43 protein-coding genes are annotated in these 47,368 nt (G+C 44.0%); 16 read left to right on the top strand and 27 right to left on the bottom strand.

What is annotated here, in order from left to right:
• Positions 1–60: 60 nt before the first annotated feature.
• From csdA to ACED25_RS11715, 3 genes are all read right to left on the bottom strand, one after another.
• On the bottom strand, positions 61–1,272 hold the full coding sequence (gene csdA, locus ACED25_RS11705) for a cysteine desulfurase CsdA (protein ID WP_371695316.1): 1,212 nt from the start codon (positions 1,270–1,272) through the stop codon (positions 61–63).
• Between the two features lie 87 nt (positions 1,273–1,359).
• Positions 1,360–2,253, bottom strand: coding sequence for a 2-dehydropantoate 2-reductase (gene panE / locus ACED25_RS11710; protein ID WP_371695317.1), 894 nt, complete (start codon positions 2,251–2,253; stop codon positions 1,360–1,362).
• Between the two features lie 110 nt (positions 2,254–2,363).
• Entirely contained in the window at positions 2,364–3,251 is an 888-nt protein-coding gene (locus ACED25_RS11715; protein ID WP_371695318.1) for an outer membrane protein OmpK, read from the bottom strand.
• A gap of 512 nt (positions 3,252–3,763) precedes the next feature.
• On the opposite strand from ACED25_RS11715, the gene ACED25_RS11720 reads away from it, so the two are divergent.
• Entirely contained in the window at positions 3,764–5,110 is a 1,347-nt protein-coding gene (locus tag ACED25_RS11720; RefSeq protein WP_371695319.1) for a DUF4397 domain-containing protein, read from the top strand.
• 91 nt (positions 5,111–5,201) lie between these two features.
• Here ACED25_RS11720 and ACED25_RS11725 read toward each other — a convergent pair whose 3' ends face one another.
• From ACED25_RS11725 to ACED25_RS11740, 4 genes are all read right to left on the bottom strand, one after another.
• Positions 5,202–6,560 carry an MFS transporter gene (locus ACED25_RS11725; protein WP_012603364.1) on the bottom strand — a complete coding sequence of 453 codons (1,359 nt, stop codon included), beginning with the start codon at positions 6,558–6,560 and terminating at the stop codon, positions 5,202–5,204.
• A gap of 51 nt (positions 6,561–6,611) precedes the next feature.
• Complete coding sequence (locus ACED25_RS11730) at positions 6,612–7,160, bottom strand: peptidylprolyl isomerase (protein WP_371695320.1); 549 nt, start codon at positions 7,158–7,160, stop codon at positions 6,612–6,614.
• A complete protein-coding gene (locus tag ACED25_RS11735) occupies positions 7,160–7,729 on the bottom strand; it encodes a YajG family lipoprotein (RefSeq protein WP_009848368.1) in 570 nt (189 codons plus the stop codon). The genes ACED25_RS11730 and ACED25_RS11735 overlap by 1 nt, the downstream gene beginning before the upstream one ends.
• A gap of 66 nt (positions 7,730–7,795) precedes the next feature.
• Positions 7,796–8,947 (bottom strand): class I SAM-dependent methyltransferase, encoded by a 1,152-nt coding sequence (locus ACED25_RS11740; protein ID WP_017098022.1) that lies wholly within the window; start codon positions 8,945–8,947, stop codon positions 7,796–7,798.
• A 174-nt stretch (positions 8,948–9,121) separates the two neighbouring features.
• Between ACED25_RS11740 and bolA the strand changes: the two genes are divergently transcribed.
• From bolA to nqrM, 9 genes are all read left to right on the top strand, one after another.
• Positions 9,122–9,430: a transcriptional regulator BolA gene (gene bolA / locus ACED25_RS11745; protein ID WP_009848370.1), complete on the top strand. Its 309-nt coding sequence runs from the start codon at positions 9,122–9,124 to the stop codon at positions 9,428–9,430.
• 519 nt (positions 9,431–9,949) lie between these two features.
• Positions 9,950–11,290 (top strand): Na(+)-translocating NADH-quinone reductase subunit A, encoded by a 1,341-nt coding sequence (locus ACED25_RS11750; RefSeq protein ID WP_009848371.1) that lies wholly within the window; start codon positions 9,950–9,952, stop codon positions 11,288–11,290.
• Positions 11,291–11,295: 5 nt separating this feature from the next.
• The gene (locus tag ACED25_RS11755; RefSeq protein ID WP_122046917.1) at positions 11,296–12,540 is read left to right on the top strand and encodes an NADH:ubiquinone reductase (Na(+)-transporting) subunit B; all 1,245 of its coding nucleotides are present in this window, start codon (positions 11,296–11,298) and stop codon (positions 12,538–12,540) included.
• Positions 12,530–13,297, top strand: coding sequence for a Na(+)-translocating NADH-quinone reductase subunit C (locus ACED25_RS11760; protein ID WP_371695321.1), 768 nt, complete (start codon positions 12,530–12,532; stop codon positions 13,295–13,297). Before ACED25_RS11755 ends, ACED25_RS11760 begins: the two co-directional genes overlap by 11 nt.
• Entirely contained in the window at positions 13,297–13,929 is a 633-nt protein-coding gene (locus ACED25_RS11765; RefSeq protein WP_004735210.1) for an NADH:ubiquinone reductase (Na(+)-transporting) subunit D, read from the top strand. The genes ACED25_RS11760 and ACED25_RS11765 overlap by 1 nt, the downstream gene beginning before the upstream one ends.
• Positions 13,930–13,936: 7 nt before the next feature.
• A complete protein-coding gene (gene nqrE, locus ACED25_RS11770; protein ID WP_009848375.1) occupies positions 13,937–14,533 on the top strand; it encodes an NADH:ubiquinone reductase (Na(+)-transporting) subunit E in 597 nt (198 codons plus the stop codon).
• A 29-nt stretch (positions 14,534–14,562) separates the two neighbouring features.
• The gene (gene nqrF / locus ACED25_RS11775) at positions 14,563–15,789 is read left to right on the top strand and encodes an NADH:ubiquinone reductase (Na(+)-transporting) subunit F (RefSeq protein WP_009848376.1); all 1,227 of its coding nucleotides are present in this window, start codon (positions 14,563–14,565) and stop codon (positions 15,787–15,789) included.
• Between the two features lie 174 nt (positions 15,790–15,963).
• A complete protein-coding gene (locus ACED25_RS11780; RefSeq protein WP_009848377.1) occupies positions 15,964–16,968 on the top strand; it encodes an FAD:protein FMN transferase in 1,005 nt (334 codons plus the stop codon).
• 16 nt (positions 16,969–16,984) lie between these two features.
• Complete coding sequence (nqrM, locus tag ACED25_RS11785; protein WP_009848378.1) at positions 16,985–17,239, top strand: (Na+)-NQR maturation NqrM; 255 nt, start codon at positions 16,985–16,987, stop codon at positions 17,237–17,239.
• A 133-nt stretch (positions 17,240–17,372) separates the two neighbouring features.
• Here nqrM and ACED25_RS11790 read toward each other — a convergent pair whose 3' ends face one another.
• Positions 17,373–18,611, bottom strand: coding sequence for a response regulator (locus tag ACED25_RS11790; protein WP_009848379.1), 1,239 nt, complete (start codon positions 18,609–18,611; stop codon positions 17,373–17,375).
• A 163-nt stretch (positions 18,612–18,774) separates the two neighbouring features.
• Between ACED25_RS11790 and dinB the strand changes: the two genes are divergently transcribed.
• A complete protein-coding gene (gene dinB / locus ACED25_RS11795; RefSeq protein WP_371695322.1) occupies positions 18,775–19,851 on the top strand; it encodes a DNA polymerase IV in 1,077 nt (358 codons plus the stop codon).
• A 113-nt stretch (positions 19,852–19,964) separates the two neighbouring features.
• Here dinB and ACED25_RS11800 read toward each other — a convergent pair whose 3' ends face one another.
• Entirely contained in the window at positions 19,965–21,899 is a 1,935-nt protein-coding gene (locus ACED25_RS11800; RefSeq protein WP_371695323.1) for an ATP-dependent DNA helicase RecQ, read from the bottom strand.
• 145 nt (positions 21,900–22,044) lie between these two features.
• On the opposite strand from ACED25_RS11800, the gene ACED25_RS11805 reads away from it, so the two are divergent.
• From ACED25_RS11805 to ACED25_RS11815, 3 genes are all read left to right on the top strand, one after another.
• Positions 22,045–22,518, top strand: a complete 474-nt coding sequence (locus tag ACED25_RS11805) for a GreA/GreB family elongation factor (protein WP_009848382.1) — start codon at positions 22,045–22,047, stop codon at positions 22,516–22,518.
• An 86-nt stretch (positions 22,519–22,604) separates the two neighbouring features.
• Positions 22,605–23,399 carry a YggN family protein gene (locus tag ACED25_RS11810; protein ID WP_371695324.1) on the top strand — a complete coding sequence of 265 codons (795 nt, stop codon included), beginning with the start codon at positions 22,605–22,607 and terminating at the stop codon, positions 23,397–23,399.
• Positions 23,400–23,687: 288 nt separating this feature from the next.
• The gene (locus ACED25_RS11815; protein WP_012603370.1) at positions 23,688–25,049 is read left to right on the top strand and encodes a sodium-dependent transporter; all 1,362 of its coding nucleotides are present in this window, start codon (positions 23,688–23,690) and stop codon (positions 25,047–25,049) included.
• A 154-nt stretch (positions 25,050–25,203) separates the two neighbouring features.
• Here ACED25_RS11815 and lipA read toward each other — a convergent pair whose 3' ends face one another.
• The 12 genes from lipA to leuS all read right to left on the bottom strand — a co-directional run bounded on the left by lipA (position 25,204) and on the right by leuS (position 37,981).
• Positions 25,204–26,169, bottom strand: coding sequence for a lipoyl synthase (lipA, locus tag ACED25_RS11820; RefSeq protein WP_017096213.1), 966 nt, complete (start codon positions 26,167–26,169; stop codon positions 25,204–25,206).
• Between the two features lie 4 nt (positions 26,170–26,173).
• A complete protein-coding gene (gene lipB, locus ACED25_RS11825; protein WP_012603371.1) occupies positions 26,174–26,833 on the bottom strand; it encodes a lipoyl(octanoyl) transferase LipB in 660 nt (219 codons plus the stop codon).
• A gap of 195 nt (positions 26,834–27,028) precedes the next feature.
• Complete coding sequence (gene ybeD / locus ACED25_RS11830) at positions 27,029–27,307, bottom strand: DUF493 family protein YbeD (RefSeq protein WP_029223108.1); 279 nt, start codon at positions 27,305–27,307, stop codon at positions 27,029–27,031.
• A 232-nt stretch (positions 27,308–27,539) separates the two neighbouring features.
• Positions 27,540–28,721 (bottom strand): serine hydrolase, encoded by a 1,182-nt coding sequence (locus ACED25_RS11835; protein ID WP_012603373.1) that lies wholly within the window; start codon positions 28,719–28,721, stop codon positions 27,540–27,542.
• A gap of 93 nt (positions 28,722–28,814) precedes the next feature.
• A complete protein-coding gene (locus ACED25_RS11840; protein ID WP_371695325.1) occupies positions 28,815–29,654 on the bottom strand; it encodes a septal ring lytic transglycosylase RlpA family protein in 840 nt (279 codons plus the stop codon).
• Positions 29,655–29,657: 3 nt separating this feature from the next.
• A complete protein-coding gene (rodA, locus tag ACED25_RS11845; RefSeq protein ID WP_009848472.1) occupies positions 29,658–30,779 on the bottom strand; it encodes a rod shape-determining protein RodA in 1,122 nt (373 codons plus the stop codon).
• The gene (gene mrdA, locus ACED25_RS11850; RefSeq protein ID WP_371695326.1) at positions 30,779–32,671 is read right to left on the bottom strand and encodes a penicillin-binding protein 2; all 1,893 of its coding nucleotides are present in this window, start codon (positions 32,669–32,671) and stop codon (positions 30,779–30,781) included. Before mrdA ends, rodA begins: the two co-directional genes overlap by 1 nt.
• A gap of 6 nt (positions 32,672–32,677) precedes the next feature.
• Positions 32,678–33,148 (bottom strand): 23S rRNA (pseudouridine(1915)-N(3))-methyltransferase RlmH, encoded by a 471-nt coding sequence (gene rlmH, locus ACED25_RS11855; protein ID WP_009848474.1) that lies wholly within the window; start codon positions 33,146–33,148, stop codon positions 32,678–32,680.
• A 3-nt stretch (positions 33,149–33,151) separates the two neighbouring features.
• Positions 33,152–33,469, bottom strand: a complete 318-nt coding sequence (gene rsfS / locus ACED25_RS11860) for a ribosome silencing factor (RefSeq protein ID WP_009848475.1) — start codon at positions 33,467–33,469, stop codon at positions 33,152–33,154.
• 64 nt (positions 33,470–33,533) lie between these two features.
• The gene (gene holA, locus ACED25_RS11865) at positions 33,534–34,559 is read right to left on the bottom strand and encodes a DNA polymerase III subunit delta (protein ID WP_371695327.1); all 1,026 of its coding nucleotides are present in this window, start codon (positions 34,557–34,559) and stop codon (positions 33,534–33,536) included.
• A 9-nt stretch (positions 34,560–34,568) separates the two neighbouring features.
• Entirely contained in the window at positions 34,569–35,225 is a 657-nt protein-coding gene (lptE, locus tag ACED25_RS11870; protein WP_371695328.1) for an LPS assembly lipoprotein LptE, read from the bottom strand.
• Positions 35,226–35,404: 179 nt separating this feature from the next.
• Positions 35,405–37,981 carry a leucine--tRNA ligase gene (gene leuS, locus ACED25_RS11875; RefSeq protein WP_371695329.1) on the bottom strand — a complete coding sequence of 859 codons (2,577 nt, stop codon included), beginning with the start codon at positions 37,979–37,981 and terminating at the stop codon, positions 35,405–35,407.
• A gap of 263 nt (positions 37,982–38,244) precedes the next feature.
• On the opposite strand from leuS, the gene ACED25_RS11880 reads away from it, so the two are divergent.
• Complete coding sequence (locus ACED25_RS11880; RefSeq protein ID WP_004735251.1) at positions 38,245–38,715, top strand: zinc ribbon-containing protein; 471 nt, start codon at positions 38,245–38,247, stop codon at positions 38,713–38,715.
• A gap of 105 nt (positions 38,716–38,820) precedes the next feature.
• Here ACED25_RS11880 and lnt read toward each other — a convergent pair whose 3' ends face one another.
• The 5 genes from lnt to miaB form a co-directional block, all read right to left on the bottom strand.
• Positions 38,821–40,338 (bottom strand): apolipoprotein N-acyltransferase, encoded by a 1,518-nt coding sequence (lnt, locus tag ACED25_RS11885; protein WP_371695330.1) that lies wholly within the window; start codon positions 40,336–40,338, stop codon positions 38,821–38,823.
• Between the two features lie 32 nt (positions 40,339–40,370).
• The gene (gene corC / locus ACED25_RS11890) at positions 40,371–41,261 is read right to left on the bottom strand and encodes a CNNM family magnesium/cobalt transport protein CorC (protein WP_012603382.1); all 891 of its coding nucleotides are present in this window, start codon (positions 41,259–41,261) and stop codon (positions 40,371–40,373) included.
• A 120-nt stretch (positions 41,262–41,381) separates the two neighbouring features.
• Positions 41,382–41,843: an rRNA maturation RNase YbeY gene (gene ybeY / locus ACED25_RS11895; RefSeq protein ID WP_371695331.1), complete on the bottom strand. Its 462-nt coding sequence runs from the start codon at positions 41,841–41,843 to the stop codon at positions 41,382–41,384.
• A complete protein-coding gene (locus ACED25_RS11900) occupies positions 41,844–42,965 on the bottom strand; it encodes a PhoH family protein (RefSeq protein ID WP_135385314.1) in 1,122 nt (373 codons plus the stop codon).
• A gap of 163 nt (positions 42,966–43,128) precedes the next feature.
• A complete protein-coding gene (miaB, locus tag ACED25_RS11905) occupies positions 43,129–44,553 on the bottom strand; it encodes a tRNA (N6-isopentenyl adenosine(37)-C2)-methylthiotransferase MiaB (RefSeq protein ID WP_009848484.1) in 1,425 nt (474 codons plus the stop codon).
• A gap of 308 nt (positions 44,554–44,861) precedes the next feature.
• On the opposite strand from miaB, the gene ACED25_RS11910 reads away from it, so the two are divergent.
• Positions 44,862–46,037, top strand: coding sequence for a 2-octaprenyl-3-methyl-6-methoxy-1,4-benzoquinol hydroxylase (locus tag ACED25_RS11910; protein WP_371695332.1), 1,176 nt, complete (start codon positions 44,862–44,864; stop codon positions 46,035–46,037).
• A gap of 79 nt (positions 46,038–46,116) precedes the next feature.
• Here the strand turns inward: ACED25_RS11910 and ACED25_RS11915 are convergent, their stop codons facing one another.
• Positions 46,117–47,157, bottom strand: coding sequence for a lactonase family protein (locus ACED25_RS11915; protein ID WP_371695333.1), 1,041 nt, complete (start codon positions 47,155–47,157; stop codon positions 46,117–46,119).
• Between the last annotated feature and the right edge of the window lie 211 nt (positions 47,158–47,368).

The following is a 47,368-nucleotide window of genomic DNA, read 5'->3' on the forward strand; positions in this document are numbered from 1 at the left end:
TTCGCTACTCGCTACTCGCTACTCGCTACTCGCTACTCGCTACTCGCTACTCGCTACTCGCTACAGCATATCAACGGCTTTTTCTATCGCCGCTACGAGCTTTTCAACATCATCTAGATTGTTATAAATACCAAATGAAATACGAACCGTTCCTTTCACATTAAGTGCATCCATTAATGGGTGAGCACAGTGGTGTCCAGCACGTACTGCGATACCTTGTTGATCCAACAGGGTTGCAATATCTTGGTGGTGAACGCCATCCATCACAAAAGTAATCACACTTGCGTTGGGTTGATAACCCAATACCTGAATATCATCCAGTTTACTGAGTGCAAGATAAGTCTCGTGCTGTAGCTGGTGAATATGATTTTCGACATCTCGTTGAGCAAAATCACTTAACCATTCTATTGCGGTATTTAATGCTATCGCTCCTGCTACATTTGGCGTGCCCGCTTCAAACTTCCCCGGCAGTTCAGAAAATGTAGTGCCAGAGAAAGACACGCGCTCAACCATTTTGCCACCGCCATGCCAAGGGGGCATCGCTTGGAGCAATTCAAGCTTGCCATAAAGCACCCCAATACCAGCTGGAGCATAGAGCTTATGCCCAGAGAACACGTAGAAATCAGCCCCTAAAGCAGTCACATCTACAGGCTCATGAACAATACCTTGCGCTCCATCGACCACAACAATCGCATTCTTCTTGTGGGCTTTCTCGATAACTTGTTTAATGGGCTGACGAGAACCAGTAACATTGGTTATCTGAGCCAGAGCAACAATCTTAGTTCGTTCATTCAAAAGGGCGTCAAACGCAACAACGTCAAAGTCACAATCTGATGTCATTGGTACTTTCACGACTTTAGCACCAGTTTGTTCAGCCACAATTTGCCAAGGCACGATGTTGGCGTGATGTTCCATTTCACTGACTAAGATCTCATCGCCAGGTTGAAGCGTGCTTCTTGCGTAAGTTTGTGCGATCAGGTTAAGTGCTTCGGTTGCGCCGCGAGTCCAAATAATCTCTTTTGAAGAGCTTGCGCCGATAAACTGAGCGACCTTATCTCTGGCGGCTTCAAATTGACTGGTCGCGTTGGCTGTTAAGCTATGACTACCACGGTGAACATTGGCATTTTGTTTGGAGTAGTATTGGCTAATGGCATCAATAACCACCTGAGGTTTTTGTGTCGTTGCCGCGCTGTCTAAATAAATCAACGGTTGTTGATTGATGGTTTGTGATAGCGCAGGAAACTGCTCTCGGATGTGATTGATATCAAGCATCTATTCTTACCTAAAATCTTGGAAATTGTTGCTAGCGTTATGCTGAGCGGTATCGTTATTTTATCGCGACTTGTTAATCGTTGCTGACTAATCTTGATGATTCCAGCTATTTTCTCGTTCTTTAACCTGCGTAAACAGCTTTTGGTTAACAGGAACTTCTATCTGATGTTTGAGTGCTGTCTTTATTAGGTGTCCGGTAATGAAGTCGATCTCTGTCTTACGTTGGTAAAACATATCTTGCTTCATGGATGAATTGTTTTTTGCTGTCGCTTGAATAACGTGTTTTACGCTTGTTTCTAATTTGTCGAATGAACAATTAATGCCTTCCGCCTGCATCACTTGCGTGAGTTCTTTAACTATAGAACTCAGAACTTCGTTAAACCTTTGGTCAGCAAGCTCTCCATTTTTGATTTGTTCCAGCCCAGTCAGTGGGTTGATCGCACAATTGATGGCGAGTTTAGCCCACAGCGCCGTTGTTATTTCTGGATTCCAATTTACGCTCGGTAGGGCGTGTTCCAACACATCAACCAAAAAAGTGCACTGTTGACCCTTGAGGTTAAACGCACCCAATTGAGTTTGGCCGATTCCGGTGTGGGATACATTGTTGCTATTGGGTTTGAATGCTGCTTGAGTCGTGGTCGCCAATACTACAGGGTGAGCGTCAATTTGATTAGCAATGTTATCGACCGCTCCCATACCGTTGTGCATGAACATGAGAATAGTGTCAGGGTCGAGATATTGAAGCAGTGGGGTGGTTGCTTCTTCTACTTGCCAAGCTTTGACCGTGAAGATCACTAGATCACTTTCTGGTAGCTTCTCAATATTGTTGTTACTGAAGGAAAGTGAAGTTTGTTCATCAAGCGATAAGTCAATTGAGTTATCTGCGGAACGACTCCACAAAGCCACATTATGACCCGCTTGAAGTAGTTTTATCGCCCACAAAGAGCCGATAGCCCCAGGCCCAACAATAGTGATGTTCACAGCAATACCGAGATAAGAAAGTGGTGCTGCAAGGATAGCGAGGCATTAAATGAAAGCAATAAAAAATGGCACCCGAGGGTGCCATTTTGGAAACTTTCTTAGAAGTTCGATTAGAACTTGTAAGTTACAGCGAAGTAGTGACCTACGCCTGAAGTAGAGAATTCACCAATTTGTGGTTTATTCGGATCCATTAGAGCACCATCTCTTAGACCGTATACATCTTGGTATAATTTAAGACCGTAACCTACAGCAAATTGGTCATTGTGCCAGTAAATACCATTGAACATAGATCCGCCGTTGCTCGACTGGTTGTATGAACTATCACGACCAAACTCGTAATCGATGTAACCTTGGTAAGCAATGAATGAACCGTTATCGAAGTTTACGAATGGCTTAAACCAGTTTGTAGAAAATTGGTAACCGTTCCAGTCTTTCGCATTTAGATCGTACGTAGCGTAAAGGTTGAATTGCATTTTACCAAACCAAGGTACCATTACGTCTGAACCGATACCTGTTTTAGTTGCGTAACCACCGTCAGCTTTGCCATCGATAGTTGTGTAGTTTGCAACGTATAGTTCTTGTACTGGACCAAAAGAAAGGTCTTTACCAGTCAGACCATCGATAGACATACGAGGCGCAAATTTAACAAACAGTTGATCGTCATTTGCTTTATCACTGCCACTATCGTTAGTTAGGTTGAATACATCAATGTAACCGTAAAGATCGAAGATACCAGAGCGTCCACCAAACTCCATTTCAAGATAAGTATGATCTTTGTCTTGAGGCTTCTCATCGATAGTGTGCATGATATTAAACTGCATCCAGTTGTAATCATTCTTGTGAGTATCGCCGTCAGAATAATCAGCCGCCATTACTGGAGCAGAAGCTGCTGCAAGTAGGCCAAGAGTTAAAAGTGATTTACGCATAATGGAACTCTCTATGTTTGAAATAAGTAACCCGCTAATCCGTGCGTGTTTATATGTCCGAATGTCGAGCATAATAGCGATTTTGTTCTCAAATAAAAGTGAGACAGAGTGAAAACTATGATTATTATGGTGAGCGCGATCACACTAACGATCTAAATGATGGAACTTTAAAGTTGCTATGCATCTTGATGAATCCCTACTTCTATTGATTTTGTGAAATTCGATGATTTTGTGTATAAATTGGTGAAATACCGCTCTAAGCAAACGATTCTACCAAAAATCGTGACATGCATATCAAAATCAACAGTATTTCTTTCTAAGCGTTTTCTCGTAAAAAAACACCTCATTCAGCGAACGTTTCGATCCTGCCTTTGATCCATTTCCAAGCAACTCCGTACTGAAGTTTGAATCAATTGATGAACAATTCATGTGATGACTAGCCTGACTTTTAAATCTGTTTGTTTTTTCATCGCTGATAATATTGAGACCGTTCATTGCACCAATTTTGAGGCAACATTTAAAGATCTGCTCCTGAGCTTATCTGCTGTGTGACGAACTGGTCGAACTTTTTGGAGAGAAGACCAATGAAATATTCACCTATACTCGCTGTAGCGATGTCAGCCCTATTCATTGTAGGGTGTAATGATGACGATCAACCAACAACCCAGCTGCAAGCTGTTCACGCATCGCCAGATGCTCCACTAGCTAATGTGTTAGTTAATAGTCAGGCTCGTTGGACTGGGGTTGATTATGCTCAGGCATCTGGATATACCTCGGTCAATCAAGGCCAGACAACTCTACAGGTCGATGTTCAACTCCCTGGAGATGGTGTGGCGACAGTGATTCCGCCAAGCCAGTTCGATTTAAGCGGTGATTTAGATTACACGGTGATGGTGGTCGGTGATGCTGACGGTTCCAACAACCCGGTTGAGGCTTTGGTTGTTACACGACCTGCTGCGGGAACGGCGACAAGTTCAAGTCTAGATGTGCAAGTAGTACACGCGGCAACAGGGGGCGGCGATGTAAACCTATATGTGACAGGGCCGAGTGATCCATTGGGCGTTCCGCTTGGTACGCTGGGCTATAAAGATTTTACTGACGTACTCAATATTCCTGCTGGTCAATATCGTGTGAGATTAGAAACCGTGAGTGGAAGTGCTATCGCGTTTGATTCAGGAGAGATCACTCTCCCTGCTGGTAGCGAGCTGACCATTGCAGCCGTGCCAAGAGCGGATTCAACCAGTACGTCTCCGGTGAAGCTGATGGTAATGGATGGCAAAAGTTCATCTATAATTTACGACATGGCAGAATCTGCAGAAGTGAGAGTAGGGCATTTAGTTGATGGTGCACCCTCTGTGGATGTGTTTGTAAACTCGGCTAAGTTTGCTCCTCTTGATGCTCTAATGTTTAAAGAAGTTCGTGGCTTCTTAGATTTGGCAGCAGGCAGTTACGATATCGATATTTATGAAACAGCAACCACCTCTCCAACATTCATTGATGTTGACGGTTTAGCGGTGTTTGCCGGAATGGATTACAGTATCTATGCCGTGGGGACGGTAAGTCCTTTCAATTTGGAAGCGCTAGTTGTTCCAGAAAATCGACGCTCTGTTGCAACCAGTGCAGTATTGAACATTACTCATGCTGCAGCTAATCCAATTGCAGCTTCGGTTGATATTTATTTAACCGAGAACGTGGGAATTTCTGGAAGTACGCCTGCGTTGAGTAATGTGAAATTCAAAGACTTCGCGAATGGTATTTATGTAGCTGCGGGAACTTACTATGTGACGATTACGGTGGCTGGCGATCCATCTACTGTTGCTATTGACTCCGCGCCTGCGACCTTAGTTAACGGTGTTGTGTATCAAGTAGTGGCGATTGATGATTCGATGGGAACGGGATTTAACTTAATAGTAAGTGAAACTACAGATTAATCCGTTAAGCGTCTGCAAATAGAAAATAGAAAATAGAAAAGAGAAGAGGGTAGCTCAATGCTCCCCTCTTCTCTTTTGCTTTCTTTTTCTTTTATTCGTGGTTGTTTTTCGCTTTTTCTAATAAATCAGTGAAAAAGTGGCGTAACGAATAGAGCATGATCAAACTCGGAATCACCATTAATGACGTCAGTATAAAGAAGGTTGACCAATCATTGAGGTAATCGACGAGCTCGCCACTGAATGAAGCCAGTGTTGTTCTACCGAAATTGCCTAAGGATGCTAATAAGGCATATTGCGTCGCTGAGAAAGCTTGACCAGTCAGTAAGGTTAAGAAAGAGACAAATGCTACCGTCGAAAAGGCGGTTGTGAAGTTGTCGACAATGATAGTTGCCAAGAACAGAGTTTCACTAGGGCCAGCCTGAGCGATCCAAGCAAACATTAGGTTGCTGGCTGCCATTGCGATGCCACCAATCATTAGTCCGCGTACAATACCGAATTTCACATTGAAGATACTGCCGAGCAAGGTGAAGAATATCGTCGCGCCCCAACCGATTAACTTAGAGTAGTGGCCAATCTGTTCATTGCTAAAGCCTATCTCTTTATAGAAGGTGATTGACATTCTACCCAAGAAGGCTTCACCTATCTTAAATAGGAACACAAACAGTAGAAGGGTGATGGCAACTTGAACTCCGTTTCGTTTGAAGAAATCATAAAACGGTTCTAGCACTGTAACGCTGAACCAAGCGACGACTTTTGAACCCACAACTCTGTTGTGACGTTGTTGTGCTTGCTCTTGTAATGCTTCACGTTGTGTATTGGGTTCTCCGACAAAAAGAGTAAACAGCATTAACACGACAACCACACCAGCCATACCGTAATACACACCATTCCAACCGATTGAGTCAGCATTGATAAAAGCAAGATAACCTGGAAGAGAATAGCCAGTCCACCATCCCATCACGGCCATTGCGGATGCTTGTGGCAACTTTGATGCTTCCGATTTTGGAAATGAATCAATACGGAAGGCATCTATTGCGACATCTTGAGTTGCTGAGGCGATAGCTATTCCGAGAGCAAGCATAGAGGTGAACATCAAGTCATTGGCTGGGTTTACTCCAGCAATGAACAGGGTACAGATCAATACCAAGCTTTGGCACAAGAATATCCAACTGCGTCGTTGGCCTAATATCGCGTGTAAAACTGGCAGTTTGACTCGGTCTACCAACGGTGCCCATAAAAAGTTAATAGCATAGACAGCAAACACACTGCCGAAATAACCGATCGCAGCACGAGTTAAACCGGCATCTTTTAGCCAACCAGACATGTTGGATCCAATCAGAACCCATGGGAAGCCACTCGAACAACCGAGCATAAACACCCAAAGTAGACGTTTGTCTAAGTAGCTGCGGAAAGTTTGCATCCAAGAAAGAGAGGGGGTGCCTGATGACATGGGGCGTCCTTGTATAGAAAACGCCCTTAAGAATAAGGGCGTTACATTGGATTACTTAAGAAGGGTCACTTTAGTGATGACGATTGGGTCGACAGGAATGTCTGACATGCGGCCCATTCGCTTGGTTGGAATTGTTGCCATCTTCTGAACAACGTCAAAACCATCGGTTACTTTACCAAACACAGCGTAACCAGGATTACCGCCTTTCGCGTTTAAGAAATCGTTGTCTGCAAAGTTAATGAAGAACTGGCGAGTTGCAGAATCTGGTGCATTGGTGCGAGCCATTGCGATCGTTGCAGTATCATTCTTCAGGCCATTGCTGCCTTCATTTTTGATAGGCGCATAAGTTGCTAATTGCTTCATATCTTGATCGAAGCCACCACCCTGAGCCATAAAGCCCGGGATCACACGGTGAAACTGAGTGCCTTCGTAGCTACCGTCAGCAACATATTTCAGAAAGTTATCAACACTAACCGTTGCTTGCTCTTGGTTTAGCTCGATAGTGAAGACGCCTAATGTTGTTTCTACGTTCACTTTAGGACCAGCCCAAACGCTCACGCTCACCAGCATCAATGCGATAGAAGATAGAATGCGTCCCATTAGAAACGTTCCTTCATGTAAGTTTGCAGCTCTTGGTCATTGGCAATCTCTTTAAGAACTAAGTCGATAACATCGTTTAGTACCATTGCGATATCGTCATTTGATGCACTTAATGCACCTGTGCGAGTTGCTGTACCATTGAATGTCTTAACTAGCTTGCCTTCAGGCGTTTCAGCGGTTACTTCAAGTGTTACTTTACCATCCATTTGGTTTTCCATGATGGTGTGCTTGACGGTAACGAGCGCTTCTTGAATCTCTAAAACAATTGAGTTTTCACTGTTTACGCTTGCACGAAAGCCTTGAGACTCTAATTGTTGAGCAATAGCGTTTTCTAGAGAAATACGCATGTTTTGCTTAGCGTGAATTGGCTGAATGTTTGAACGGCCACTATCAACCAATGCAACATATTGAGCGGCACGAACATCTTTACTGGTTAGTGTGTATGTTTTACCTTGTACAAGGTTGCTTGAGCTTAGTGAAGCTTCTGGCATTACGTTGATCTGTTCTTGCTGAGGGGCTGAACATGCTGTCAAAGCCAAAATAGAAGCAGCCAAAATCAGTTTTTTCATTCCTTTATCCTTTCTAAATTCACACCAGGAGCTCGGTATCTTAAATTCTTGTGACGTCGTTTCTGCTTATTTATTAAAATTCGCAGGTTCTCTTGTTGCTTGTAATATCTCAAATTTCTGGTTTAGTTCAAGCGTTTCAACGTTTGCTTCACCAAATAGTCTTGCTAGTTTGACATCGTATCCGAGGTGTCGGTTACCAATAACAATTAATTTGCCTCCGTTGCTAAGAACATGCTTTGCATCACAGAACATTTGCCATGCAATGTGATCTGTAATCGCTTGTTGTTGGTGGAACGGAGGGTTACACATAACTAAGTAAGTGCTGTTTTTCTTAAAACCATCTAAACAGTTATTGGCGATGAACTGGAAATTACCTTCTTCGCCAAGGTTATCCTTAATATTTTGGCGCGCTGATTCCACTGCCATAAAGCTTTCATCAACACAGGTGATACGCGCTTGTGGGTTTAATTGCCCAGCTTTTACACTCAATACACCGTTGCCACAACCTAGATCGATGATATGACGCAGTTCAGGATCTTGAGGGATGTGCTCTAGCATATAGCGAGCACCTTGATCGAGTGCCTCGCCTGAGTAAACGTTCGGTAAATTTTTCAGGCGAATATCTTCACCGTCTACATCCCATTCAACAAAAGGCTCGACCGTTTGAATCGGCTGACAATTTGGTGAAGAGATAACCAAGCGATGTTTCTTCTTCGCTAGAGAAGTTTTGGTTTCGCCTAGGTATTTTTCGAAAATATTAAGTGTAGATGTGTGGATATCTTTTACTTTGTTTACACCGATGACTTGGCAGCCTTCTGGCAACGCTTGGCGTAGTTGGCTCAATTGCCATACTAGATGACGGTTTGTTTTCGGTAGTTGCATGATCACAAGATCGATACCGTGTGGGATATCATCCATCGTATTCAGGAAGTTCACACGGTTACTTTGATTGCGCTGCAAGTTTTTTAGCGCACCGCGATGAGAGATAAACGAGTCGCTCATCATGGTGACATCATGATCTTTAGAGAACCATGCTGACAGGGCACCAAAGCTATCGTTCATGATCAGGATGTGTTTGCCAGGTTCCAGATTCATCTCTTCAACGTGACTAATAATGTATTCGTCGCCCGCATCCCAAGCTTGAAGGGTTTCATTTGAACGGTTGGGGAAACGATGTAAGGTCAAAGTTCTATCGAGAAGAGTAAGTTCGGTTTTCATAGCTTGAGATACTTATGTAAGAAATAACAAAGATATTGTCTCAAATGCAGCCTGAACAAGATAGAAAAAACTCAACCAAACCTAAGTCGTTCGTTATGAAATACTCAGACAGTCGACCAGTTAGGGTTTATACTTCCCCCACAGATAATGCCAATACGTTATTAAGGAATCATAATGATCCAAGAAGTTATCGAAACAAAATTGCACAATGAGTTTTCACCAAGTCATTTAAACGTGGTCAATGAGAGCTACATGCACAATGTTCCGGCTGGTTCTGAGAGTCATTTTAAAGTGATTGTTGTCAGCGATGCGTTTGAAGGCTTGCGCCTTATTGGTCGTCATCGAGCGGTAAATAAAGCACTTTCAGAAGAGCTAGCGAATAATATTCACGCACTATCTATTCACACTTATACAAAAGATGAATGGATGAAGCAACTCGATAACGTGCCAGACAGCCCGATGTGTATGGGCGGTGGTAAGTAATAAAACTAACTGATAGAAGAGGTGGCGATGCTGCCTTTTTTATCGCCAGGCTGATGTGTTTTTAGGGTTTATATCACTCAAATTGATGTCAAATTAGGCGTCTTTAAATACCCACAATGAGTAATGTTTTTATTAACAGTGTTTCAACATAACTCGTAAAATATTAGTTTGTGACAGAGTATTAATCTCTTGTTTAAAACACGATTCAAAAGCCATTTTATCTGTGCGGCTCGTCAAATTTATACATATTTGAGAGTCCATATGCTTCAAATCTCACCAAATTAAGGCCGTATTCAAGTTATTGGTCATGGCATCAAGTTGTCAAAAAATGCTAGAATACGGCACCTGATAAATCTCACATAATCTTTGTGATGGGTTTATTAATGTAATGTTGCGATTTTGGTATCTCGAATTTACCAGAACCGGACACTGTAATGTCGTGTCTAAGGGCGATTTTAAAACGTCCCGAATTTACGCAATTAAAAGAATCTTTTTCCCGATAAAGTAGTGCAAGTGCGTATGATTACAATAAAGAAGGGTTTGGATCTTCCTATCGCAGGAACTCCATCCCAGGTGATTAATGATGGTAAGTCCATCACTAAAGTCGCCTTGCTTGGCGAAGAGTACGTTGGTATGCGTCCTACGATGCATGCTCGCGTTGGTGATGAAGTGAAGAAAGGCCAAGTTCTTTTTGCAGATAAAAAGAACCCAGGTGTTGTATTTACTTCTCCAGCAAGCGGTAAAGTTATTGAAGTGAACCGTGGTGCTAAGCGTGTTCTTCAATCAGTAGTGATTGAAGTAGCAGGCAATGAGCAAATCACGTTCAATAGCTATGAAGCTAACCAACTAGTAAGTCTTGACCGTGAAACGGTTAAAACTCAGTTAGTTGAGTCTGGCGCATGGACCGCTTTGCGAACTCGTCCGTTCAGCAAGGTTCCAGCAGTTGATTCTGAAACTCAGGCTATTTTCGTTACTGCTATGGATACTAATCCGCTAGCAGCTGAGCCAGAATTAATCATTAACGAGCAGTCTGATGCTTTCGTTGCTGGTTTAGATCTTCTTTCAACTCTGACTAACGGTAAAGTGTACGTTTGTAAAAAAGGTACTAGCTTACCTCGTTCAGCTCAGTCTAACGTTGAAGAACATGTTTTTGATGGCCCACACCCTGCAGGTCTTGCAGGCACGCATATGCATTACCTATATCCGGTAAATGCACAAAATGTAGCGTGGAGCATTAACTACCAAGATGTTATCGCATTCGGTAAGCTTTTCCTTACTGGTGAGATTTACTCTGAGCGTGTTGTTTCTCTGGCTGGTCCAGTTGTGAATAACCCACGTCTAGTTCGTACTCAAATTGGTGCTAGCCTTGAAGAGTTGACAGACAGCGAGTTAATGCCAGGCGAAGTTCGTGTGATTTCTGGTTCTGTACTTACGGGTACTGAAGCAACAGGTCCACATGCTTTCCTTGGTCGTTACCATCAGCAAGTTTCTGTTCTACGTGAAGGTCGTGATAAAGAGCTATTCGGCTGGGCTATGCCTGGTAAGAACAAGTTCTCTGTTACTCGTTCATTCCTTGGTCACCTGTTTAAAGGTCAGTTGTTCAACATGACAACGACGACAAACGGTAGTGACCGCTCAATGGTTCCAATTGGTAACTACGAGCGCGTAATGCCTCTAGATATGGAACCTACATTGCTGCTTCGTGATCTATGTGCAGGCGACATTGATAGTGCTCAAGCACTTGGTGCGCTAGAACTAGACGAAGAAGATGTAGCATTGTGTACCTTTGTATGTCCAGGTAAGTACGAGTACGGTCAACTACTTCGTGAATGCCTAGATACGATTGAGAAGGAAGGGTAATTTTCATGGGCCTTAAAAAGTTTCTTGAAGACATCGAGCATCATTTTGAGCCAGGTGGTAAACACGAGAAGTGGTTTGCGCTTTACGAAGCAGCAGCGACAGTGTTTTACACGCCAGGTCTTATCACAAAGAAAAGCTCACACGTTCGTGATAGTGTTGATTTAAAACGTATCATGATCATGGTTTGGTTCGCGGTATTCCCAGCAATGTTCTGGGGTATGTACAACGCGGGTGGCCAAGCTATCGCTGCACTTAACCATATGTACGCAGGCGCTGAACTAGCATCTGTTATCAGTGGTAACTGGCACTACTGGCTAACCGAAATGCTTGGAGCCTCCTTAGGATCCGATGCTGGTGTTGGCAGCAAGATGCTACTTGGTGCGACATACTTCTTACCTATCTACGCAACGGTATTCATCGTAGGTGGTTTCTGGGAAGTTCTGTTCTGTATGGTGCGTAAGCACGAAGTAAACGAAGGTTTCTTTGTTACTTCTATCTTATTCGCGCTTATCGTTCCGCCAACACTTCCTCTATGGCAAGCAGCACTAGGTATTACCTTCGGTGTTGTTGTAGCGAAAGAGATCTTCGGTGGTACGGGTCGTAACTTCCTGAACCCTGCACTTGCTGGCCGTGCGTTCCTATTCTTTGCATACCCTGCACAGATTTCAGGTGACGTAGTTTGGACTGCTGCAGATGGTTTCTCTGGTGCAACTGCTCTTAGCCAGTGGGCTCAAGGCGGCGGTAGTGCACTAATGAACGTAACATCAGGTGAAGCAATCACTTGGATGGACGCATTCATTGGTAACATCCCAGGTTCTATCGGTGAAGTATCGACTCTAGCACTTATGATTGGTGCTGCGATGATCGTTTACATGCGTATCGCTTCATGGCGTATCATTGCCGGTGTAATGATCGGTATGATTGCTGTGTCTACGTTGTTCAACGTGATCGGTTCTGATACTAACGCAATGTTCAGCATGCCTTGGCATTGGCACCTAGTTCTAGGTGGCTTCGCATTCGGTATGTTCTTCATGGCGACAGACCCAGTATCAGCTTCATTTACCAATAAAGGTAAGTGGTGGTACGGCATCCTAATCGGCGCAATGTGTGTAATGATTCGTGTAGTTAACCCTGCATACCCAGAAGGCATGATGCTTGCGATTCTATTCGCAAACCTATTTGCTCCTCTGTTTGACCACGTTGTAATCGAGAAGAACATTAAGCGGAGACTAGCGCGCTATGGCAAGTAATAACGATAGCATTAAAAAGACGCTGTTTGTTGTTATCGCATTGAGCCTAGTGTGCTCAATCATCGTTTCAACAGCTGCAGTTGTTCTTAAACCTAAGCAGCAAGCTAACGCAGTTCTGGATCAGCAAACTAAGATCCTTGAAGTTGCGGGTATTGAGCTTGCAGGTGATATCCCAGCACTCTACGCAGAGAACATCGAACCTCGTCTAGTTGATTTCGCTACTGGCGATTTCGTTGACGGCGATGCTGCTGCATACGACCAACGTAAAGCGGCAAAAGATCCAGCTCAGTCAATCAAGCTTTCAGCTGAAGAAGACATCGCTAAGATCATTCGTCGTGCTAACACAGGTACTGTATACCTAGTGAAAGATGGCGCTGAAACTTCTAAAGTTATCATCCCTGTTCACGGTAACGGCCTATGGTCAATGATGTACGCATTCGTTGCGGTAGAAACTGATGGCAACACAGTTTCCGGTATCACTTACTACGAGCAAGGTGAAACTCCTGGACTTGGTGGTGAAGTTGAGAACCCAACTTGGCGCGCTCAATTCGTTGGTAAGAAATTATTCGACGAAAACCACAAACCTGCTATTCAGGTTGTTAAAGGTGGCGCTCCTCAAGGTTCTGAGCACGGTGTAGATGGCCTTTCTGGTGCAACACTGACTAGCGTTGGTGTTCAACATACATTTGACTTCTGGTTAGGTGATATGGGCTTTGGTCCGTTCCTAGCAAAAGTTCGTGACGGAGGTCTGAACTAATGTCTAGTGCAAAAGAAATTAAAAAGAGCATCTTAGCGCCTGTGTTGGATAACAACCCAATCGCGCTACAGGTTCTTGGTGTGTGTTCTGCTCTTGCGGTAACCACTAAGCTAGAAACAGCATTTGTTATGACTATCGCGGTAATGTTCGTTACTGCTCTGTCTAACTTCTTCGTTTCTTTAATCCGTAACCACATTCCTAACAGTGTGCGTATCATCGTTCAGATGGCAATTATCGCATCATTAGTAATCGTGGTAGACCAAGTGCTTAAAGCATACCTATACGATATCTCTAAGCAGCTATCTGTATTCGTTGGCCTAATCATTACTAACTGTATTGTAATGGGTCGTGCTGAAGCATTCGCAATGAAGTCTGCGCCAATCCCATCGTTTATCGACGGTCTTGGTAACGGTCTTGGTTACGGTTTCGTTCTTATCACTGTTGGTTTCTTCCGTGAGCTTCTAGGCTCTGGCAAACTATTTGGTATGGAAGTACTACCTCTAGTGAGCAACGGTGGTTGGTATCAGCCAAACGGCTTGATGCTTCTAGCACCTTCAGCATTCTTCCTAATTGGTTTCTTGATTTGGGCAATTCGTGTGTTCAAACCAGAACAAGTAGAAGCGAAGGGGTAAGGTAGTCATGGAACATTATATTAGTCTGCTAGTTAAATCGATTTTCATCGAAAACATGGCGCTTTCTTTCTTCCTAGGTATGTGTACGTTCCTAGCGGTATCTAAGAAAGTTAAAACTTCTTTTGGTCTTGGTGTTGCGGTAGTTGTAGTACTTACAATTGCTGTTCCTGTAAACAACCTTGTTTACACACACATCCTGAAAGAAAACGCGCTTGTTGAAGGTGTCGATTTAAGTTTCCTTAACTTCATCGCATTCATCGGTGTTATCGCGGCACTTGTACAAATCCTAGAGATGGTTTTAGACCGTTTCTTCCCACCTTTGTACAACGCACTAGGTATCTTCCTTCCACTGATCACAGTTAACTGTGCAATCTTTGGTGGTGTATCTTTCATGGTAACGCGTGACTACAACTTTGCTGAATCTGTTGTTTACGGCTTCGGTTCTGGTGTGGGTTGGATGTTAGCTATCGTTGCTCTTGCGGGTATCCGTGAGAAGATGAAGTACTCTGACGTACCTCCAGGTCTTCGTGGCCTTGGTATCACGTTCATTACTGTTGGTCTGATGGCGTTAGGCTTTATGTCTTTCTCTGGTGTTCAACTGTAGGGTAAGCACCCAGTAATAAGGAATAACAAATGCAAAGCATTATTCTTGGCGTAGCGATGTTTACCATTATTGTATTGGCTCTAGTACTAGTGATTCTTTTCGCTAAGTCTAAGCTAGTACCATCAGGTGACATCACTATTGCTGTAAACGGCGACCCTGAAAAGGCGATCGTTACTCAGCCTGGTAGCAAGCTACTTGGTGCCCTAGCTGGCGCTGGTATATTCGTATCTTCTGCTTGTGGTGGCGGTGGCTCTTGTGGTCAGTGTCGTGTAAAAGTTAAGTCTGGTGGTGGCGACATCCTTCCAACTGAACTTGACCACATCACAAAAGGTGAAGCTCGCGAAGGCGAACGTCTTGCATGTCAAGTTGCTATGAAAACTGACATGGAGATTGAACTAGACGAAGATATCTTTGGTGTGAAGAAGTGGGAATGTACTGTTATCTCTAACGATAACGAAGCTACTTTCATCAAAGAACTTGCACTAGCAATCCCTGAAGGTGAAGAAGTTCCGTTCCGCGCGGGTGGTTACATTCAGATTGAAGCTGAACCACATCACGTGAAATACGCAGATTACGATATTCCTGAGGAATACCGCGGTGACTGGGATAAGTTCAACTTGTTCCGTTACGAGTCTATCGTTAAAGAGCATTCGATCCGTGCTTACTCTATGGCTTCATACCCAGAAGAGAAAGGCATCATCAAGCTTAACGTGCGTATCGCAACTCCGCCGCCAAACAACCCTGACGTAGCTCCTGGTGTGATGTCTTCATACATCTGGTCTCTTAAAGAAGGCGACAAATGTACTATTTCTGGTCCATTTGGTGAGTTCTTTGCTAAAGACACAGACAATGAAATGGTATTCATCGGTGGTGGTGCAGGTATGGCGCCAATGCGTTCACATATCTTCGACCAACTTAAGCGTCTTAACTCTACTCGTAAGATGTCTTACTGGTACGGTGCACGTTCTAAGCGTGAGATGTTCTACATTGAAGACTTCGACGGCCTAGCGGCTGCAAACGAAAACTTCGTGTGGCATTGTGCTCTGTCTGATCCTCAACCTGAGGACAACTGGGACGGTTACACTGGTTTCATCCACAACGTATTGTACGAAAACTACCTGAAGGATCACGAAGCTCCTGAAGACTGTGAGTACTACATGTGTGGTCCACCAATGATGAACGCGGCTGTGATCGGCATGCTGAAAGATCTTGGTGTAGAAGATGAAAACATCCTACTAGATGACTTCGGTGGTTAATCCATTTAAGTGATTGATATTATGGCTGACTCTTACGAGTCAGCCATTTGTTTTTCTAAGACTACTCGTGACAACAAACTGGCTTATATAAGAAAGAGTAAGGCATTTAAAATACGTATTTTTCACTCTTATTTTTCCTTATATAAATCCTCAACATTAGACAGGAGTAAGCAAGTGAGAATTTGGCTTGTTGCATTAACTTCTTTGATTTTTCTTGCGGGCTGTGAGCAGGCAAGAGAGCAAGTACATTTAAGTGGTCCGACAATGGGGACCAGTTATAACATTAAGTACATCAATGGCGATGAATTTCCTGAGTCTAAAGAAGTTCATACCGAGATCGATCGTCTACTTGAAGAAGTGAATGATCAAATGTCGACTTACCGTGAAGATTCAGAGCTGAGCCGTTTCAACCAACACAAAGGTGCGGACGCATTCGAAGTATCTGAACAAACCGCTATCGTTGTGAAAGAAGCGATTCGTTTGAACGGTCTTACTGAAGGTGCATTGGATGTTACGGTTGGACCATTAGTTAACCTTTGGGGTTTTGGTCCAGAAGCACGTCCTGAAGTGGTTCCATCAGACGAAGAGCTTGCGGCTCGTAAGGCTAAGATTGGTATTCACCACTTAAGCGTTGAAGGTAATAAGCTAAGCAAAGATTTGCCTAACTTGTATGTTGACCTTTCGACTATCGCAAAAGGTTGGGGCGTGGATGTCGTTGCTGACTACCTCGATTCAATTGGCATTCATAACTACATGGTAGAAGTGGGCGGTGAAATCCGTTTGAAGGGCTTAAACCGTGAAAGTGTGGGTTGGCGTATCGCCATCGAGAAGCCAAGTGTTGACGAGCGCAACATTCAAGAGATCATCGAGCCTGGTGATATGGCGATCGCAACGTCTGGCGACTACCGAAACTATTTTGAGCGTGATGGTGTTCGTTATTCACACATCATCAACCCAGAAACAGGTAAGCCACTTCATCACAAAGTGGTTTCAGTGACTGTTTTAAACCCGTCTTCAATGACTGCAGACGGTTTATCTACTGGCCTTATGGTCTTAGGTGAAGAAAAAGGACTGGAAGTCGCAAACCAACATAACATCCCAGTGTTCATGGTGGTAAAAACAGCTGATGGCTTTAAAGAAATTGCTTCAGAAGCATTTAAGCCATACTTAGGTAAATAAGGTAAGCGAGATAATTATGAATACATTTCTGATTACATTTGGTGTTTTTCTTGCAGTAATCGCAGCGATGTCAATTGGCTATATTATCCAAAAGAAAGTTGTGAAAGGTAGCTGTGGTGGCTTAGGTGCTGTTGGTATTGATAAAGTATGTAACTGCCCTGAACCTTGTGATGCGCGTAAAAAACGTGAAGCACGTGAAGCATACCGTGAAGAGAAACTGGCAGAACGTCAACAAAAAGAAGCGGCTTGGAGTAAAGACCGTATCGCTTAATTGGTGACAGTCATAGGGGAATAGAGTTATCTATGCCCTTAGAATAAGAAGCTCAAGATTATCGTCTTGAGCTTTTTTTGTTTGAGTGAACTGTCTATTTTGGAATGCTAAAAACGGAAACAAAAACGAATTTCTAGTGGTCGATTTGCATGTTATTGCGCGCAAAGACCAGTTGGTTCCTACCTTGTTCTTTTGCAGTATAAAGCAGTTCGTCCGCGGCTTTTATTTGCTCATCCAAACTGCCAACTAAGTCGCTTAACCCGATACTCATGCTGACTTTAATCCGTTGTGAGTCATGAATAACTTCTTGGTTTTGTATCGCAATCCTCATTGACTCTAGCGTGTCGACAAATTCTTCAAATGGTCGGCATGATTGAATGCAGAACTCTTCACCGCCGAAACGAACGGCGACATCATCTTTAAAATGATTTTTGATGATCTTTCCGACTTCAATGAGTACTGCATCGCCACCATCATGACCGTAGGTATCATTCACCTTTTTAAAGAAGTCGATATCCATCATGGCGATGCTGCGATGTTCGCAGCCTTTACATGTTTGGTTGAATAGATAACGACGGTTCCAAAGCCCGGTCAGAGCATCTTCATTTGCATGACGAAATAGTTCATTGGTGGCCTCTTTCATGTCGAGTAGTTGATGAATACGGCAGAAAAACTCTTCTTGGTTAAATGGCTTGTAAAGGAAATCGTTGGCACCAGCCTTAAGGAAACGAGCTGTCATGGTTCGGTCGTCACTGCCAGATAGCCCAAGAATAGCGAGTTGATTACGATCATGGTGTACTCGAATGTCACGGGTCATCGAAATGCCATCTTTGTTTGGCATGTCATGATCGGTAACGACGAAAGTGATGTCGGGGTCGTTTTGGAGAAGCTCTAGTGCTTGTTCGCCATCTTCCGCTTGAATCGTTTGAATATATTGGTGCTCAAGAAGTTGCACTACATATCGACGAACAACAGCAGAATCATCAACAACCAAGGCTTTATGATATCGGTTATTTGAGATTCGATTAACCAGAGGAAGCAAATAACTGACTGATGACATGCTGTCTTTGAGGATGTAATCAATCACACCCTTCGCGAGTACTTGTTCTCGAAGTGTGTTGTTGAACATGCCGGTTAGGACTATGATTTTTTGTTGATAGCCGAGTACCAAATCAATGATCTCGCCATCTTGACCATCGGGTAAGCAGTAATCGAGCACCGCGCACAAGAAATCCGTATCTTGTTCTAAGATAGCTTTAGCTTCAGCCACTGATTCAGCCAGCGCAACCTCATAGCCATCATTTTTAAATTGCTGGTACAGGTAGTTTCTGAATGCTCGACTATCTTCGACTACTAGTATTTTATCACTCAAAAGTTATCCCTACTTATAGGTTAAATACTCTCTAACAATACTATCAGAATAGTAAGTGGCTAATGAAGTTAAAGCTATTTAGCTGGGCTCCAGATCATTTTAAATCTGAGAATAATTGATTATACTGTTTATAAATACAGTTGTGAGGTTGGGTTATTCCTAGATGTGTAGTGCGGGTGAAGAGAAAGTAAGAAAGATAATCCACGTTGATATGGACTGTTTTTACGCAGCTGTTGAAATGAGAGATAATCCTGCTTACCGAAATCGGCCACTTGCAGTAGGGGGGCATGAAAAGCAGCGTGGCGTTTTGAGTACCTGCAATTACGAAGCTCGCAAGTTTGGTATTCGTTCTGCAATGCCGACGGGAAAGGCGCTGCAGCTTTGTCCCAATCTGTTGGTTGTTCCTGGGAGGATGTCGGTCTACGTCGAGATATCGAAAAAGATTCGCGAGATTTTTTCTCGATATACATCCATCATTGAACCTCTGTCTTTAGATGAAGCTTTTCTTGATGTCACGGATTCGACGCTGTGTCGTGGTTCGGCAACACTTATTGCCGAAGCAATTCGTAGCGATATCTGGAATGAACTTAACCTGACCGCTTCTGCTGGTATTGCGCCGATTAAATTTTTGGCGAAGGTGGCCTCGGATCTAAACAAGCCTAATGGTCAGTTTGTTATTCCTCCACAGGATGTTCAATCAGTGATTGATGAGCTGCCACTCGAAAAAATCCCAGGCGTTGGCAAGGTCAGTATTGAAAAGCTCCATCAAGCTGGCTTCTTTACTTGTAAGGACATTAAGGAATCTGACTATCGAGATCTATTGCTCCGGTTTGGCCGTCAAGGCGCATCACTCTGGAAGCGCAGCCATGGTATTGATGACAGAGAAGTTATTATTGAGCGTGAACGAAAATCGGTAGGCGTGGAGCGAACTTTTACTCAGAATATTTCTACTTACGCAGAATGTTGGCAGGTAATTGAAGACAAGCTTTTTCCTGAGCTTGAAGCACGTCTAGAGAAAGCTAGCCCAACTAAAGCTATCATCAAGCAGGGCATTAAGCTCAAGTTTGCCGACTTCCAGCAAACCACTATTGAGCACATACACGCCTCTCTCGATCGAGAGCACTTTAAAGAACTGTTGAGTGAGATACTTAAAAGGCAGCAAGGGCGAGAAATACGCCTGCTTGGTTTAAGCGTAATGCTACAACCCAAAGACCAGATGCGTCAGTTGAGTTTCTTTTAGGCTGTCTAGTTTAGAGGGGAATCCGAATAGAGGGGCGTCAAAATAGATGGTATTGAGAAGCACCGACTAGACTTGGTAGTCTAGTCAGTTTCTATATCAATACGTAAGATGCCTTATCTAGGAAGTTGTTTAACTCGCGCTAGCGTATCACTGAATGGTTGTTGCTCTAGCTTCCCGTATCCAACCATTTTGCTGGCTTTAAGCTTGGTTGAAAGTGGAGTTGCGATTCCGCATAGAAAACGAGTAATGGCTTCGTCGGTGATCAATTGTTGGCTTGCGGAAATGAATTCATGGGTCCATGTCATTACGGTCTCGTCGTCAACGGGTTCAACATCGACGGTTGGTAAAATTGCCACTTCACCACGGCATACAGAGCAATGACCGCAGTTTGTTGGTGCCTTATCATCGGCAAAGTAACTCGCTAGGCGTGAGCTTAGGCAGGTATCAGCCTCAAAGAAGCTCAGCATTTGGTTAAGGCGGTTTATCTCACTGTTCTCTTTTGCCTTAAACAATTCAGTTAGACGTTCCGATAACTGCATCATGTCTTCAGTGGTGTTGTGGATCGCATACACATCTGTGATCTGCTTACTTTCCAACTCAATCCAACCTTGTTCATTGAAATAATCGATTGCCGCAATCACACGCTGACGATCAGTCTGGAAGTGTGTCCACAGTGCGTCGAAGTCGACTTGGCACCATACTCTTGCTTGAGGAGAACATTGGAAAATTGCTTCCACAAAATGGCGACGTTCGCCTTGGAATTGCTCGGTGATCTGCTGCTTAGTACGTATGAATTTAAATTTGTAGTCAGCAAAGTAGCTGTATTTAGGCTCAATCACGCCTTCAATTTCAAGATACACCAATAGCGTTTTTAGTGGTAACTGACGAATGTTGGACTCACGCGATAGTTGGTTGAGCATGATTTCCCATTGGTTTGTGCCAGAAGCCGCAATGTTTTGGTTTTCGTATATTTCTTTTAAGACCGTTTGAATTGATATGTTGTCTGGCGTGTCGCCAAAGACGAAGTTCTCTAGTGTACTTAGACCATATTTGTTGGCGAGAAGAATACATTCTGAAGGCTGACCATCTCTGCCGGCTCTGCCTATCTCTTGCGAGTAGTTTTCGATCGATTTCGGTAAGTCAAAGTGAATCACTCGGCGAATGTTGGACTTATCGACACCCATACCAAAAGCAATGGTTGCCACGATGCAGTTCACGTCATCGTTCATGAATTGATGCTGAATGGCATCTCTGTTTTCAGGCTTAAGACCGGCATGGTAAGCCACGGCATTAACGCCAGCATTACGGAGTTGCTGAGCCACCATCTCTGCTGTCTGTTGAAGGGTGACATAAACAATAGTCGGAGCGAGAGAAGCTTGGTTAACAACATTGCACAAGGTTTCTAGTTTGCTGGTTTGTTCGCAAGGTTGAATCGACAGGTCGAGGTTTTGACGATAGAAACCCGTAACCACTACGCGTTCCTCATCAATTTCAAACTTCGACTTCATATCTTGGATAACCGATGTCGTTGCAGTAGCTGTCAGTAGCAGTACTTGTGGAATATTGAGCTGCTTTTGGTATTGGGGAAGCTTCAGGTAGTCTGGTCTGAAGTTGTGTCCCCATTCTGATATACAGTGAGCTTCATCAACTACGAGCATAGAGATGGGAACTTGGGAGATAAACTGACGAAAGCGTTCATTCTTCAAGCGCTCAACAGAGATCATTAGGATTTTGGTGTCCCCGTTACGCACGGATTGCATCACCTGTTGTGTGGTTTGTCTGTCTTGGCTTGATTCGATTGCAGCCGCGCTTATTCCCTTACTGTGTAAGAAGCTGAGCTGGTCTTTCATTAAGGCTAACAATGGTGATATCACTAAGGTTAAGTGCGGCAACTCTAATGCTGGCAATTGGTAGCAAAGCGACTTGCCTGAGCCTGTTGGGAATATAGCGGCAGTCGAGTGACCAGATAGAACATTATCAATGACTTGCTTTTGCCCATTACGCAGTGAGTCGAATCCGAATACTTGTTTTAGCTTCTGCTCAATCATTTATGTTCTACCTGAGTTATTAAGTGTCGTATTGATGTTAAAGCGGGCGCCTATTGATGATTGCGTCGCTTGATGAATCAAATGTCTTGCACCTGATTGTACCTAATTCTATTCTGTAGCTCCTATAGAAAAGCACCCCAATAGTATGAATAAGTCTGAGCTTCGCCAAATAATCATAGAGCAACTTGAATCCCGATTACGTATCGCACAATCTGCTACTCAACGCGCTATTGATGCGGCGACCGATGAAGAGACAGTGCCTGAGCATAAGTACGATACATTGGCACTAGAAGCTTCGTATCTTGCTCACGGTCAAGCCGTAAGAGTGCAAGAGTGTGAAGGTGACATTCAGTGTTATCGTAACTTAGTGCTGCGTGATAGTGAGAAGATTACAGTGAGCAGCTATGTTGTGGTCATTGACGAGCATGATCAATATAAACACTTTTTCATGGGGCCGAGAGTCGGTGGGCTTTCTGTTACGTGGAATAACAATGAAGTTGCTATTGTGACGGAAAATGCACCTTTTGGTCAGGCTCTAATGGGGAAAGAAGTCGGTGATGAGATTGAGTTTAAGGTCGCAGATAAGCAGTTTTGCTATGAAGTAATATCTATCGACTAACTGAGTAGCGTATATATAAAACGTTTCTCTGACAAAGAAGCATATACCAAGGGTATAGTAATCTGTCAGATTGATGAGAGGATGTTATGAAAAACAATGTATTTATGAAAAACAAAATGTTTATGAAAAACAATGTATTAATCGCATCGTTAACAGCGGTAATCTCTGTTATGAGCTTGCCAACTTTTGCTGCTCAGTGTCGAGTTGATTTGAAAAATGAATTGCGAATCGATGACCAGAAAGTCGAAATCTATCAAGAGAATGGTGATACTGCCGTTTTTGATGGTAACAACGACTTATATATCCATGGTGAGAAGGTTGAGCTAGATGCCGACCAACAAGCGGCGATTGAGAAATACCGCGAAAAAATGAGTGAGTACTTACCACGAGCGAAACAAATGGCTAACGATGGCTTAGCGTTAGCGAATGATGTTATTGATGACATTGCTGCTAGCCTAGATTCACCGGAATCATTTGATAATGTAAAAGAGTCAATGAAAACCTACTTTGCTGAACTGGAAGCTCGTTACTACAAAGATGGCGAGTTAGTGTTACCAGCAGACAGTTTTGATTCGATGGCCAATGGTTGGTCTGAAGATTTCGAGAAGGCTAAGGAGATCTTTAACCAAGAATTTATCTCTAGCGCTTTTAATGCGATGTCAGAAAAAATGAAACAAGATGGTGGCTTAAATCTTACTGAATTGGCTGACAGCATGGCTGCATTAAAGCTTAAAGTTGAAGAGCGCATGAAAGAACACTCTCAACAAGTGCAAGAGGAAGCGAATGAGTTCTGTGATTCTCTTGATGAGATGGCAGAACAAGAGCAACAGCTGCATGAAATCATTCCGAACCTAAAAGACTATCAAGTCTTCACGATCTAATCTGAATCTAACTATAAGTCACAAGAGCACCATTTGGTGCTCTTTTTGTTCGTATAAATTGAACAATACGACGAGTAATCATCTCAATTCAATCCATTGTTTCTCTAGTCCTGAACCTTGCTTTACTGCTTTTCGGTAAACGATAAGACCAGTTATTTGTTAATTTAATGGTTCTAAATAGCGTATTTGTTGTAAAAACTAGAAGATCGCTCATTTATTAGTTGTGCCTGTCATTGCTTTTGATTACTGTACTTCTCAACTAGTTCACTGATTTTTAATGCGGGCAATATGGACCAACAATCTTCCTCTTCAAGAGAGCACTTTAGCTCTCGTTTGGGTTTTATTTTAGCAGCGGCGGGTGCAGCTGTTGGCTTAGGTAATATTTGGGGTTTCCCAACCCAAGTCGCCAGTAACGGCGGTGGTGCTTTTCTGCTTGTTTACCTAATTATGATTTTCGTGGTTGCTTTCCCGATGCTGGTGGTTGAGATGGCTATTGGTCGACATGGCCAAGCAAATCCTGTCGATAGCATGCGTTCTTTGACTACAAACCCGTTAGGCAAGAAAGTCGGTGAATTTGTCGGTTGGATTGGGTTGAGTGTTCCAAGTGCAGTGCTAGCGTTTTATAGCATTGTCGGTGGTTGGTTGATCTGCTTCCTAATTGGTGCTGTCGCTGACCTGATTGGTCTAGAGGCTGCTGCTGATTGGTTTAAAGGCTTCAGTGTTGAGCGCAATGTTTTTGGTACCGTCGCATTCTATGTACTGACTATCTTGATTGTTCAGGGCGGTGTTAAGCAGGGGATCGAGAAATGGTCGACCCGTTTGATGCCTGCGCTATTTGTGTTATTTGGCTTATTGTTTGTTTACATCATGACGCAATCTGGCGCGATGGAAGGCCTAAAGCATTACCTAGTTCCAGACTTTGAGAAAGTGTGGGATAGAAAACTGATTCTAGCGGCTATGGGGCAGGGCTTCTTCTCGCTCACTATTGGTGGTTGCTCGATGTTGGTTTATGGCTCTTACTTAAGTAAGAAAGAGAACCTGCCAAAAATGGCAATGAATGTTACCTTAGTTGATACCGCGGTTGCTTTTATTGCAGGCTTAGTCGTGATGCCTGCCATGTTTGTTGCGATGCAAAAAGGTGTTCAAATTTATGCTGAAGATGGCTCATTACTGAGCTCTGATACCCTAGTATTTACGGTTCTGCCTTTGATGTTTGATAGCCTAGGTATGCTGGGCCAGGTCTTCGCAATTGTGTTCTTCTTATTGCTAACGATTGCAGCACTTACTTCATCGATTTCAATGTTGGAAGCCCCTGTCGCTCTTGTTAGTGAGCGTTTTAAGACCAGACGAACGCCAACAAGTTGGGTAATTGGTGGTGCAATCGCACTGTTCAGTGTGGTGATTGTTTACAACTTTGCTGCGATGTTTGGCATGGTTGCGATGATTGCGACTCAGTACCTTCAACCAGTCGCTGCGCTGATGTTCTGTGTGTTTGGTGGTTGGGTATGGAGCCGAGCGTCAAAAGTGAAAGAGCTTGAGCAAGGTTGTCCTGACTTTCAACTTGGTTGGTTTGGTAAGGTTTGGCCAATGTATGTGAAGTTCGTGTGCCCAATTTTAGTCGCAACGGTTATCTGGGCATCTTTTGGCTAGTAGAGCATTTAACATCTAGATGATTAGACTTGCAGTTCAAGGCCACTCTTAATGAGTGGCTTTGTTGTTTTTGTATCGAACAAGCTTGTTCGATAGAAAAAAGGCGCTGAACATAAAATTCAGCGCCTTTGTATTGTTCGTTAAGCAATCGTGATTACTTAATTTCCATACCTTGTGCTTGCAAGTCTGCATGGTAAGAAGAACGTACAAACGGACCACATGCTGCGTGAGTGAAGCCTAGCTCTAGAGCAATCTCTTTCAACTCATCAAACTCAGAAGGCGGCACGTAACGTTCAACTGGCAAGTGGTGACGGCTTGGTGCTAGGTACTGGCCTAGTGTCAGCATTGTTACGCCATGTTCACGAAGATCTTTCAATACTTGAACGATCTCTTCTTTCGTTTCACCAAGGCCCATCATCACACCTGATTTGGTTGGGATGCTTGGATGCTGCTCTTTGAATTTTCTTAACAGATCAAGAGACCACTTGTAGTTCGCACCTGGACGCGCTTTACGGTATAGACGCGGCGCTGTCTCTAGGTTGTGGTTGAAAACATCTGGTGGGTTGTCTTTCATTAGTTCAAGCGCAACGTCCATACGACCACGGAAGTCCGGAACCAGTGTTTCGATACGAATGTTTGGGTTTTGCTCGCGAATTTCACGGTTACAATCAGCAAAGTGTTGAGCACCGCCATCACGTAAGTCATCGCGGTCCACTGAAGTGATTACAACGTACTTCAGTTTCATGTCTTTAATCGTCTTAGCCAGTTTCTTCGGCTCTTCGGCTTCTGGAGCATTTGGTCGACCATGGGCAACATCACAGAACGGGCAGCGACGAGTACAGATAGCGCCAAGAATCATAAACGTTGCCGTGCCGTGGTTAAAACACTCAGCTAGGTTAGGGCAAGACGCTTCTTCACAAACTGAGTGCAGGTTGTTTTTGCGCATTGCAGATTTGATTTCTTGAATACGATGGCTGTCTGAAGGAAGTTTAATCTTCATCCATGCAGGCTTACGTAAAACTTCTTTCTGTTCAGCAGGCATATTCTTTACGGGAATTAATGCCATTTTGTCAGCGTCACGATATTTAACGCCTTTTTCCATTTGGATTGGTTTGCTCATGATTTTATGCTTCTGCTGTAATGTTACTGGTGGCTTGAATGTCTACTTGGTCATAGCCGAGTAGTTCTACGAGCTCTTGTATTAACTGTTGCTCAACGTTTTCTAGTTCACTTGGACCGCCGAGTTGGCTTACTTGCGCCATTTCCATTCCTTGGTAACCACATGGGTTAATACGTTGGAATGGAGACAAGTCCATATCGACGTTGAGTGCTAGCCCGTGGAACGAGCAGCCGCGTCGAATTCGTAATCCGAGTGAACAGATTTTCTTGCCATCGACATAAACACCAGGAGCGTCAGGTCGGGCAGTTGAATCTATATTGTAAGCTTTCAGAGTATTGATTACGAGGTTCTCAATATGAGTAACCAAATCACGCACTCCGAATTTCTTGCGGCGGATGTTTATCAGGAAGTAAGCGACTAACTGACCGGGCCCGTGGTACGTCACTTGGCCACCGCGATCGCTTTGTATCACAGGGATATCACCAGCATTTAATACATGCTCAGCTTTACCTGCTTGTCCTTGAGTGAAAACTGGGTTGTGTTCAACCAACCAAATTTGGTCTACGTCTTCATCCGTGCGTTCGTCTGTGAACTTATGCATGGCTTTCCATACAGGTTCGTAATCCTGACGACCTAATTTTTTTACGATTAGCTTATTTTGCAAAGCGGCACTTCCTCAAGGATTAATAAAGTGAGCGCATTATAAACGCGAAACAGGTTTCTAACTACAGACGGACAGCAAGGTTTTTCAACTTTCTTTGTATTTATTGAAAATTAAGTTGAGTGCTTTGGAAGGGGAGCGAGGGTTTCAAACAAAAACAGCGGCAATAAGCCGCTGTTTTTCATGCGTAATCGAAAGTTACAGAACCATACGAACGATTTCGATTTCGCCCAGTTCTTTATATAGCGTTTCTACTTGCTCAATTGAAGTCGCAGTAATATTGATAGAAACAGAGTGGTAGTTACCTTTCGCACTCGGTTTTAGAGTTGGGCTGTAGTCACCAGGAGCATGACGCTGGATCACTTCTAGCACTAGTTCTGTAAGTTCTGGCTTAGCGTAGCCCATAACTTTGTAAGTGAATGAACAAGGGAACTCTAAGAGGTCTTTTAGTTTTGCATCAGAATTGATGTTCATGATTAGCTCCAAAAGGCTAGACTCTCGCAAATTGGCGAAATGTCGATAAAAAGCGTGTTCGGTCAACAGACACGAGTAATAAGGCGGAATATTACGTGTAAATATCACCGAACTCAAGATCAACAAAAGCCGCACATGGCGGCTTTTGTTTCGCTAATGAGCAAATCATGAACCTACTCATTAGGTTAGCTATACAGCAAGCTTAGATTTTACGTAGAACAAACTGTTGACTGGTTTAGAACAAACCTTTAAACAGCAGTACTAGGTAATCCCACAGGCGGCTAAATAGGCTGCCTTGGTCTACATCTTCAAGTGCAAGTAGTGGGTATTCAGCAACGTCTTCACCGTCGACTTGGTAGAATAGTTTGCCCACAACGTCGCCTTTGCTGATTGGTGCTTCTAGCTCTTTCTCAAGAACGAAGCTTGCCTTCAGGTTCTTAGCTTGGCCACGAGGCAGAGTAACGAACGTATCTTCGTCGACACCTAGTGCAACCGTGTCCTTGCTACCCATCCAGATCTTCTCTTCTACGAAGGTCTCGCCAGCGGTGTGTGGTGCCACTGTTTCGAAGAAGCGGAAGCCGTAGCTAAGCAGTTTTTTGCTTTCTGTTTTACGAGCGTTAGCATTCTTGGTGCCCATAACAACAGCAACTAGGCGCATTTTACCTTCGGTTGCTGAGCTTACTAGGCTGTAACCTGCATTGCTTGTGTGGCCCGTTTTAATGCCATCAACGTTCATGCTCTTATCCCATAACAGACCGTTGCGGTTGTACTGGGTGATGCCGTTGTAAGTGAATTTCTTTTGTGAGTAGATACGGTACTCATCAGGAACGTCGCGAATCAGCGCCTGACCTAGTAGCGCCATATCGTAAGGCGTTGAGTAAAGGTTAGGGTTGTCTAGACCGTGCACGTTAGCAAAGTGCGTGTCTTTCATGCCGATAGAGCTCGCCCATGCGTTCATTAAGTCAACAAATGCATCTTCAGAGCCGGCAATATGTTCAGCCATCGCAACACAAGCATCGTTACCTGATTGAATAATGATACCGCGGTTCAGCTCTTCAACTTTAACGGTTGTACCAACTTCAATGAACATCTTAGATGAATCAGGGAAGTTTTTAGCCCAAGCATTTTCACTGATAACAACATCGTCGTTTAGGTTGATGTTGCCACGCTCTAGCTCTTGGCCGACTACGTAGCTCGTCATCATCTTGGTTAAACTTGCTGGAGAAAGTTGAGTGTTCATCTCTTTCTCTGCGAGTACTTTGCCTGAATGGTAATCCATCAGAACAAATCCCTTAGCAGCGATTTGAGGAGCGTCAGGAACAATAATAGGAGCGGCGAATGACGATGTTGCTATCGTTGCAGAAAGTGCAACTGAAGTAGCAAAAATCGATTTAACAAGTTTATTAGATTTAATCATTTTGAATGCAATTATTAGGTGAACTATTCATATATTAACAGAATCACTCTGTCACACCAGAGCGCTGATTACCAGAAGTAACTGTTAGATAAATTAGCGAGTTAGCGTGTGTTTTTTTATATAAGCTGACGGGTAACCCATTAGCTTAACTTGTTCTAATTTTTCTTGAGTCAGAGCATAGTCATGAAATGGGCCGAGCATCAGGCGGTAGTTATCATCATTTGGCTGCAAGAACGTTGCTACAGCTAACTTTTCGCCTAGATCTTTGGCTAACTTCTCGGTTCTATCTTTATGTGGAGAAGTGGCTACTTGAATAATAAATTGAGGTAAAGCCGCCTTTTTATTTGCGTCGGTTGGCATAGCCACAGTGATGACTTCTATCTCAACATTTGCCGTGCCTGTTCTCAATACATCGAGTTTGTATGCCGCGGCATAACTAAGGTCAATGATTCGCCCTTCATGAAATGGGCCTCGGTCATTGATGCGCACAATCGTCGTTTTGTCATTGTCGGTATTCGTCACTTTTACATAGCTCGGAATCGGCAATGTTTTGTGTGCCGCAGACATCGAATACATGTCGTAGATCTCGCCATTCGACGTTAAATGACCATGAAATTTCTTACCGTACCAAGAGGCTTTGCCTTTCTCAGTAAACCCTTCTGTCTTCTTTACGATTTTGTAGTCTTCGCCACGCAAAGTGTAATCCGTGTTACCACCTAAACTATAAGGTTCATACTGAGGGTGAGCATCCTCGAGATGCTCTACTGAGATCGGTGCGTCTGGTGCAATGTCTGAATCTATATCGTAGCGTCCTGTTGGTTCTGTCGAAGAACAACCGTTTATAACAACGGCTAGGCTCACTATAGATACTAGTTTTTTTATTGGCAGCTCATTAACCAAAGATGTTTTTATAGGAGTTACTTTAACAGACATCAATTAGGTCGCCTTTGAGAATGCTTTTCTGTGTGTATGGATTGACATTAAAATACCGAAACCAGCCATAAGGGTAACCATAGAGGTACCGCCATAGCTGACCAGAGGTAGAGGGACACCCACCACAGGTAGAATGCCGCTTACCATACCAATGTTTACGAAAATATAGACGAAGAAACTCAGTACGATACTGCCGCCCATCATTCGCCCAAATGCTGTTTGAGCTTGGCTTGCAAGCACTAAGCCACGGCCAATAATGAACAGGTAGATAGCGAGCAAAAACAAAATACCAATCATGCCCCACTCTTCTGCGATGACCGCAAAAATAAAGTCGGTATGGCGCTCTGGAATGAACTCTAGTTGAGATTGGGTACCTTGCAGCCAACCTTTTCCTGATATACCACCAGAGCCAATTGCAATCTTACTTTGGATGATGTGATAGCCTGCACCTAATGGATCTGATTCAGGGTCAAAAAGGGTTCTTACACGAACTTTTTGATATTCACGCATCAAGAAGAACCATAAGATTGGAATAAACCCACCCAGTGCAATCGCGGCACTAGCAATGATCTTCCAACTAATACCTGCCAGGAATATCACGAAGATACCGGATGCTGCGATGAGTATCGATGTGCCTAAATCTGGCTGTTTAGCGATAAGGATTGTAGGTACAAACACCATCACTAATGAGATAGCCAAGGTTTGGAAAGTGGGTGGCAGTGAGCGCTTACCAATAAATCGAGCTAGCATCAAAGGTACTGCAAGCTTCAATAGTTCTGAGGGTTGGAATCGAATAAAGCCGAAGTTTAACCAGCGCTGTGCACCTTTAGAGGCCTCGCCAAAGAACAACACTCCGAGTAGTAGAATAACGCCGCCCGCAAACAGTAGTGGAGCCAAGGTCTCATAAGTACGAGGTGAGATTTGCGCTAAAAAGATCATCACACCCAAAGACAGCACCATACGCATCGCTTGGCGATCCATCATCGCAAGGCTCTGTCCGCTTGCGCTGTACATGATCAATAGGGCAAAGCCCATTAAAACCAGAATGCCAAGCAATAGCGGCAGGTCGATATGCAGCCGTTCAAATAGGGCTCTATTTCGTCCAGTTGAAGGATCAAGTTTCATTATTTTATTGGCTCACTTTCATAATCTTCTGCAAGAATAATATGGTCTAAAATTCTTCTTACAACTGGGCCACCATTTGATGAACCACCACCAGCATTCTCCAAAACGATAGTTACGACCGCTTCAGGATCTTCAAAAGGCGCATAACCGGTGAAGAGGGCATGATCGCGTAAATGTTCTGCGATTTCATCTGCGTTGTATTCTTCATCTTCTTTTAGACCGAATACTTGTGCAGTACCTGATTTACCAGCTGTTTGATAAGACATTTTTTGGAATGAGCGTCTTGCTGTGCCTTTCTTTCCGTGGTTTACCAATCTCATGCCTTCTTGCGCGATATCCCAGTATCTCTGCTTAACACCAGTTACCGGAGGGTACGTTTCGATTTCAGATATCGTTTGTTCATCGAACGGTTGACCGTTCTCAATTGTCGCGCGTAGTAAATGGGGAGCGGTTACCTCTCCTTCATTGACCAATACTGAAGTCGCTTTTGCAATCTGCATTGGTGTTGCAGTCCAGTAGCCCTGGCCAATACCGACAGGGATGGTGTCACCTTGATACCAAGGTACACGGTGTCTGGCCATTTTCCATTCGCGAGTGGGCATATTCGCTTTGCTTTCTTCGTAAATGTCGATGCCAGTGTAATCACCAAAACCGAACAACATCATCCATTTAGATAAGCGGTCGATGCCTAAATCAAATGAAATTTGGTAGAAGAAGGTATCAACCGATTCTTCAATGGCTTTCTCTATGTCAACGACACCGTGTCCCCAACGCAACCAATCGCGGAACGGCTTCGTTTTCGAGTTTGGAATCTTCCAATAGCCCGGGTCATTACGCGTCGTGTTCGGAGTAATTACGCCTTCTTGCAGAGCTGCGACGGCAATGAAGGGTTTGATCGTCGATGCTGGCGGATAAATTCCTAGCGTTGCACGGTTAACTAAAGGTCGGTCTTTGTCTTGAAGCAGGGCATTATAACCTTTCGAGGAAATACCATGCACAAAGGCATTTGGGTCGTAGCTTGGGCTGGAAACCATGGCTAATACGCCATTGTCTTTCGGGTCGAGAACCACGGCTGAACCACGGCGGCCATCAAGTAACTTATGTACGTATAGCTGCAGTTTGATATCGAGATTGAGCACGATATCTTTACCCGGTACTGAAGGCACAAATTTAAGAGTGCGGATCACTCGTCCACGGCTGTTTACTTCGACTTCTTGATAGCCTGCGGTGCCGTGTAGCATGTCTTCGTAGTAGCGCTCAATACCAAGTTTACCGATGTCGCGAGTGGCTTGATAATTAGCGTCTTTCTCTTCACGAACCAAGCGCTGCATATCGCGGTCGTTGATGCGAGATACGTAGCCAATCACGTGAGTTAACACATCACCATAAGGGTAGAAACGTTTTAGCGTCCCTGTCACTTCAACGCCTGGGAACTTATGTTGATTTACAGAAAAGACCGCCACTTGTTCTTCGGTAAGCTGATTAAGAATAGGTACTGATTTGAAGCGACGTGAATTACGACGATCACGATTAAAACGTTCGATACGCTCCGGTGGTATGTCGATTAACGCTTGTAAACGAACAAGCGTATCTTCCATGTTTTTGACTTTTTCTGGGGTGATCTCCAGATTAAAAACGGGCCGGTTTTCCGCAAGAAGTACACCGTTGCGGTCGTAAATTAAACCACGATTGGGTGCGATTGGAACGACCTTGATGCGGTTGTCGTTGGAGCGGGTTTTATAGTCCTGATATTGATTAACTTGGATGTTGTAAAGGTTCACAACCAGCAAGCTCATCATCACTATAATCCCTGCAAACGCAACAAAAGCACGACTAGTAAATAGTCGTGCTTCTGCTTTGTAATCACGAATTTGGCTACGTTTACGTAACATTAACGCTTATTCTCGATGATAAGGGTGGTTAGCAGTGACGCTCCAAGCTCGATATAAGCTTTCAGCCATGATAACGCGTACTAATGGGTGAGGGAGAGTAAGTGCTGATAGAGACCAGCTTTGGTCTGCTGCCGCTTTACATGCTGGTGCTAATCCTTCGGGCCCGCCAATAAGGATAGAAACGTCACGGCCATCCAGCTTCCAACTTTCCAATTGCTCTGCGAGTTGAGGCGTATCCCACTTTTTACCTGGGATATCGAGTGTGACAATGCGGTTACCTTTTGGAACTGCAGCTAACATTGCTTCGCCTTCTTTTTGAAGAATACGTGCAATATCGGCATTTTTACCGCGTTTTCCCGCAGTGATTTCAATGAGTTCTAATGGCATATCATGAGGGAAGCGGCGTTTATATTCTTTAAAGCCTTCTTCAACCCACTTTGGCATTTTTGTACCAACTGCGATTAACTGGATCTTCAAAGCTTAGCCCCAAAGTTTTTCTAGTTGGTACAGCTCACGATGCTCTTCTTGCATAACGTGAAGCATGCTTGTGCCCATGTCTAGAACAACCCATTCACCTTCTTTTTGGCCGTCCATGCCAAGGGGATTCATGCCAGCCTTGCGCACTTCATCAGCAACATGCTGTGCAATAGAGGCAACATGGCGCTTAGATGTACCAGTACAAACAATCATGTAGTCAGTAACACTTGATTTGCCTTCTACATCGATAGTCACAATCGACTCTGCTTTCATGTCGTCGGCTTTGTCTGCAAGAAAATCTTTTAGTTCTTCACGTAACACGGGGTGTTCCTTTAATCTGAGTTTAGCTTTTTAGGGTCTGTTGACCCTAGAATATACCACGCTTTTATGCGTGAAATGGGATTGAAGCTGAAGGGATACAAAACTCTACGCTTAACTGATGAATTAGTGGCCAAGGCGACTGTTCATATTGCGTTTTTGTCATCAATTCTACTTGAGTGAGTAGCGCAAACAGGGAGTGTAATTGAGATATCGAAACTCTTGTTAGCGCAGCGTTATAAAGAGGTTTTTTGGATTGCCAGACACGGTGCTTTTCAAATACCTGCGCGATTGGGATCTGCTTCATTTGTTGCTGCATTTGTAATAGCAGAGCAAGCTCACGTTGTATGCTGCGCAATAAGATAACGGGTTCGACACCTTCGGCTTCTAACTGACGCAGGATTCGCTGTGCACGATTGCCTTTGCCTGCTAATAACGCATCACTCCAATGGAATGGCGTAAAGTGGTTGTGTCGACTCAGCGATTCTTCTAAACGTACTAATGTGAGCTTTCCATCTGGGTATTGGAGAGCCAGTTTTTCTAGGCTTTGGGTGAGCGCAAATAGATTACCCTCATGCCATTGCGCCAACATTTGTATCGCTTCAGGATCCGGTGATAAGCCGATCTGACGACAGCGTGTTTGAACAAACTGAGGTAATCGGCTAACGTCTGGGGTTAGGCAGCTGATCCAGTGGCCTTGATTCGAGAGTGCTTTAAACCACTTAGCGCTTTCTTGAGCTTTAGTGAGCTTGGTACCCACCAAGATCAACAAGATGTCGCTATGAATATGCTCTGAAATTGCGAGCAGCTCTTTTGCTATTGCGGCATTGACCCCGGACTCTGGCAATTCAAGTTCGATGAGCTGACGACTAGAGAATAGGCTCAATGCTTGAGTGCAGTCGTAGACTTGATTCCAGTCGAGACTGCTATCAATAGCAAAGCGGTGGCGTTCTTCGAAGCCTTGCTCTTTGGCTGTCTTTTGAATCGCTTCTCGGCTTTCCTGCAGCAGTAAAGGTTCGTTACCAAAAATTAGGTAAACGTTGCTTAACTGCTTAGCAAGTTGCTCAGATAAACGATCAGCAAAAATACGCATTAAATAAACCTATTGCTCGACAGTTACGCTAGGCTCAGCATCAGGTACTGCACTTGCGTCGACCTCAACATCGTCAATTTCGATGTTTTTGATGTTGTACTGTTTTTCTAGCTCTTTTACTTGAACCTGTTCAAGCTCTTCTAGGTTCATATTTCCTGCGGCAATAGTCGCTTTCAGTCGGGCCATTTGACGAAGGATTTGGCTTGTTGCAAGCTTGCGCATTTCGTCTTCGATCATGTCACGCTCAACCGATTTTGCGAGTGCCGTTAGTGGGTTGTCTAAATAGCTGCGGGTTACGCTGGTTGAGAAGGTTTTGTCGCCTAGCTCTGGTATCGTCACACGATATGATGCATTGAGCGTCAGCTCTTTTTCTGCCGCTCGAGTATTTTGGTAAAGAGACAGGGTACGCTCACCGACGCCTTCGCTAATGATGTGCAGGTTAGGTGTGTTCTCAGCAGGTGGCACAATTTCTACATCATTCATACGCAGCTGGCTTTTCATCATACGTGTAAACGTACTGTATTGGTCGTAACTGGTCACAGAGATCTTGTTGAGCTCTTCTGGTACGGAGTAATCACCACGTAGGTGGAAACCACAGGCACTTAGCAGGCTAACGGTTAAAACAACAATAGTAACTTTCAATGAAGATAGTAAATTCAGGCGCATTATTTTATGGCTCTCATGAAGGTAGAATACTTATTTAAAGGCTTTAGTTCGTTTGAGTTGTTAGGCTCAAGTCTAAAGCGCTTAAATAAGTAGACAGGGCTATTAGCTACCCTGTCTACAGACTGCTTTTGATGAATTAAGTTCGTTAATTCTTCAGTAATTGCACTGTGCTAACGAAATTAGTTAGCAACGATGTTTAGAAGCTTACCAGGTACGAAGATAACTTTACGGATAGTTAAGCCATCTAGGAATTTCTTAGCGTTCTCATCGTTTAGACCAAGTTCACGAACTTGCTCTTCTGTCGCGTCAGCAGCAACCGTTAGTTTTGCTCGTAGCTTACCGTTGATCATTACCACGATAGTCTTCTCGTCTTCAACTAGCGCTTTCTCGTCAAACGTTGGCCATGTTGCTGAGTCTACGTTTGATTCACCAAGCGCAATCCACATTTCGTAAGAGATGTGTGGCGTCATAGGGTAAAGCATACGTACAACTGCTTTTAGCGCTTCATCAAGGATTGCACGATCTTGTACAGATTCTTGAGGTGCTTTCGCGAGCTTATTCATCAGTTCCATGATCGCAGCGATTGCTGTGTTGAACGTTTGGCGACGGCCGATATCGTCCGTTACTTTCGCGATAGTTTTGTGGATATCACGACGAAGTGCTTTCTGGTCACCAGATAGAGCAGAAGCATCAACAATTTCAGCTGCACCTTTAGAAGAGTGAGCGTGAACCAGTTTCCAAACACGCTTAAGGAAACGGTTTGCCCCTTCAACGCCAGACTCTTGCCACTCAAGCGTCATGTCTGCAGGCGATGCAAACATCATGAATAGACGTACTGTATCAGCGCCGTACTTGTCTACCATCTCTTGTGGGTCGATACCGTTGTTCTTAGACTTAGACATTTTGATCATGCCTGAGTGCTCAACGTTGCGGCCTTGGTTGTCGACAGCTTTTTCAATGCGGCCTTTCGCGTCACGGTCGATAGTCACGTCAGTTGGAGCAATCCACTCTTTCGTGCCTTTCTCGTTCGTGTGGTAGAACGCGTCAGCTAGAACCATGCCTTGACATAGAAGTTGCTTGAACGGTTCATCAGATGTCACGTAACCCGCATCACGAAGAAGCTTGTGGAAGAAGCGAGAGTAAAGCAGGTGCATACATGCGTGCTCGATACCACCAACGTATTGGTCAACTGGCAACCAGTAGTTTGCTTTCTCTGGATCTAGAATATCGTCAGCTTGTGGTGAACAGTAACGTGCGTAGTACCATGAAGACTCCATGAACGTATCGAACGTATCAGTCTCACGAAGAGCAGGTTCGCCATTGAATGTTGTTTCAGCCCAAGATTTGTCAGCTTTGATTGGGCTAGTAACGCCATCCATTACCACGTCTTCTGGAAGAATGACTGGCAGTTGGTCTGCTGGTACTGGGTGAACTTCACCGTCTTCAGTGGTTACCATTGGGATTGGAGCACCCCAGTAACGCTGACGAGATACACCCCAGTCACGTAGACGGAAGTTTACTGTTTTCTTACCTTTGCCTTCAGCTTCCAGTTTCGCAGCGATTGCATCGAATGCTTCTTGGAACGCAAGACCGTCGAATTCTCCAGAATCGAACAGTACACCTTTCTCAGTGTAAGCCGCTTCAGACACATCTAGCTCTGAACCATCTTCTGGTTTGATTACTGGGATGATATCGATGCCGTACTTAGTTGCGAATTCGTAGTCACGCTGATCGTGAGCAGGAACCGCCATTACAGCACCTGTGCCGTAATCCATAAGAACGAAGTTAGCTACGTAAACAGGAACAACACGACCGTTAAGAGGGTGGATAGCCGTTAGGCCAGTATCCATACCTTTCTTTTCCATCGTTGCTAGTTCTGCTTCAGCCACTTTGGTGTTACGACACTCTTCAACGAATGCTGCAAGCTCAGGATTGTTCTTAGACGCTTTCTCTGCAAGTGGGTGACCTGCAGCGATACCAACATAAGAAACACCCATTAGTGTGTCTGGGCGAGTTGTATAAACTTCTAGTGGCGCTTCTTCACCGTTAACAGCGAAAGATAGCTCTACACCTTCAGAACGACCGATCCAGTTGCGCTGCATGGTCTTAACCATTTCAGGCCAACCTTCAAGGTTGTCTAGATCGTCTAGTAGCTCTTGAGCGTACTCAGTGATCTTAATGAACCACTGTGGAATCTTCTTTTGTTCTACTGGAGTATCACAACGCCAGCAGCAACCGTCTTCTACTTGCTCGTTAGCAAGAACCGTTTGGTCGTTTGGACACCAGTTAACAGAAGAAGTCTTCTTGTAAACTAGGCCTTTTTCGTAAAGCTTAGTGAAGAACTCTTGTTCCCAACGGTAGTACTCTGGAGTACATGTTGCGAATTCACGTTTCCAGTCGTAACCAAAGCCTAAAAGTTTAAGCTGGTTTTTCATGTATTCGATGTTTTCGTAAGTCCACGGAGCAGGCGCTGTGTTGTTTTTTACAGCTGCGTTTTCTGCTGGTAGGCCGAATGCATCCCAACCGATTGGCTGCATTACGTTTTTGCCTTGTAGACGTTGGAAACGAGATACCACATCACCGATGGTGTAGTTACGCACGTGACCCATGTGCAGTCGGCCACTTGGGTACGGGAACATAGAAAGACAGTAGAATTTTTCTTTGTTTGGGTCTTCACTTACAACGAAAGTCTCGCTGTCATCCCAGTGTTGTTGAACCTTTTGTTCAATCTCTTGCGGGTTATATTGTTCTTGCATCGATGGTATCCGGTTATCTTGGAATTTGTGAGTTCGGTTAGAACAGAATCTTACAGATCGTCATAGAATACCTAAAGGAGCCTAGTACAACAATAGTTATACCCTTCATACTTGCAGTTGCTGCCTAGTAGATGGCGTAATTTTCACTGAATTTCGCAGGGCAACTATACTTAAGAGTATGAATTGCATTTGTTTGTGAGCGGGAGTGCATTGCGGCACATCCGTTTGCCCGCGTAAAAGTTGGTTATCTTAAGGAGGTCGTTATGCCGAAGAAAAAAGCACTCTATGAAGAAGTCGTCGAAGAGGTGATAGAAACGCTGAAGCATAGTCCTGAAGAGCTTAACAACAAAATCGAAACGTCAGGTAAGTATGCGAAAGCAGCCAATGACATGACCAAAGATGAGCTCTCATTAATCTCGGCCTATGTGAAGTCGGACTTAAAAGAGTTTTCCGAAAGTTATGAAGAGAGTAAAGGTGGTCCATTTTATTTGATGATCACAGACTCTATTTGGCAAGGGCTGTTGGACATCACTGATCGCACTAAGGTGGAATGGGTTGAATTGTTCCAAGACTTAGAACATCAAGGGTTGTATCAAGCAGATGAGGTTATCGGGCTCGGGACGCTTGTCTGTGATGAGTGTGGACATCAAACCGAATACAACCACCCGACCAATATCATTCCATGTATCAAATGTGGGGCGACAGGGTTTAGCCGTAAAGCACTTAAGCCGTAAACACTTAAGTCGTAAACACTATAGCTATAGCACCATCAACTTTACACCGCAGTAATAAAAAAGGGTTGACCCAATCAGCCAACCCTCAAATCACTTTCTTCGAATCTAGCTCTTTGGCTTTCTAATTACCCAGCCAATCACCAAGCTGAGCATCGCCCAGATATACAGTGGCCAAGTACCAACTGCGTGAAAAGGCGTTTGCCCATCAGTTGAAATGAGATCAGCTTTTAATACGGCCGTTTCAAACTGAGGTATTTGCTTGATGATGTTGCCTTTGTAATCGGTTACTGCCGTTACACCATTGTTGGTCGAGCGAATAACGGGCTTACCAAGCTCCAGAGCACGCATCTGTGCGATTTCCATATGTTGCAGTGGGCCAATCGAACGACCAAACCACGCATCGTTAGAGAGTGTTAAAATAAAGTCCGTCTCATCAGTCACGCTTTGTCTAACTTGATCATTAAAGACGATCTCATAACACAACGCAGGCGCTAAGTGACGGCCATTTGCCACGATGTTTGGTTGAACAAAATCGCCACGGCTAAATGATGACATCGGCAAGTTGAAGAACGGTGCCAATGGGCGCAAGATATCTTCAAACGGCACAAACTCACCAAACGGCAATAGGTGATGTTTATGGTAGCGTTCGTCTGGATCGTAGCTGTATTCACCGTATGGATTGACACCTAGAGAAAGAACGCTGTTGTAGTACTTCTTATCTTCAGACTGATTGAGTACGCCAGTGATGATTGAGCTGTTGTTCATCTTCGCTGCGCTATCTAAGTTACGTAAGAAAGATGGAATCTCAACTTCGAATGCTGGAATAGCGGCTTCAGGCCAAATGATGATATCAGCATCCCAGTTTTCTCTGCTTAGGTCGGTGTACTTCATCATCGTAGGCCAGCGGTGGCTTGGTAGCCATTTACTGTCTTGATCTACATTGCCTTGAATCAATACCACTGAGGTTGTTTTTTCAGGGTTCGGTGTCACCCAATCGATATTTCGAATGCCAAAACCTGCACTGAATACGATCGCAGGGATGATGCCAACACTCCATGCTTTATTGATAACCATATAAGCGAGTGCAGATGCAGAGACAATGACTGCCAGAGTAATTAACTCGACGCCGCCAATCGGTGCAAACGAGCCTAGTGGAGAATCGATTTGGCTGTAGCCAAGCCAAAGCCAAGGAAAGCCCGTCATTACCCAACCACGCAGCCAATCACTGATTAACCACAATGCAGGAGCTGCGAGGAAAAAGCGGCTTAGGTTATTAGCAGGGAAGTACTTGTTTAAGCTCCAGGTAAATAGGCCTGAATAAACCGCTAGGTAGCCAATGAGCAAAGCCATTAAAAACAGGTTGGCTGCCAGTGGCATGCCGCCAAAATGATCGATGCTGACGTATACCCAGCTGATACCTGTTGCGAATTGGCCTAAACCCCATCCGTAGCCAATCCAAAGCGCACTTTTAGGAGAACGGTTGTGGATCAGTAACAGCAACAAAGCTGGGCTGAGAATAGCAAGAGGCCATATAGAGTATGGAGCGAATGAAAGGGTGGTTATAGCGCCAACAAAAACGGCCGCTAGCGGCCGTAATAGGCGATGAATAAAGGTCTTAGTCATCTAATTTCTGTCATCTCTTTAGAGAGAAGTTGTTATTCTTCGATAGTCGGAAGAGGTTGTTCGTCAGGTATCGTTACCTGTAGCTGAATCACACGACGGTTATCTGCAGACGTAATTTTGAAATGGTAGTTTTCGATTTCTACAATTTCGCCACGAACTGGCAGGTGACCGAGTGCTGTCATAACCATGCCGCCTACCGTATCCACTTCATCGTCACTAAAGGCAGTGTTAAACGTATCGTTGAACTCTTCAATAGTGGTTAAAGCTTTAACAGAGAAAGTATGCTTGCTCAGCTTACGAATATCTAGCTCTTCTTCATCGTCGAACTCGTCTTCAATTTCACCAACGATTTCTTCGAGGATATCTTCAATGGTTACCAGGCCAGAAACTCCGCCAAACTCATCGACAACGATAGACATGTGGTAGCGCTCTTCTTGGAACTCTTTGAGTAGGCGATCAACACGCTTACTTTCAGGAACAACCACGACTGGGCGAATCACTTGTTCGATATCAAATGGGGCACTTTCTGAACCCAAATACTTAAGTAGGTCCTTCGCTAATAGAATGCCTTCAACATGGTCTTTATCTTCACTGATCACTGGGTAGCGAGAGTGTTGAGCATCAGTAATAAGCGCAATCAATGTATCTAAATCATCGGTGCGTTCAACTGTAACCATTTGAGAGCGAGGCAGCATGATATCGCGTACTCGCATCTCTGAAATTTCCATTACACCCTCGAGCATGTCGCGCGTGTCGTGGTCAATTAGGTCATTAATTTCTGAGTCGCGGATTACATCTACGAGCTCTTGGCGATCTTTAACTTCACCTTGAAATAGTTGGCCTAGGCGTTCAAAGAAGGACTTTCTACTCGGACCTTCAGATTTTTTACTTCCCTCAGAAGTGGGGGGGTTACCTTCGTTCATGATTTCTCAAAAAATAACGCTATCAGAAGTGTGATAGCACACGTTACAACTCAGATTCCTGCGAAAATCACAGGTTCGATGAGTTATTGTTTCTCTGCAACCTACTTTACTAGAATCGATTTACTTTTCTAGAATATACGGGTCTTCAAACCCCATAGTTTGCATGATTTCTGTTTCGAGTGACTCCATCTCTTCAGCTTCATCATCTTCGATATGATCATAACCTAGCAGATGCAGACTGCCATGTACAACCATATGAGCCCAGTGTGCTAGCAGAGGCTTACTTTGCTCTTCTGCTTCTTTTTCGACAACTTGGCGGCAAATAATGAGGTCACCCAGTAGATCTAATTCCACTCCTGGTGGTGTTTCAAATGGGAAAGACAGCACGTTAGTTGGCTTATCTTTTCCACGATAGTCATGATTGAGCTGGTGGCTTTCTTGTGTATCAACAATACGAACCGTCAACTCGGCGTTCTTTTGAAACTGAGGAATTGTCTTGTCTAACCAAAGTTGAATATCTTGCTCAGTTGGAAGACCTTGCTCATTTTCGACTGCTAATTGCAGGTCTAGTTCAATAGACATCTATTTATCACCTTGTTCTGCAATGACAGAGCTATTTTGTGTTGCTAATTGTGTCGTAACAGCTTGTTGAGCCTCAAGAAGCTTGGCCTCGCGTTCTTCACGCTTACGTTGTTCAAACTCTTTGCGCTCTTTCTGGTCTTTTGCTTCCCACTTCTCGTACGCGTTGACGATACGAGCAACCACAGGGTGGCGAACGACGTCTTCAGACATGAAGAAGTTAAAGCTAATATCATCCACTTCACTGAGCACTTCAGTTGCGTGGCGTAGGCCTGATTTTGCACCACGAGGTAAATCGATTTGAGTGATGTCACCTGTGATCACAGCGCGAGAGTTAAAACCGATACGGGTTAAGAACATTTTCATCTGCTCTACCGTGGTGTTTTGGCTCTCATCAAGAATGATAAACGCATCATTCAATGTACGACCACGCATGTAAGCCAGTGGCGCAACTTCAATCACGTTACGTTCAATCAGCTTCTCAACTCGCTCAAAGCCAAGCATTTCAAACAGTGCATCGTAAAGCGGACGCAAATATGGGTCTACTTTTTGGCTTAAATCACCCGGTAGGAAACCAAGCTTCTCACCAGCTTCAACAGCAGGACGAGTCAGTAGGATTCGACGAACTTCTTGACGTTCAAGTGCGTCAACCGCAGCCGCAACAGCTAAGTACGTTTTACCAGTACCAGCAGGTCCAATACCAAAAGTGATGTCATGAGTGACCATGTTCATTAGATATTGTGCTTGGTTTGGCGTGCGAGGTTTGATAACGCCTTTTTTAGTCTTAATGGTCACTTCTTTGCCGTAGTCGATTTCAGACTCGACGTGTTGCTCCAAAATACCAGACTCAGTGACCGCCAGATGCACTTGCTCTGGTTCGATATCGATTATGTTGCCTTTAACTGGAGCCGTTTCAACATAGAGGTGTTTGATGATGTCTAAAGCGGCGGCTGTAGTGTGAGGCTTACCGACAATCGTGAAAAAGTTGCTACGGTAATTAATCTCAACACCCAGACGACGCTCAAGATGCTTGATGTTGTCGTCAAATGGTCCGCATAAACTTGCCAAGCGCTTGTTGTCTGCTGGCTCTAGATTTATCTCTAAGGTAACGATTTTATTGCTCAAATTAGCCTCTCATTTTGTGCCACTCACTCTTAAATATAAAAAAGAGCAAAAAGCCCGATTTAGACCGGGCTTTTGATGGTGATATCCCTATTTCTAAGATGGTCACTTAGTTAGGTAATTTCAAGCTTTGTGTTTGCGCTTTGTGCTCAAACAGTTGTATTGCCTATGGCGTAAATGTCGCTACACCTAGCTCGTCTTCACGTTTTGTTTTTTCCATCATTTCTGCTGGAGTCATTACAACGCGTAGACCCATGTCTTTTTCTGTGCGAACTAGCTCACCACGTAGTGAGTTAGTGTAAACCTCAGTGATCTTCACATCTACAAACTGACCGATTAGGTCAGCTGAACCTTCGAAGTTAACAACACGGCTGTTTTCAGTACGGCCACGAAGCTCCATTAGGTTCTTTCTTGAAGGGCCTTCAACAAGAATACGCTGCTCTGTGCCTAGCATTAGACGAGAGAAACGCATAGCTTGTGTGTTTACTGTTTGTTGCAGTTCGTACAGACGATCTTTTTTCTCTTGTGCAGGTACATCACATGGGTAATCTGCCGCTGGCGTACCTGGACGTGGAGAGAAAACAAAGCTGAAGCTCATATCGAAATCAACTTCTTTAATTAGCTTCATTGTATCTTGGAAGTCTTGCTTAGACTCACCAGGGAAACCAACAATAAAGTCAGAGCTGATTTGAATGTCAGGACGAGCTTTACGCAGTTTACGGATAATAGATTTATACTCGATAGCCGTATGTGGACGCTTCATCATCGTAAGAATACGGTCACTACCACTTTGTACTGGTAGGTGAAGGAAGCTCACTAGTTCAGGGGTATCTTTGTAAACTTCAATGATGTCGTCACCAAACTCAAGTGGGTGGCTTGTTGTGAAACGAATACGGTCGATACCGTCGATAGACGCAACTAGGCGAAGGAGCTCTGCAAATGTGCAGATGTCACCTTCGTGAGTAGGGCCTCGGAATGCGTTTACGTTTTGGCCTAGCAGGTTTACTTCACGTACGCCTTGCTCTGCAAGTTGTGCAACTTCGAATAGCACATCATCCATTGGACGACTAACTTCTTCACCACGAGTATATGGAACAACGCAGTAAGTACAGTACTTAGAACAACCTTCCATGATAGAAACGTAGGCTGTTGCGCCGTCTGCTTTTGGCTCTGGCAGGTTATCGAACTTTTCGATCTCTGGGAAAGAGATGTCCATTACTGGCTTTTCGTTAGACAGTGATGACTTAATCATCTCTGGTAAACGGTGTAATGTTTGTGGGCCAAAGATAACGTCTACGTAAGGTGCACGTTGACGAATGTGATCACCTTCTTGAGTCGCTACACAGCCACCCACACCGATCACCACACCTTCTTTTTTATCTTTAAGCGTTTTCCAACGACCAAGCTGGTGGAATACTTTTTCTTGCGCTTTTTCGCGGATAGAACAAGTATTCAATAGTAGTACGTCTGCTTCCTCAGGTACTTCAGTTAGCTCATAGCCATTTGCAGCGTTAAGCAGGTCGGCCATTTTTGATGAATCATATTCATTCATCTGACAGCCCCAAGTTTTAATTAGCAGTTTCTTACTCATTATATGTTCGCTCGATCGTTAGTTTAATTTAAGGGAGCAAATCGCCCATTATTCATCCGCTAGCTCCGTTCGTCATAATTCGGTATTCAATTTTATGACAGGCTCTAGCGGCAAGCGGCGTATTGTACTGGTTTCAAAACCGACTGACTAGTAGTCTGAACAAATCTCTTATGTAGTGGTTTTTATTATCGTTAACGCCATATGCCATAAGGGATAACCCTTCTTTCGAATAAGGTTTTTGGTTACAAGTTCGTTATGAAAAAGTACAATCAAAAACAGTCAAAGAATCAAACTGATAAGTACAAAATATGAACAGTTACGATATTGTAGTCGTCGGTGGCGGCATGGTTGGTGCAGCAACAGCAATCGGTTTTGCAAAGCAAGGTCTGAGTGTTGCGGTGATCGAAGGTTTTGCCCCACAAGCTTTTGATGAGTCGCAAGCGATGGACATTCGTGTGTCAGCGATTTCTCAAGCATCGGTCGATTTGCTTGAAGATCTTGGTGCATGGCAAAGTATTGCAGCGATGCGCGTCTGTTCTTACAAGCGATTGGAAACTTGGGAACATCCAGAGTGTCGTACTCGGTTTGATGCAGCATCACTGGACCTTCCTCGTTTGGGCTATATCGTTGAGAATCGATTAATCCAATTGGGTTTATGGGCTCAGTTTGATGCCTACGACAATCTCGAACTGTTATGTCCAGAAAAGCTCGATGAGATTGAGTTTGGTGAGACCAATATAGTCAAGCTTCAGTCGGGTACTCAGTTGTCAGCGAAGTGGGTGGTTGGCGCTGATGGCGCAAATTCAGCCGTCCGTCAGCAAGCAGGGATTGGTATTACGGCTTGGGATTACCGACAGCACTGCATGCTTATCAACGTAGAAACAGAACAGCCTCAGCAAGATATTACTTGGCAGCAATTTTTACCAAGTGGTCCTCGTTCATTTTTGCCTTTGTGTTCTCTAGTCTCTGACGATCAAGAAGTCGGACAGGGCTCGTTAGTTTGGTATGATTCTCCACTGCGTATTAAGCAACTGTCAGCAATGCCCCCTGAAAAACTACGTAATGAAGTACTTACTCACTTTCCTAAAGAGTTAGGTGATATCAAAGTTTTGAACACGGGTTCTTTTCCTCTGACACGACGTCATGCTCAATCATACTCAAAGAATAACTGTATTTTAGTCGGGGACTCTGCACATACGATTAACCCTCTAGCAGGGCAGGGTGTTAACTTGGGTTTTAAAGATGTGGCAGCACTATTGGATATCACCCAAGAGAAAGGTGAATTGAATCAATCTGTGGCGAGACGCTATGAAGTGATCAGAAGAGGTGACAATCTAATGATGCAAAGTGGCATGGACTTTTTCTACAAAACGTTTAGCAATGACATTGGCCCACTTAAGTTTGTGCGAAATGCAGCACTAAAGCTAGCAGAAAACTCAGGGCCGATTAAATCACAGGTGCTTAAATACGCTTTAGGGTTGTGATTGGTTAGTCCAAATTATCTAATTATAAAAGAAGGAGAGCTGAGGCTCTCCTTTTTTGATCTCGTGATAGTGCTTAGTGCTATTGCGTCACACAAACAGGCGCATCAATGGCTAAAGAGCATCCAGTATGAATGAGGGAGCCATCCTCAATATTTCGTTTGAATGACGTGAGGTTGTTGGAATGCTGATTAGCGGAGATAAGCCATTGGCCGTCATTAGTGATATGAAAGTCGCGAGGGAACTTACCTTCAACATCGTAACTATCCATAAAAATGAGCTTTTGAGTGACGGAGTCTATTCTAAAACAACTGATTCTGGATTGATGTCGGCAAGACACATAAAGGAATTGCTCATCTGGCGATAGCTTAATCGCAGCTGCGGCTTCTCCCTTCTCCATATTAGGCAATGCATCAATCTCTTCCACTACATTCCAAATGCCTAAAGACTTTTCTAAAATCAATATTGTTTCAGAGAGCTCACACACCACATAGGCTCTATCTTCAGCTTGATTAAAGATTAAGTGACGAGGTCCATTCCCTGTACGCACTTTGATAGATTGCATTGGCTCATCAAGGAATTCTTCTTGCTCTTCGTCAAAGCAATAGAAGTTGATTCGATCGGCTCCGAGATCGACGGTGACAAACTGCGGAGAGTTCTTTAGGAAAAGGCTTTGATGAGCATGTGGGCCAGTTTGTCTTTCTGCATTAGGTCCAGAACCAACCATTTTGATTGTTTTGAGCCGTTTATCGATATTGCCATTGATACTTAAACTAAAGATATCGAATGTCCCTGATGAATATTGCGATGTAATAGCAAACTTATTGTGGGGATCTATCGTGATATGACAAGGGTGATCTCCTGAGATTGGCCCAGTATTTGACGCTATTGTTGAATCAGAATTCGGTATATGAATCAGTTGTGGTTGCATCTTTTGGTCAACTTCAGAAGCTGTGTAGACCCCCAACTTTGTCGTGGTAATAAACGAGGGATTAGTGCAGGCCGCTATAAGCTTTAAAGGCAACAGCGTTCCCGTTTCTAGATCTAACTGAGTTTGATATACACCTTGGCTATTACTTGGAGAATCTGTGTAGCAACCGATCGTTAAAGGGAGGGTTTTCATGGGCAGTCATACTCAGTTAGGAAATGGAGCAGACATTGTCTAATAAAATTGTAGTAAAAGTGAGGTTATAGGAGAGAATACTTGGTGACTTGGCTTGCAGATTTACATATTCCAGATAAAACAAAACCCAGCTAAAAAGCTGGGTTCTATTCAATGATGGTGCGGTCGGAGAGACTTGAACTCTCACACCTCTCGGCGCCAGAACCTAAAT

This window comes from Vibrio sp. 1F263, assembly GCF_041439035.1.
GTDB lineage: Bacteria > Pseudomonadota > Gammaproteobacteria > Enterobacterales > Vibrionaceae > Vibrio > Vibrio tasmaniensis_A.

What these genes read in the sequence shown, in the direction of transcription:
- csdA (WP_371695316.1), bottom strand. Translation starts at nt 1,272, where the DNA reads ATGCTTGATATCAATCACATCCGAGAGCAGTTTCCTGCGCTATCACAA.
- ACED25_RS11715 (WP_371695318.1), bottom strand. Translation starts at nt 3,251, where the DNA reads ATGCTCGACATTCGGACATATAAACACGCACGGATTAGCGGGTTACTT.
- ACED25_RS11720 (WP_371695319.1), top strand. Translation starts at nt 3,764, where the DNA reads ATGAAATATTCACCTATACTCGCTGTAGCGATGTCAGCCCTATTCATT.
- ACED25_RS11725 (WP_012603364.1), bottom strand. Translation starts at nt 6,560, where the DNA reads ATGTCATCAGGCACCCCCTCTCTTTCTTGGATGCAAACTTTCCGCAGC.
- ACED25_RS11730 (WP_371695320.1), bottom strand. Translation starts at nt 7,160, where the DNA reads ATGGGACGCATTCTATCTTCTATCGCATTGATGCTGGTGAGCGTGAGC.
- ACED25_RS11735 (WP_009848368.1), bottom strand. Translation starts at nt 7,729, where the DNA reads ATGAAAAAACTGATTTTGGCTGCTTCTATTTTGGCTTTGACAGCATGT.
- ACED25_RS11740 (WP_017098022.1), bottom strand. Translation starts at nt 8,947, where the DNA reads ATGAAAACCGAACTTACTCTTCTCGATAGAACTTTGACCTTACATCGT.
- bolA (WP_009848370.1), top strand. Translation starts at nt 9,122, where the DNA reads ATGATCCAAGAAGTTATCGAAACAAAATTGCACAATGAGTTTTCACCA.
- ACED25_RS11750 (WP_009848371.1), top strand. Translation starts at nt 9,950, where the DNA reads ATGATTACAATAAAGAAGGGTTTGGATCTTCCTATCGCAGGAACTCCA.
- ACED25_RS11755 (WP_122046917.1), top strand. Translation starts at nt 11,296, where the DNA reads ATGGGCCTTAAAAAGTTTCTTGAAGACATCGAGCATCATTTTGAGCCA.
- ACED25_RS11760 (WP_371695321.1), top strand. Translation starts at nt 12,530, where the DNA reads ATGGCAAGTAATAACGATAGCATTAAAAAGACGCTGTTTGTTGTTATC.
- ACED25_RS11765 (WP_004735210.1), top strand. Translation starts at nt 13,297, where the DNA reads ATGTCTAGTGCAAAAGAAATTAAAAAGAGCATCTTAGCGCCTGTGTTG.
- nqrE (WP_009848375.1), top strand. Translation starts at nt 13,937, where the DNA reads ATGGAACATTATATTAGTCTGCTAGTTAAATCGATTTTCATCGAAAAC.
- nqrF (WP_009848376.1), top strand. Translation starts at nt 14,563, where the DNA reads ATGCAAAGCATTATTCTTGGCGTAGCGATGTTTACCATTATTGTATTG.
- nqrM (WP_009848378.1), top strand. Translation starts at nt 16,985, where the DNA reads ATGAATACATTTCTGATTACATTTGGTGTTTTTCTTGCAGTAATCGCA.
- dinB (WP_371695322.1), top strand. Translation starts at nt 18,775, where the DNA reads ATGTGTAGTGCGGGTGAAGAGAAAGTAAGAAAGATAATCCACGTTGAT.
- ACED25_RS11800 (WP_371695323.1), bottom strand. Translation starts at nt 21,899, where the DNA reads ATGATTGAGCAGAAGCTAAAACAAGTATTCGGATTCGACTCACTGCGT.
- ACED25_RS11805 (WP_009848382.1), top strand. Translation starts at nt 22,045, where the DNA reads ATGAATAAGTCTGAGCTTCGCCAAATAATCATAGAGCAACTTGAATCC.
- ACED25_RS11810 (WP_371695324.1), top strand. Translation starts at nt 22,605, where the DNA reads ATGAAAAACAATGTATTTATGAAAAACAAAATGTTTATGAAAAACAAT.
- ACED25_RS11815 (WP_012603370.1), top strand. Translation starts at nt 23,688, where the DNA reads ATGGACCAACAATCTTCCTCTTCAAGAGAGCACTTTAGCTCTCGTTTG.
- lipA (WP_017096213.1), bottom strand. Translation starts at nt 26,169, where the DNA reads ATGAGCAAACCAATCCAAATGGAAAAAGGCGTTAAATATCGTGACGCT.
- ACED25_RS11835 (WP_012603373.1), bottom strand. Translation starts at nt 28,721, where the DNA reads ATGATTAAATCTAATAAACTTGTTAAATCGATTTTTGCTACTTCAGTT.
- ACED25_RS11840 (WP_371695325.1), bottom strand. Translation starts at nt 29,654, where the DNA reads ATGTCTGTTAAAGTAACTCCTATAAAAACATCTTTGGTTAATGAGCTG.
- rodA (WP_009848472.1), bottom strand. Translation starts at nt 30,779, where the DNA reads ATGAAACTTGATCCTTCAACTGGACGAAATAGAGCCCTATTTGAACGG.
- mrdA (WP_371695326.1), bottom strand. Translation starts at nt 32,671, where the DNA reads ATGTTACGTAAACGTAGCCAAATTCGTGATTACAAAGCAGAAGCACGA.
- holA (WP_371695327.1), bottom strand. Translation starts at nt 34,559, where the DNA reads ATGCGTATTTTTGCTGATCGTTTATCTGAGCAACTTGCTAAGCAGTTA.
- lptE (WP_371695328.1), bottom strand. Translation starts at nt 35,225, where the DNA reads ATGCGCCTGAATTTACTATCTTCATTGAAAGTTACTATTGTTGTTTTA.
- leuS (WP_371695329.1), bottom strand. Translation starts at nt 37,981, where the DNA reads ATGCAAGAACAATATAACCCGCAAGAGATTGAACAAAAGGTTCAACAA.
- ACED25_RS11880 (WP_004735251.1), top strand. Translation starts at nt 38,245, where the DNA reads ATGCCGAAGAAAAAAGCACTCTATGAAGAAGTCGTCGAAGAGGTGATA.
- lnt (WP_371695330.1), bottom strand. Translation starts at nt 40,338, where the DNA reads ATGACTAAGACCTTTATTCATCGCCTATTACGGCCGCTAGCGGCCGTT.
- corC (WP_012603382.1), bottom strand. Translation starts at nt 41,261, where the DNA reads ATGAACGAAGGTAACCCCCCCACTTCTGAGGGAAGTAAAAAATCTGAA.
- ybeY (WP_371695331.1), bottom strand. Translation starts at nt 41,843, where the DNA reads ATGTCTATTGAACTAGACCTGCAATTAGCAGTCGAAAATGAGCAAGGT.
- miaB (WP_009848484.1), bottom strand. Translation starts at nt 44,553, where the DNA reads ATGAGTAAGAAACTGCTAATTAAAACTTGGGGCTGTCAGATGAATGAA.
- ACED25_RS11910 (WP_371695332.1), top strand. Translation starts at nt 44,862, where the DNA reads ATGAACAGTTACGATATTGTAGTCGTCGGTGGCGGCATGGTTGGTGCA.
- ACED25_RS11915 (WP_371695333.1), bottom strand. Translation starts at nt 47,157, where the DNA reads ATGAAAACCCTCCCTTTAACGATCGGTTGCTACACAGATTCTCCAAGT.